Consider the following 57,671-nt stretch of genomic DNA (forward strand, 5'->3'; position numbering starts at 1 on the left):
GGTGGGTCGTGATGGATTCGAACCATCGACCAATTGGTTAAAAGCCAACTGCTCTACCAACTGAGCTAACGACCCAATTCGTTTTGGCATTGCTTTCGATCACCGAAAACCTTGCCTGGAAGCGTGGCGGGCTCAGCTCTGCCAGCGCTACCTGAAGGTGGTGGGTCGTGATGGATTCGAACCATCGACCAATTGGTTAAAAGCCAACTGCTCTACCAACTGAGCTAACGACCCAAGCGAGGCGCATATAGTACTGATATTTTTTCGGTGATCAACCCCTTGTGAAGAAATTTTCTAAAAAAAGTTTTGATCGCCGTTTTTTTGAACACATCAATGGCTTGCGAGGTACTCCCGGGCCAGTTCAGCCGCATCGGAATCCGGATAGTCACGGATAACCGCGTCCATCCGGCGGCGCGCTTCTTCGGTTTCACCGAGACGATCCAGAGCCACGCCGAGCTTGTACCCGGCATCCGGTGCCTTGCGATGGTCCGCGTAGCGGCTGGCCACAATGGTGAAGGCCTGCTTGGCCTGTTCCGGTTGCGGCTTCACTAGGTAAACCTCACCCAGCCAGTAATAGGCATTAACGGTGAGATCCCCTTCCGGATACTTGCCGATAAAATCATACAGCGCGCCAATGGCGCTGTCATAGTCCTTGTCATCCCGTATCAGCTTCTGAATCTGCTGATACCGCTGACGCTCTTCGGCACTGGGGGCACGGTACTCCCGTGTCGGCTGAGGCGTCGAAACAGGCTCGGCAGGCGTCTCCCCTGCCGGCTTCTGCGCTGACTGATCAAGCTTTTCCGTCAGCCCGAGAATCCGTTGATCCAGATCCACGTAGCGACTGCGGGACTGCTGGGAAAGCCGGTCAAGCCGGTTCTGCTGCTCCTCAAGATCTCCCCGCAACCGCCGGACCTCACGCTGCAACTGCTCAATCATGTGAAGCAACTCAGCATTGGCCTGTGACGCCGAACGCTGGGCACTGGCACCACCCGAATCAGCGGATTGAGCCTGTGCACCAGTGGCTACGGCCAGAGTGAAAGCGGTAACGAGGAGTCTTCTCATGGGCAAGCCCCGATAGCAGGTGAATTCCTTACTTGTAGATCAGCTCAACACGACGGTTCTTGGCCCAGGTGCTGCTGCCTGATCCCATAACCGCCGGCTTCTCTTCACCGTAGCTTACGGTTTCAATCTGGCTACGGCTAACGCCATTCACGATCAGAAAACGCTCAACCGCCTTGGCACGACGCTCGCCCAGAGCCAGGTTGTATTCCTTGGTGCCGCGCTCATCGGCATGGCCTTCCAAACGGACAGCCTGACCCGGGTTGGCGGCAAGGAACTGACCATGAGCAACCAGCACATCGCGGATTTCCGGCTGAATCTCGGAGGTGTCAAAGTCAAAGTAGAATACGGTGATATCGCGCTTGGCCGCTTCAGCCGCCTGCTCAGCTGCTTTACGCGCCTGCTCGCGCTCGGCATCGGTCAAGCCGGAAGAGGAAACGCCACCCTGGTCATCGCCGCCGTAAACGGTGCTGGTATCCTGCTGATCGCCAACCGCAACTTCTGTGCCCTGCATATCTTCATCGGTAGTCTCACCGGTGGTGCTACAACCAGCCAGCAGGCCGAGGGACATTGCCATAACGATCGCTTTTTTCTGCACTGAAATATTCATAGGGTTTCCTTCCGTTAAGTGTATATGGGGGTGACTGACCGTCCGCCATTCTTACGTGCGCGGTACTTCCGTCACCCCATTTTGAATTATTGCCGGCAATCATTACAGACAAAAGCCGATGACTGCCGTTGGCGTTACAATCGCCCGCATCCCGCCGGTCAGCGGATGATCGGTGACCAGGCTGGTTCACGAACGTCACCTTCAGACGCCGGCAAAGTGTAACTGGCCCCACCATCCGATGTGATTACAGTGAGTACACTTTGACCATCCTGTTTGGTGGCGTAAATCAGCATCCGGCCATTGGGTGACACGCTTGGCGATTCATCAAGCAGGGTCCGGGTCAACACGGTCTCTTCGCGGGTTTCCAGGTTGGTGCGGGCGATATGGAACGCCCCCTCGCGCTGATGAACGTAGTACACATACTTGCCATCGCCGCTGGGTCTCGGCCGGGCATTGTAGCGACTGCCAAAGGTCAAGCGGCGCGGTTCGGCGTCAAAATCGTCTTTCACGTAGATCTGCGGTCCACCGGAACGGTCGGAGGTAAAGTACAGACTCTCGCCATCCGCTCCGAACATCGCCTCGGTATCAATGGCCCAGTGATTGGTCAGCCGGGTGAGCGCGCGAGACGCAATGTCCATGCGGTAGATCTCGGCGTTGCCGTCCTTGGACAGCGTGACCAGCAGGGAACGTCCGTCCGGGGACCAGGCCGGCGCGGAATTCAGCCCGGGAAAGCTGGCAATACGGGTGCGACGTCCGGACGCCAGTTCGTGGATATAGATGGCCGGATTTCCGGTTTCAAAGGAAACATAGGCCAGCCGGCGACCATCCGGGGACCAGGCCGGCGACAAGATGGGCTCACGGCTTTCGAGGCGAATGCTGGCACGTTTACCATCCACATCGCTGACCTGCAGCTTGTAGAGCGGCCGCCCGCCTTGCGCCTGCCGGGTGACATAGGCCAGCCGGGTGGAAAAAGCGCCAGGCACACCGGTAATGGCCTCATAGACCTTGTCACTGATGTGATGCGCAAGCGTCCTCAGACTACCCACTGCAGAGTTGGCGGTCTCGCCCAGCAGCCGCTCCTCGGTGTTAACGTCGAACAGCTCGAACCGGGCATTGAGTTGATCGCCCTGGCGACTGACCTCACCTACCAGCAGATAACGCTGCCCTAACAGTTTCCAGTCGCGATAGAACACGTCGTCGCCCCGGGACGGCAGACTCAACATTTTCTCCGGCGACAGCGTGGAAAACTCACCACTCATGGTCAGGTCTGAACGCACGATATCGCTGACACCATCGCCTGCCGGCAAATCGCCACTCTCCTTGAACGGCACAACGGCAACCGGAATCGCACTTTCGACCCCTTCGGTGATGCGGATCAGCAACTCGGCATGGCCAGGGACGGCAAACAGCAGCAAAGCGAGCAGCGCGGATAACGATGGCCAGCGGTGAACCCAGCCTGCCAGACGTGACGGAGTACGGGATAGATCGATGCGTGCCACTGTACTTACCTCAATGCTTCTGGGGTGAATTCGATGGTGAACTGCCGAAAGTAACGCTCAAACGTCTGCTGATCGTCTGGCAATGGGTAGCGGTCAATGCCTCGAACCGCACTCAGGGCTGACTGATCAAAGGCACCGTTGCCACTGCCCCGCACCAGCTCCACCGATGACAGCTCACCGGTCGGGAACAGCGTGATGCGTAACTTGACCGACATATCCCCGGTCGCCGATGGCGGTATGTACCAGGCCTGACGGAGCTTGTCCCGGATCATCAACTGATACTTGTCGCGGTCGCTCATCATTTGCGCTTCACGGGCCCGGGCCGCCGCGGCGGCCTCGGCCTGACGTTGACGCTCGGCCTGGCGTTCCTCGTTGGCCTTGTCCGCCAGCGCCTGCAACTGCTGCTCCCGCAACTGACGCTCCTGTTCCCGACGACGGGCTTCGGCTTCCCGCTGCTCCCGGGCCTGCTGTTCACGTCGGCGCTCGGCCTCCTGCTGGCGCTGGCGTTCTTCCTCGGCCTTGCGGGCCGCCTCCTGACGGCGACGCTCCTCCTCTTCGGCCTGGCGACGCGCCCGCTCCTTGGCTTCCGCCTCGGCTTTTTTGCGGGCAGCCTCTGCCTCAGCCCGCTGCTGGCGCTCACGTTCCGCGGCTTGCTGACGCTCACGCTCTTCCCGGGCCTGGCGCTCAGCCTGCTCCCGCTGACGCTGCAGTTCCCGCTGGCGTTCCTGCTCACGCTGCCGCTCACGCTCCTGCTGACGTTTGCGCTCCTGCTCCTGCTGCTGGCGGTCTGGAACCGGTGCGGGCTCCGGCGGCGCAGCGGCCGGCTCAGGCTGCTGCATCACCAGGGTTGCGGCGATACTCCGCGGCGGCGGCTCGTGGGTTGGCGTGCTCCAGTGCCAGCCGACCAGCAGGAACACCGCCAGAGCAGCGTGCATCCCCAGCGACAGCGCAACGGGCGACTTCCAGGGCGCCTTGTCATTCGATATGTAATCCCGTTCTCGATCGGTCACAGCCTATCCGTCCTGACGGTCCCCGGTGGGCACATCGGTAATCAGTCCCACGCTGCTGGCACCCGCCGCCTGCAGCTCTGACATCAACCGCACCACCGTGCCGTACTCCACATGCTGATCACCACGGACCAGAACGTCTTTGCTGCTGCGCTGGGACAGAATCTTCGCCACCTGCTCCCGCAACTCCGACAGCGCCATCGGGTCGCTGCCACGATCGCCGATCTCCATAAAGTAGGCGCCATTGGCGTCCACCGAGATGATGATGGATTCCACCTCTTTCTGGGCCTGAATCGGATCGGAGCTGGTTTCGGGCAGGTCGACTTTGACCCCCTGGGTCATCATTGGCGCCGTCACCATGAAGATCACCAGCAGCACCAGCATCACATCGATGTAGGGCACCACGTTGATCTCGGCCATTGGCTTGCGCCGGGTGACCGGCATCATTCCCATGCCTTTCATGCGCTTTCTCCCGGAACCGACCCTCAGGTCTTGCTGTGACTGTCACCGCTGTGGACGCGGCGGTGAAGAATGCTGGAAAATTCTTCGGCGAAGGTTTCGTAGTTCTTCAGTAAGGCATCTGAACGGGCGGCGAAGCGGTTATAGGCGATCACCGCCGGGATGGCGGCAAACAGCCCCATGGCAGTGGCGATCAGCGCTTCGGAGATACCAGGGGCCACGGTGGCCAGTGTTGCCTGCTGAACCTGGGCCAGACCTCGAAACGAGTTCATGATCCCCCAGACAGTCCCGAACAGGCCGATGTATGGACTGGTCGAGCCGACGGTCGCCAGGAACGGCAGATGGTGCTCCAGTCGCTCCTGCTCACGGGAGAAGGCCACTCGCATGGCCCGCTGCGCCCCTTCCATGACCGCATCGGCGTCCCGGCTCTGTTGCCGCAGACGGGAAAACTCCTTGAATCCAGCGCGAAAGACCGCTTCCATGCCTGAGAACGGGGTCGGATTGGCATTGACGTCCCGGTACAGCTGACCAAGATCCATCCCCGACCAGAACTGCTCTTCAAAGGCCAACTGCGCTGCCCGGGCCTTTCTGAAAACCTGCAAACGCTGATAAATCAACGCCCAGGACACCACTGAGGCCAGCATCAACAGCAACATCACCAATTGCACCAGCGGACCGGCATTGGCGATGAGGGACCATACAGAAAGTTCTGACTCCACGTTCTACTCCTGGTTCTCAGGTTGTCGAGTTGAGGTATGTTCGGCCAGCAGAGCGGCCAGATCGTCAGGCAGCCGCCGGGGACGACCGGTATCAAGTGCGATGCAGGCCACGCGGACCGTGGCTTCTGTCAGCACCGCCTGATCCACTGCCCGCCGGACACATTGGCGGAAATCCATGGACACACGACCGAAATCCGCCAGCTCCGCCGTCACCAGCAGCTCATCATCCAGCCGAGCTGGCTTGCGGTAGTTGATGGTCAGCCCCTGGACCACATAGCTGATGTTCTCGGCCAGGCCGGCACGCAGGCCGACACCGTGGGTCCGCACCCATTCGGTACGGGCCCGCTCCATGTAATGCAGGTACTTGGCGTGATAGACGATGCCACCGGCATCGGTATCCTCGATATAGACCCGAACCGGCAGCTCAAACCGCGTGGCTGAATCATCGCGCTCAGTCAAGGGAGGCCTCCTCGCGTGACCCGGGGGGGGAGACCCCGAAATGCAGGTAAGCACTGGACGTTACCATTCGTCCACGGGGGGTCCGCACCATGAAGCCCTGCTGGATCAAAAAGGGCTCGATCACATCCTCAATGGTGCCTCGCTCCTCGCTGATGGCCGCTGCCAGGCTTTCCACGCCCACCGGGCCACCATCGAACTTCTCGATCAGCGCCAACAGCAGGCGGCGGTCCATATGGTCGAACCCCTCGCTGTCGACCTTAAGCATGTTCAGAGCCTCATCAGAGACCTGCTCATGAATATGACCATCGTGGCGCACCTCAGCGTAATCACGGACCCGGCGTAACAGCCGGTTGGCGATTCGGGGGGTTCCCCGCGATCGGCGGGCAATTTCATGGGCTCCACGCTCGTCGATACCGACGCCAGAGAGGCGGGCTGAGCGTAGAATGATCTGGGTAAGATCGGCGGTGTTGTAGAACTCCAGCCGCTGGACAATGCCAAAGCGATCCCGCAAGGGCGATGTCAGCAAACCGGCGCGAGTGGTGGCCCCAACGAGGGTAAAGGCGGGCAGGTCCAGCTTGATGGAGCGGGCAGCCGGGCCCTCACCAATCATGATGTCCAGCTGGTAATCTTCCATAGCGGGATAGAGCACTTCCTCGACGGCGGCATTAAGCCGGTGGATCTCGTCGATGAACAGTACGTCACCCTCTTCCAGGTTGGTCAGCATCGCCGCCAGATCACCGGCTTTTTCCAGCACCGGTCCCGACGTGGTCTTGATGGCCACGCCCATTTCGTTGGCAATGATGTTGGCCAGGGTGGTCTTTCCCAAACCGGGTGGCCCGAAGATCAATACATGGTCCAGCGCCTCTTCGCGACGTCGGGCCGCCGAGATGAAGATGTCCATCTGCTCCCGGACCGTCGGCTGCCCCACATACTCCGTCAGCAGTGTTGGGCGGATGGCCCGGTCCTGAACGTCTTCCTGAGGACCACTTTGTGCGGATATCAGACGATCCGATTCAATCATGTCGCTGCCTGTCTGTGTTGGGCCTGCCGCAAAATGCCCTTTATTTTACAAAGGACTCCGACGCTGTCACGTTACGCTGGATTCAGGATATCTGTCCATTATGCAGACAGAATATGCCTATCCTGTTAAGAGACTCCGGAATACGCCCGCTGATCAGCGACCTGCCGGAATCATGTTCTTCAGGGCCAGTCGTATAAGTTCTTCCCGGCTCATGCCCTCACCGGCGATCTGATTGACGGCTTTCGCCGCCTCTTGAGGTTTGTAACCCAGGGCAATCAACGCAGACTCGGCTTCCTCAACCGGGTCCACCGCGGGTGGCGTTGCCGCCGGCAAGGTAGTCGCGGCAGGGTCAGACAGCTGGAAGACGCCCTCAAGCTGCCCGATGCGATCCGCCATGTCGATCAGCAATCGCTCAGCGGTTTTCTTGCCCACGCCGGGTACCTTCACCAGCGCTGCCACATCTCTGGCCTCCACGCAGCGTATGAACTGCCGGGCATCCAGCCCGGACAGGATGGCCAGGGCCATCTTCGGCCCAACGCCATTCACCTTGACCAGCAACCGGAACAGATCCCGATCCAGCCGGGCGCTGAAGCCAAACAGGCTCTGGGCGTCCTCCCGGACGGCGAAGTGGGTGTGAAGGGTGAGCTCCTGACCGGGTTCGGGGAGGTTAAAAAAAGTGGTGTAGGGAATGTCCACTTCGTAACCCAGTCCGTGGCATTCCACCAGGGCCTGGCCCGGGGATTTTTCGACCAACAGGCCGCGAATTCGTCCGATCAACTCAACACTCCTGTTTGGCGTGGACTGGTCAGCGGATGCGACCACCACGGAGCTTGCCGCGATGGTTCGGCTGCTGCAATGCCGCACCGGTACCAACCCGGACCATGCTCTGGTTCATATGGGCATGGCACAGCGCGATCGCCAGGGCATCAGCGGCGTCAGCCTGAGGTTTACGTGACAGGCCCAGCAACGCCTGCACCATGTGTTGCACCTGGGATTTGTCCGCCCCACCCTTGCCGACAACCGCCTGCTTGACCTGGCGGGCAGAATACTCATGGACCGCAAGCCCGCTGTTGGCAGCACTGACGATGGCCGCTCCGCGGGCCTGCCCCAGCTTGAGGGCGGAATCGGGGTTGCGGGCCATAAAGACCTGCTCGATGGCAAATTCGTCGGGGCGATACTCGCCAATCAACGTCGCCAGACTGTGAAAGATGACCTGCAGCCGCTCCGCCAGCGGCTTGTCACCCAAGCGAACACAGCCGCTGTCGAGGTACTCCAGATCACGCCCTTCGGCGCGGATAATGCCGTAGCCGGTGATGCGGGAGCCTGGATCAACGCCCAGAATGATGGCCAAGACGGCTCCTTACCTTTGCGCTCAGGATGGCGGGTTACTCGCCCAACCGGGCAAGAATGTCATCAGGGATATCCGCATTGGAGTACACATTCTGGACGTCGTCCAGATCCTCCAGCATATCCACAAGTTTGAGAATGGTCTCAGCGCCCTCAAGATCCAGCTCGACAGAAGTGGACGGCACCATCGTCACTTCCGCCCGCTCAGGCGTCAGCCCGGCGCTTACCAGGGCATCCTTGACGTCCAGAAACTGCTCTGGCGTGGTGACGATCTCGAAGGAGCCATCCTCCTGCTCGGCCACGTCCTCGGCACCAGCCTCCAGTGCCGCTTCCATCAACTGATCTTCTGCGGTGTCAGAGCCACAGTAGAGCAGGCCCTGCTTGGCAAACAGGTAGGCGACGGACCCATCGGTGCCCAGGTTACCACCATGCTTGCTGAATGCGTGACGAACCTCCGCCACCGTGCGGTTGCGGTTGTCCGTCATGGCTTCAATCAGGATCGCGACACCTCCGGGACCATAACCTTCGTAGGTCAGCTCTTCGTAGTTGTCGTCGTCCTCACCACCGGCACCCCGCGCGATGGCGCGTTCGATGGTGTCCTTCTTCATGTTGGCGGTTAACGCCTTGTCGATTACGGCCCGCAGGCGGGGGTTGTCCTCGGGACTCCCCCCGCCCTGGCGGGCCGCCACCGTCAGCTCGCGAATGAGTTTGGTAAAGATCTTGCCACGCTTGGCGTCCTGAGCCGCCTTGCGATGCTTGATGTTGGACCATTTACTGTGTCCGGCCATACCTCGCTCCGCTCACTCCTTCTCTTACCAATAACGTTCTCTTGCCGGTTACGCGTCGTCCGACTTGGCCTCGGCTTCGCCAGCTTCGCTCTTCACCGGCGGCTTGCGCAGACGGATGTTCAGCTCCTTGAGCTGCTTGTCGTCGACAGTGCCTGGCGCCTGGGTCATCAGACAGGTCGCGCTCTGGGTTTTCGGGAACGCAATAACGTCACGAATAGAGGAAGCACCGGTCATCAGCATGATCAGACGATCCAGACCAAACGCCAGACCACCGTGAGGCGGGCAACCATACTTGAGCGCATCCAACAGGAAGCCGAACTTGCTGCGAGCTTCTTCGTGGCCGATGCCCAGTACGCGGAACACAGTCTCCTGCATCGCCTCATCGTGGATACGGATCGAACCGCCACCCAGCTCGGTACCATTCAGCACCATGTCATAGGCGCGGGAGAGCGCTGTGGCAGGCTGGGCCTCAAGCTCCTCGGCACTGCAGGACGGCGCAGTGAACGGATGGTGAATTGCGGTCAGGCCGCCATCCGAGGTTTCCTCGAACATCGGGAAGTCCACCACCCACAGCGGTGCCCACTCAGCGGTGAGCATGTTGAGATCGTGACCTATACGGATACGCAGTGCGCCCAGGGCTTCGTCAACCACGGAACGCTTATCCGCACCGAAGAACACGATATCGCCATCCTCGGCACCGGCACGCTCAACCACCGCCATGGCGACGTCATCGCCCAGGAACTTGACGATCGGAGACTGCAGTCCCTCGGCACCCTTGGCAAGGTCGTTGACCTTGATGTAGGCCAGCCCCTTGGCACCGTAGATACCAACATACTTGGTGTATTCATCAATCTGCTTGCGGGTCAGCTCACTGCCCTTGGGCACACGCAGCGCCGCCACACGACCTTTCGGGTCTTTGGCCGGGCCGGCGAACACTTTGAAATCAACGCCTTCAACCAGGTCGGCAACATCAATCAGCTCCAGCGGAATCCGCAGGTCCGGCTTGTCGCTACCGAAACGGCGCATGGCCTCTTCGTACGGCATACGCGGGAATTCGGGCAGCTCAATGTCCATCACGTCCTTGAACAGCTTCCGAACCATGGACTCGGTGATTCCCATCAGGCCTTCTTCATCAATGAAGGACGCCTCAAGGTCGATCTGGGTGAACTCCGGCTGACGGTCAGCCCGCAGGTCCTCGTCGCGGAAACACTTGGCAATCTGGTAGTAGCGGTCAACACCAGACACCATCAGCAGCTGTTTGAACAACTGTGGGGACTGGGGCAGCGCAAAGAAGGAACCGTTGTGAGTCCGGCTCGGCACCAGGTAGTCACGCGCACCTTCCGGGGTGGCCCGGGTCAGGATCGGCGTTTCCACATCCATGAAGTCGTTGCTGTCGAGGAAATTGCGAATGTAGCTGGTTACCCGCGAACGGAAACGCAGACGGTTCAGCATTTCCGGGCGACGCAGGTCAACAAAGCGGTAACGCAGACGAACGTCTTCACCCACGTCGACATGCTCGTCCAGCGGGAACGGCGGCGTGGCTGCAGCGTTCAGGATGGTCAGCTGCTTGCCCAGCACCTCGACCTGGCCGGTCGGCATGTTGTCATTCTCGGTACCGGCAGGGCGACGGCGAACACGACCGGTAATCTGGATAACGAACTCACTGCGGACTTTCTCCGCCAGCTGGAAGCTCTCAGGCGTATCCGGATCGACTACTACCTGGGAAATACCATCCCGGTCGCGCAGATCCAGAAAGATAACCCCGCCGTGGTCGCGACGACGATGGACCCAACCACACAGGGTTACATCCTGATCAATATGAGACTCGTTGATTCCACCGCAATAATGACTGCGCATAACCCTTCCCGTAATGTCTGTATGTGCGTAATTAGCTTGATTGCCCGGGCCGGCCGGGCAGGCGTCAGGGCGCGCGGTCAGCTAGCTGCCGACTCCTTTGAGCCACCCTTGTCGACCAGATTCTTCTTGGCGCCGGTTTTGAAATCGGTCTCGTACCAACCGGAGCCAGATAGCCGGAACCCTGCTGCGGAAATCCGCTTGCGAAACGCCGGGGTTTCGCATTTCGGACAGTCCTTCAACGGGTCCGCGCTCATTTTCTGAATAACGTCCTTCTCAAAGCCACAGGCGTCGCAAACGTACTCGTAAATCGGCATCTTCTCACCTCTCGAACTTGCCTTTACCCCACAACATAACCAACACCGGCAACCCCCTGAATCCGGGGACCCGCCCTGCTCACATCATCGGGTACCGCCTGCTGCCATCCGAGCCTGTCGAGCGTCGCTCAGCCAGCGCCGCCCGCCGATGGCGGACCCATTCTCGAAAAGCGGGACATTATAAACGCATCAGGCTGGAAAATCAGGTTTCCGGCATCACAATCCATCGGGCAGACGGTGATTGGACAGCTCTCTGGGTTGAAGATGACGCCCTTACGGTCTGCCGGTAGAATAGAGCGCCTTTATCGCACATCCGGCCAGCCATTCCCGCCCTGCCACGCTGGCGGTTCGCTGCCTCGTCGCGACTCTCGCAACCCGATCCGAATGGAGGCCCCGTGTCGTCACGAGCCGAACAGAAACTCAAGACCCGCAGAGCACTGATGGACGCCGCACTGTCGCAGCTCAGTGCCGATCGCGGCTTCGGCAGCCTCAGTCTGCGGGAAGTAGCCCGGGAGGCAGGCATCGCCCCCACCTCCTTCTACCGGCATTTTTCAGAATTGGATGAGCTGGGACTGGCCCTGGTCGATGAAGGCGGTGTCGCGCTCCGCCAGCTCATGCGACAGGCCCGCAAGCGCATCGCCCGTAACGGCAGCGCAATCAGCACTTCCGTGGATACCTTCATGGAGTATCTGGGCAACAACGCCAACCTGTTCCGGCTGATGCTGAGGGAGAGGACGGGGGTATCGAAACCATTCCGAACGGCGATCCAGGCCGAAATCGACCATTTCGTCACCGAGCTGGCCGACGACCTGCGCCGCATTGCCGAAGAAGAGAAACGGCCGATTCATGATGGCCGCCTGGTAGCCGAAGCGATGGTCACCCTGGTGTTCAACCAGGGCGCGGAAGCACTGGACGCCACCGCCCGGGAGCGGGAGATCCTGAAAGCCAAGCTGAAGACCGAACTACGCATGATCCTGCTTGGCTCACAGACCCTGGCGCGCTCACAGCGGAGCTGACACCTCACCATCCCAATCCGCCAGACCACCCATCACTAACCGGCGGCCTGCACCGCAGCAACGACGGGCGCCAACTGCGCCAGGCGCTGCTCCAGGGCCGCCGGCTCATAGGGCGTTGGCGGCTGACGCCCCCATACCGGCCCCGGCCAGGCCGGATCATCCTCGAACCGCACAATGTGGTGCACATGCAGCTGCGGCACCAGGTTACCCAGGGCGGCAACGTTGAGCTTGTCGCCATCGAACGCCGCCATCAGCTCCTTGCCCAGCGCCGACGACTCCCGCAGCAACTGGAGCTGCTGCTCCCACTCCAGCTCGTAGGCCTCCCGGATGCCGGGTTTGCGGGGCACCAGGATCAGCCAGGGCCAGGCGGCGTCGTTCATCAGCAGAATCTCGCACAGGGCCGCCTGCCCCAGGGAGTGGGTATCCGCCGCCAGTCGGGGATGCAACTGAAACCCGTCCATCGACCTTACCCGACCTGGAACTGATTGCGGCCACGGCCGATGGCGTAGTAGATCAGGCCATGGCGGGACAGCATATCGGCCTCGTAGAGATTACGACCATCGAATACCACCGGCTCGCTCAGGGTTGCGGCGATGCTGGCAAAATCCGGGGAGCGAAATTCTTTCCATTCGGTGCAGATCACCAGGGCATCGGCGCCCTTCAATGCCTGCTCCTTGGTGCCACAGAGGGTCAGGCCATCCTGATCGCCATAAATGCGCTGGGTCTCGGACATTGCTTCCGGATCAAACGCCTGGACCTTGGCGCCCGCTTCCCAGAGCGCCTCCATCAACGCCCGCGATGGCGCCTCGCGCATGTCGTCAGTGTTTGGTTTGAACGACAGCCCCCAGACCGCGATGACCTTGCCATCCAACTGGCCCTGGAAATAGTGGCTGACCTTGTCGAACAGCACGTACTTCTGGGACAGGTTGACGGATTCGACGGCGTTTAGCAGGCGGGCCTCGTAATCACAGCCCGCCGCCGTGCGCGCCAGAGCCTGCACATCTTTAGGGAAACAGGAGCCACCATAACCGCAACCGGGGTAGATAAAGTGGTAGCCGATGCGGGGGTCCGAACCGATCCCCCGGCGCACTGCCTCTACATCAGCGCCAAGCCGTTCGGACAGGTTGGCAATCTCGTTCATGAAGCTGATCTTGGTGGCCAGCATGGCGTTGGCCGCGTACTTGGTCAGCTCCGCCGAGCGGATGTCCATGAAGATCATCCGGTCGTGATTGCGGTTGAACGGGTAGTAGGTTTCCCGCAACAGCTCACGGGCCCGGTCACTGTCGGTACCCACCACGATACGATCCGGCTTCATGAAGTCGTTGATGGCCGCGCCTTCCTTGAGGAACTCCGGGTTCGACACCACATCGAAGTCCAGCTCCAGTCCGCGGCGATCCAGCTCCGCACGCACCGCATCCCGGACCTTGTCACCGGTACCGACCGGCACCGTGGACTTGTCCACCACCACTTTGTAGCCATCCATGTGCTGACCGATGGCACGGGCCACCGCCAGCACATATTGCAGATCCGCCGAACCATCCTCATCCGGCGGGGTACCAACCGCAATGAACTGCAGTTCGCCGTGAGCCACGGCCGCCTCGGTATCGGTGGTAAAGGACAGCCTGCCAGCCTCAGCATTGTGCTTGACGATCGGTTCCAGGCCAGGCTCGTAAATGGGAATCTGCCCGCCGATCAGCTTGTCGATCTTGGCCTGGTCGACATCCATACAGACCACATCGTGCCCCACATCCGCCAGACAGGCGCCAGTGACCAGACCAACATAGCCGGTACCAAAAATGGTGATTTTCATGGGTGTTGTCCTAACTTAACGAATCAATGATTGGTGGAATGGGTCGCGCCGTCCGCCTGCTTACGCTGCCACTGGCGCTCCCAGTCCAGCGCGGTACGGACAATGACCTCCAGGTCATCATGCCGGGGCGACCAGCCAAGCACGCGGCGAATCCGCTGGTTGTCGGCCATCAGCGCACCGGGGTCTCCCGCACGCCGGGGCGACTCGGCAACCGGAAAGTCACAGCCCGCCTGCTGACGAACAACATCGATGACCTCTCGCACGGTAAAGCCGCGACCATACCCGCAGTTGAGCACATCGGATTCGCCACCAGCGGCCATGTGATCAAGCGCCATGACGTGGGCACGCGCCAGATCCTCAACGTGAATGTAGTCACGGACACAGGTGCCATCACGGGTGTCGTAATCCGTGCCAAAGATGCTCATGCCGTCGCGTGCACCGGTCACGCACTCGCAAGCCACCTTGATCAGATGGGTGGCCTCAGGCGTTGCCTGTCCCAGCCGACCGTCCAGATCCGCACCGGCCACATTGAAATAACGCAGGATGACATAACGCAGTGAGCTGGCCGCAGCCAGATCCATGATCATTCGCTCACTCATCATCTTGGAGGCGCCGTAGGGATTGATCGGCGCCAGCGGGAGGTCCTCGGTCAGCACGGTCTGCTCCGGCATGCCGTAAACCGCTGCGGTGGAGGAGAAAACCAGATGGGGAACCTGATACCGCTCTATCGCGGCAAGCAGATTCAATGTATTACGGGTATTATTTCGATAATACTTTAAAGGATTGGCGACCGATTCCGGCACCACGATGTGAGCCGCAAAATGCAGAACCGCCTCAAACTGGTGGTCGCGGAACAACGCGTCAATCGCGTCTTCGTCCGCCAGATCGCCAACAACCAGCTCACCATGGGTCACCGCCCAGGCGTAGCCAGTGGAGAGATTGTCAAAAACGATAATGTCGTGGCCGGCCTCGCCCAACTGGCGAACAACGTGGCTGCCGATATAACCGGCTCCGCCGGTAACCAGAACCTTCATGGGTAAGCCCCTGCTTCTTCCCTGCTGAAACCCGGGCGATCACACCTGAGACGAGTCGCGCCGCTTGCGGCGGGCCGCACGACGGTCAGCAAAGAAACCACTGATCAGCTCGCTGCATGCCTCCGACAGCACCCCGCCCTGATGCTCGACACGCCAGTTGAAGGCGGCCTCTTCCAGGGTCCGACGGGTAGAGACCACCGCTCCCGCCTTTGGCTCACAAGCGCCAAACACCAGACGGGATACACGACTGTGCACGATCGCACCGGTACACATGGTACAAGGCTCAAGGGTGACGTAAAGCGTGGCCCCGGACAAGCGATAATTGCCCACGCGGGCCGCCGCATCCCGCAGGGCCCGCATTTCAGCATGGGCGGTCGGATCGCAGCCGGAGATCGGCGCATTGAATCCGGCACCGATCTCCTTGCCATCGCGAACCACCACCGCCCCGACCGGCACCTCACCGGCAGCGGCCGCCATCCTGGCCAGAGCCAGGGCTCGCGTCATCCAGCGCTCATCCTCATCTGATGCACCCACAACCTGCCCTCAAACCGCTCTGTAAACAGGCTCGCGATTATACGGCAGATCATTGGCGATTCAATCAAAGCCCCTTACTGTCCCGTCTCGCTAATTCCTCAACCAGACCGGACACTAGAACCGGCCGCGCAGGCTTACGGTCAGATTGCGGGGCTCACCATAATACCCGTGATTATAGACAGGCACGGAGCTGTAGTACTTCCTGTCGAAGACATTGTTCAGGTTGACGCCTGCCGACACCGACTCGCTGAAGTCGTACCCAAAACGGAGATCCATAATGGCGTAGGCCCCCTGCCTGGCGTTCTCGCCATTGGGGCCCTTGCCCTCGGCAACCGTCTCACTCTGATAGCGAATGGCACCACCGACCGTTATCGCACGCCAGTTGTCGGGCAGACGGTAATTGATGCTCAGGCGCAGCATCTGCCTGGGCTCTGACCTCATGACCTTGTTGCCATCGACGTCTTCCGATGTGCGATAGGTGTAGCCGGCGGCAAGGTTCAATCCGGTGTAGATCTCACCGTTCAGCTCAGCTTCAAAACCCTTGGAGGTGACGCCATCCACCAATTTGTAGCGCTGCTCGTCACCGACCCTGACATCAGGCTCAGATACGTTGGATTGCTCAACCCGAAACACGGCGAAGGAGCTGTTCACGGTGCCGTCGAAATGCTCGCCTTTGAGGCCAAGCTCATAGTTGGCCCCTGATTCCGGCTTCAGTACGTTGCCATCCCGGTCCCGGTTTCCGGTCGGCTTGAACACTTCGGTATAGCTCGTGTAGACCGACCAGTCATCGGCGACATCGTATATCAGCCCCGCATAGGGTGTAGAAACACCACTGTGGTCATAGCGGGCGCCCTCAACCCCCTCGTCCCTCTTGGTGTACTCGTAACTGCTGATTCGGGTTCCCACCAACAACGTCAGATCATCAACAAGCGACCAGCGACTGTTGACGAAGCCTCCCCACTGATCTGTTGTCCAGCCTCCCGTGCTTTCGGCCTCGCCGTATCTCCCGGGGTCAGGAGCGGGCCAGTCGAAGAAGCTACCCACGTCGACCGCAGGGTCCTCATACCAGGTCCTGGCGATGGTTTCTCTGGATTTGCTCCATCCCACAAGGAGCTCGTGTTTACGCCCCAGAAACCCGAACTGCCCGTCAGCCGTGGCTGACAGACTGGTCAAATCACGCTTACTGCTAAAGCTGTTGGGGGAGACGCTCAAGCCTTCTCCGGTTTGTCGATTGAGGTGCCCGGACATGTACAGCAATTTATCCGATTCAACTTCACCGTTGAGATCACTTGCTGACAATTTCACCTGCCAACCGCTGTTGAATCGATGCGTCAGGTCAGCAAACACGACGGTACGACGGTTATCCTTGGTGGACCAGGGCGCGGACGTGGTCACATTGCGGCCAAAATCGGTCGGAGTACCATCGTCGAAGAAAAAGGGCACCGGCTCACCGTAGGTGGTCCCTTCAACATCCTGTGCCTGGTGATCGATACCAATACCCAGAACCGTGCCGGGAGCCAGGTCGGCCTCAACGATCCCATAGGCAACGGCCTTATCGTTGCTGTAATAGTCGATATAGGAATCGCGACTGTCATAGGCAGTAACAAGCCTTCCACGCACACTGCCCGATGCCACCAGACTCCCGGAAAGATCCCCCTGCAGGCGGCCCGCATCCCAGCGTCCACCGCTGGCCACCAGCTGACCCTGGAAGTCCCGGGTTGGACGCTTTCGTACCAGGTTAATCGAGGCTGAAGGACTGGCAGAGCCACTCAAAAGTCCAGCGGCGCCGCGAACCACCTCAACCCGATCGTAGATGGCGGTGTCCGACAACAAATCCGCACTCATCAGGCCGTAGGCGGCGCTCGACACCCCATCAACACTGATGTTTTCAACCTTGAAGCCTCTCGCCGTGGGGAAAGCCCTGTCCGTTTCAGCTCGATTGACGCTGATTCCCGGCGTATTCGCCAGTACCTGGTCCACCGTTTCCAGCGAAAAGTCATCGATCTGCTGACGGGTAACAACAGTAACGGACTGGGGCGTCTCCCGGAGAGAAAGCTGTAAACCAGCGGCAGAACTGGAAGAACGGGGAGTGTACGAGCCCGTCGATTCGGTCGCCGCAGCCATGGATGCGCCCTTGATCAACAGAGTCTCCAGGAACTGACCGTCATCCTCACTGGCCAACTCTATCGTCACCGAGTTGTCGCCGGTGAATCTTGCAACCAGCCCGCTGCCGGCCAGCAAGCGCTGCAGGGCGCCACGGATCGTGAAGCTGCCCTGCAGAGCCGGCGCCGTGTGACCGAAGGTGGATTGTTCGGTGTAGAGCACCTGAATCCCCGTCATCGCAGACAGCTCGGTGATTGCCTGAGGCAACGGCCTGGCAGGAATATCGAACAGGTAAACCGGCTGCGACTGGGCCGCAGCCTGAGTCTCGCCGTTGGTCAGCTCCCCCGCCACCGCAGCGCCAGCCGTCGCCACGGTTAACGGTATCGCCAGCGCAATCGCAGCCGCCAGGCTGTTGCGTTTGCCGGGAGGTGTCACCGCCCCGGCCCCTGTCCGAACAACTGACCGGGAGTTGCTATCCTTCACGTTGTGTCTGCCTCGCATCGTCATACACCCAAATACTATTGAGAACTGTTACTGTTAGTGTCAGGTGATGAGACGCGGCAACGAGGAACATTCCCCCAGTCCGGATGCACTTTTTCAGAGAAAGTTACCCCGCACTCAGCGAATCAGAACGAGGTAATCAGTCAGACGGGTCTGCTGTATTGGCAGGGTATTGGCAATGACGTTGAGCGCAGCATCAGGGTCATCAACGGCAAAAACGCCACTGACCCTGAGTTGGTTCAACGTTTCCCCAACAACCACAATTCGGCCAGGGCGGTAGCGGTTCAGGGTTGCCACCACCTCCGCCAGAGGCGTGTTATAGAACACCGCCTGGCCACGCCGCCAGGCGGTAATTGCAGTACGATCAAAGGCTTCTGGCGGACTGATGAAGTCGCTGGCCAGCACAGATTGCCATCCCGGCGCCAGCACCACCGGCTTGTCCTCAGCAACATCGGCAGCACGCAACACCACCTGACCTTCGTCCAGACTGGCAATAGCCACCTCCCCGGCCAGGCGGACGTTAAACCGGGTGCCAGTAACCGTTACCGAGCCAGGGTCCGTGACCACGATGAACGGTCTCGGGTCAGCCGAAGACACGTTGAACCATGCCTCGCCCCGTATCAGCCGCACACGACGCGCCTCGGGACCAAAATCGATCGCCAGGGCACTGTCGGTATTGAGGGCAATGCGACTGCCGTCCTCCAACTCAATGGCCGCCGTTTCTCCCACCGCAGTGACATAGTCGCCCTGCCATTGAGCCAGCCAGTCCTGCTGCCAGCCAACGCCAAGGAAGGCCGCCAGCACCAGGCATGCGATCATGGCTAGGGACGACCATCGTGATGCCCTGCTCCGCGCGCCGGTTTCAAGCTCCGCCAGCCATTGCTCGACAGGCCCCTCCAACGCCCCCCAAAGCGCCTCCATTTCGGCGAAGGCCTGTCGATGACGAGTGTCCCTTAAAAGCCACCGCCCGAACTCTGCCCGCACCTGCCTGACCGCCACTGCTCCCGCTGCGGCGTCCCGTAACCGCGCTTGCCAGATGGCGGCTTCTTCGAGTACCTCATCAGGCAACTCATCCATGGGGGCATCGCGGTACTCGGAGGGGTCATTGGTCATAGCGGATTCGCCCTGGTCGGAATGGGCCGAGGCAGCAAATGGCGGCGGCATCAACTCGCGGCTTTGAAATAAGACGAGCGGCAGAATCAGAATCCCCCAGCCCAGCCCCGGAAAGACTGGTACAGGAGCCGCCATCGCGCGCAGCAATGCACCGGGGATTGATTGATTTCAACATCACACCTCCCGCCCTGCCGCCCGGACACGGACCCGGCAATGCACCATGGCCCGGGCTATGTGCTTCTCAACCGTCTTATCCGAAATGGACAGCCGTTCAGCAATCTCCCTCATCGTAAGGCCATGACCTCGATACAGCAGAAACACTTCCCGACATTTATCGGGCAGTTCACGCACGGCGGCGTTAAGGGCAACCAACTGCTTTTGGGACGTCAGGGCTTCCAGAAGATCAGGGGCACCATCGGGTACGGTTTCCAGCGTTTGTATGCCGTGTTCGTCTGTCTCGTTTGCAAGAGGCTGCTCCACCCTCTCCCACACCTGGCGGCGCCGCAAATGGTCCACGGCCACGTTACCCGCCATCCGATAAAGATAAGCGCGGGGATTGTCCGGCAGATCCACGGTCGTGGTGTTGGCACGAATCCAGGTTTCCTGAACCACATCCTCTGCCATGGACCTCGACCCCGTCCGTCGGCGGATAAAATGGCGAAGCTCCTCGTAGTAAGCCTCTACAGCCTGAGATAATGAAGAAAATCGGGATTTCGGCATTGCGTACCGCATCGATGGGCCTACCCCATGGTCCAGCCGCCCCACGGTACTGGAGCGTCACCGGGGTGTTTAAGCGTCGCCTGGGAACCCACACAGGAAGCACCTTAAATAGGAATGCGACGCATTCTACGACACCCCTCAATTCAGGGCAATTCTGGCAGAGAATGCGAAGCAATCGCCTAAGGAGCCTCTGATTAACTCGTTGGACTGGCGCGCCAAAGGCGTTTGGCCCGCAATACGATCCGGTGCTTTACTCCCATTTAGTAATGATTATCATTACTGCTAAGTTCAGCACCTCCCATGTCACCGGCCTGTCGTCAGCACAGCCGACCATGCATCGGGTTGCTGCATGAGCCCCAGCGGCCACGGAGGGCGGGCCTCAACTGACCCTGAGCACGGAAGGAATTGTCCCTACAAGACATGCAGGAGAAGCTAATGAACGCCGCCAGCACTCCTCGGGCGATCAACCGACATTTTTCTTACCAGCCATGCGAAGGGCTCATGTTTGGCGGGTACGATATGATTTATGCCGCCGATGCCAACATCAGATCCCTGCAGCACCCCGGTTTGTTCATCGGCTTGATGCTGTGTGGCCAATCCACTTCAGTGCACAGTGGTGGCAGCAACCGCATACCAATACCGGTCGGCCGCCCCATCGTTCTGAGCTTCGCCAAACCAACCCTTTGCACGAACACCTACTACGCGGGTGAGTTTTGTGCAGGTGTTGGCCTTCACATTGATTTTCTTGCCTTACCTGCAGAATTGGGGCGCCCCCTCAAGACTTCTCTCCTGTACCTGAAAGCGCATTTCATGGACAAATCGAGCTTAACGGTTCTACCGGTTCTGCCGGCATTGAATGCCCTGGTCGAACAGGCACTGCAGATCCCACAGGATGCGCCGTTTCGCGAACTTGAGCTTGAGGCGGTCTTCATGAATTTTATGGCCTACATTTGCCGGGCCACCGAGCAGCTAAGGCAGCAGGACGGAGTGCGGGGAAGCTTGCAGCAAAGAGCGCGCAACCGGGTAAAACTCGTTACCGACTACCTGCAAGACAACCTCGACCAAACGCCCTCGCTAACAGAGCTGTCAGAAATCGCTGGGGTTAACCCCAGCACGCTGAGTGACAATTTCAAAACGGCCTATGGACGGACTATCTTCGCTTTCTTTCGTGATCTGCGTCTGGATGCCGCACGGCGCATGCTGAGATCTGAGGGACTCTCCGTGACTGAGACCGGCCTGCGCGTTGGTTTTTCAAGCCCGGCCGCTTTCGCGACGGCTTACCGGCGTCGATTTGGCCACTCCCCCAGTCAGGAGATTGAAGACAAACCCGATTTTGACAAAAGAAAACCCAATCACACGAAAGCTGCCCTTGAAGCGACCCGATAGAGTGTTCCGGCACATTCGCCATGAGGAACATCAATGTCGCGCCAGTCTGTTTTTCCGGCTCTTATCCTGATTGCACCTGCCCTGCCCGCCCCCGTCGCTGCGCAGGACGCCCACATTAGACTGCCCGCCATAGAGGTCAGTGCCGACCGGCGAGATGAGGATCTTCAGGAGCAGCCCCGTGCCGTAACAGTCCTGAAGCACAATGAAGTGGAAACCACCCCCACCGAACCCGGAGCAGGCATCGCTCTGAATTCACCCGGCCTGACATTCTCCGGCTTTGGCCAACCCGGTACTGACTTTCTCAATATTCGCGGCGTGGGTCCGCTGGGATACCCTTTAAGCGCAACCGATCATGTCGTTGCCTACTCGGTAAATGAAGTACCAACCTCCAGCTTCGGCTTTCCCGCCAGTCTCTTCGATATGGAGCAAATTGAAGTCCTGCGTGGCCCCCAGGGCACATTGTTTGGACGAAATGCCCTCGCAGGCGGCATCAACTTCGTTCCCCACGGCGCCGATGGCGACTATGAAAGGCAACTGTCGGTTGAAGCCGGTACCGATGGCTACAAGAAGGGGGATTTTGTCGCTGGTGACTGGCTGGTGGCCAATCAACTGGCTGGCCGGGTCGCGTTGCGTTTTCAGGACTTTGACGGCGATGTACCCAATAGCGTTGCAAACGGCACTGAAGGCGGGACCTCGTTATCCGGCGCCCGGCTCTCATTAACCGCTTACACGGCGTCCGGCTGGGATATCTCGACCATGTTGCAGGCCGATAAGCGGGAGAGTCATAACTCCTATCTACTCTATTACGAGCACCCGAACTTTCCGGAAAGCGGCGATGATCGGATACCGGAGCACAACCGGGAAAATCTTCAGGCAATCATCAAAGCCGAAAAACAGTTTGGCCACGCTCGCCTGACGTCCCTGACCGGCTTTCAGAAACAGCATATCGACGGCGATGTTGGTGCGTCCGACGCGTATCTGTATTCCGCATTAACCGGCCAGCCTGAGAGTACATTCACTGATGCCACCACAGACTACTTTTTAACCGAAGAACGCGAACGGATATTCAGCCAGGAACTACGGCTGGCGTCGGATGACGACTCACACTTTTCCTGGGTGGCCGGAGCCAACTATTTTCAGTCTGGCTACAGCGGCGAGCGGGACGCCAAAAGTGCCACCCAACCCACCTCAAACGGGGTGACGGATGTCGATATCGATACCCGGTCCTGGTCGCTGTTTGCTGACGGCACCTGGGCAATGACACACCGCCTTAGACTCTCCGCCGGTATTCGCTACGGCTGGGAAGACCAGGACGTTGACGGCCACTATGTTTCCAACGGTTTCCCCGGCACCGTACCGACGTTCCACCAGACTGACGACATCGGGGACCATTACACTACAGGGCGTCTGGGTTTATCGTTTGATGTCACCGATACCACAACAGCTTATGCCTCCTGGTCCAGAGGCTACGCTGCAGGCGGCTACGAAAAACTGCTGGTAGGCTCTGCAACTGGCGTCAAAACCGATCCCTTTAAATCAGCGACCAACACGACTTGGGAAACCGGTCTGAAATACGTCTCCGCTGATGATCGAATGAACATCAACGCCGCGCTTTTTCATAATGACGTGAAAGATGGCCAGATGTTTGATTTCGAGTTCAGAGAAGGGCTCGTCTACTACACGTTTACGAATCAGGACTACCGAAGTTATGGCCTGGAACTTGATGGCGCCTATCAGGCAACAGCCGATCTGCAACTGCGTGCCTCGCTGACCCTGCTGGATAGCGAAATGCAATCGGTGTCCGCCACCACCAATACCGGGGCGAGCAAAGGCAACGAAGTTCCACTGACACCAAACGTTTCAGCGACGCTTGGCTTTGATTACCGGATTGCTGTCACCAGCGTGAATCTGTTCGATGACATCCTGCTTTCGGCTGACTGGCTTTATGTTGGTGACCGTGAGGGTGACATTGGCAACAACTTCAAACTGCCCGATCACGATATCCTCAATGCCCGCGTGTCTTGGCGCAGAGGCGACAATTCGCTGTATCTGTTCGGGCATAACCTGCTGGACGAACGCCCGGTGCATTTCTCATCGGAATACACGCCAGATATTCACACCGCCTCCGTCGGCACGGGCAGAATTCTGGGACTCGGCCTGAGTATTGCGTTCTGATATGACGAAAAGCGGCTATCTCGGCGTTCTCTCCCTGTCTGCAATCATTGGTCTGCAGGGGGCTTTCTTCACCATCGCGGTGCCAGCACAGCTGCGCGATGGTGGCGCATCGTTGATCGAAATCGGCCTGATCTGGATCATATGGCTGCCTTCTGCGCTCAAGTGGTTGTGGGCGCCGTGGTTTGAGCGAATCGCCGTACCCGCCGCCACGCGAACCAAAGCCATCGCCATTCTGGCGTTACTGCTGGCATTGTGTTTTCTACCTGTTGCAGCGCTGACTGAACAGGCTGCAACCTGGCCACTGATTGCCCTGGCCGCCGTGTGTGCGCTACTCGCCCTGATGCTGCAGCTGCTTTACGCAGGCTGGGCCATGCGCACCCTGGATGAAACAAACCGCGCACGGGCAAACGGGTTTGCCGCAGGTGGCATGGTCCTGGGTGGCATTGTCGGTGGCGGCTTGGTGCCCTGGGTCGCAAGCTGGTTCGATTGGTGGCCGGTGATTCTGTGTACCAGTATTGCCATGGCGATTGCTGGTCTGACCGGCAAGCTGCTAAACGACGGCCCCCGGGAAAGTGCCGTGCAGCAAGTCACTTTTCTCCAGGGGGCCAGGATTCTCGGCAACCTGCCGGTTTGTATCAGCCTGATTCTGATTGCCACCGCCAGCGGCGCCGATGTGCTGTTGCCGGCCCGGCTTATTGATGCGGGGATGTCACCAGAGCGGTCGGGCTTGCTGCTGGGCAGTCTGGCCATGGGGTTGATGGTACCGGTATCGCTGACATCGGGATGGTTGATTGCCCGGTTTGGTCTGAAAACCTGCTTTCTGGTTTGCGCCGCCCTGAAAGGCCTGGTGCTTTTCTGCCTCGCCCAGGTGCCAATGATGGCGAAACTCGCTGTCACCATCCTGTCAATCAGCGACTTCGTGTTGGCGGGGGCGTTCACTGTCCTGACCTGGCAGTTATACATGCAACGCACGCTGCCGGAAGCTCCCGTCTCGTCCTACGCCGTTCTAACCTCGGTGGACGCCTTTATTCGATTTGGTGCGGCCATTGTGGCAGGCATCCTGGCTGAATACGCGGGATACGCCACGCTGTTCGCCTTCACGGCATTCCTGACACTGGCAGCAGGCATCAGCGTGTTCAGTTCCGCCCGTCTCCTCCCCGATAAAACGAGCGACGAAGCTGGCACGTAAAGCGTCCAATGGCCGTCGTGGCGCTTTTCGCATCACCCAACTCACTATGTGTAGAGCCAGATAATGTCTGAAATCAGCCCCATAGCAACGAATGAACACCCGTCAGGCACAGTAGCCAGCGGCTTTGAGCCCGTTCAGGAAGCCTTCGATCAGATGCAGCAGCATCCCGATGAACTCGGTAACGCGCTGTGTATCTACCATCAGGGAAACATCGTGGTTGATCTGTGGGCGGGTCATACGTCGCCCAGGCGGGAGCACCCCTGGCAACCGGATACGGTGGTCAGTTTGTTTTCCGCAGGCAAGGCCTTGGCGGCACTTTGCCTGCTGCACATTGTTGACCGCGGTCTCGCCAACCTGGACGACCCTGTCGTTAAATATTGGCCGGAGTTCGCACAGGCAGATACGGAAGCCAAATCTCAAGTGACTCTTAATCACTTGTTGCATCACAATGCCGGCCTGCCAACAGCCGACACCAACCGTCCTGGTGATGTCTATGATTGGCATCGCATGATATCGGCTATGGAGCAGGCCCCCTTATTGTGGCCGGCAGGGACGGTTACCGCTTACCACGCGGTTACGTTTGGCCATCTTGTAGGTGAGGTAATACGGCGCATTTCCGGAAAAATGCCGGCCGATTACTTCTCGGAGCACTTTGCCGATCCTTTGGGGATGAATCTGTCACTTCGTTTGCTTGCTGAACAGCGGCCGGTGCTGGCCACTTGCGATGGCGACAACTGGAAAACCAGGTCACGATTGGTGCTTTGCTCTCACATCCTGTCTCGGTTTGGCGGTTGGCGTACCAGGTATTTTCGCCCTTGCAGCAAGGATTACCATCCGAACAGTCCTCGCTGGCAGCATACCGAAGCCCCCGCAATCACCGGGTTCGGAAGCGCCAGAGGGTTGGCTCGCGTTTACGCCATGCTGGCGCAAGGTGGTTGCCTGGACGGCGTACAGGTTCTGTCAGAAGCGATGGTTGAGCGCATTGCCAACGAAAAACCTGACCCGGTCAAAGACGAGGGAGTTCAGCAAGATGTCCGCGTTGGCATGGGCCTGTATTTCAACCTGGCGCCAATGGCAGATCTGGGACCAAACCCCAACAGCTTTGGCCATGTAGGCATGGGAGGCGTCACGTCTTTCGCAGACCCTGATCATCAGGTCGGCTTTGGTTACGTTTGCAACCATCTCTACCAGCCTCACGCCAAAGATAATACGATCATCGGACATCGTGCGGCTGAGCTGGCCAGGGTTTTCTATGACTGCCTGAGTATCAAGCACGCCGATACGATCAACGTCTGACAGCATCATTCTGAATATCGCCTCAGAGCATGCCCTTCGGGACCTGGCCGAAAAAAGTTCCCCGGATCTGTCCCCTTTTCGTTTCCGCTGCGTCTTTGCCGGTGAACCGACTGCTTAGGACACCGTTTCCATGATCCCAACTTCGATCCTGACCCCTTCCCTGTCTCGCCTGCGGCGGGGGATTCTCTGCTCGATCCTTGCCGGCGGCGTCGTGCTGCCGGGTAGCCCGCTACTGGCAGCGGATGCTCAGTCTGCCCAGCCGTACACCATTGATAGCGGTCCTCTCGCCACCGCGCTGACGGCGTTTGCAGCCCGGGCGGGTGTCACGGTGCAGTTTGATCCCGGGCTTACCCGGGGACTTGAGAGCGCTGGGCTGGACGGCCGTTACTCGGTCGACAGCGCCCTCGCCACCCTGCTGTCCGGGTCAGGCCTGACGGTGGTCGATCAGGGCAACGGTGTTTACACCCTGGTGCGCAGTGACAACACCAGCCTGCGGCCGTTGGAGGTCAGTGCCGACCACTACGCCAACCAGTCCGCCGGTACCGGCGCCTACACCTTCGAGGGCAGCAGCTTTGGCCGCGGTCTGGGCGAGCATCAGAACGTCCCCCAGTCGGGCAGTGTGGTGACCCGGGCGCAGATCGAGGACCAGAACCTGACAACGCTGCGGGAGGTGATGCAGCGGGTCACCGGCGTCACCGTTGAGGACTATGGCGCCGGTGCTGCCCAGTTCCTGTCCCGCGGCTTTGCCATCGACACGGTCAGCATTGACGGCGTCGCCACCGGTTCTACCGGCAACGGCACCCACGGTGTCGGAGCGCCTGATATGGCACTGTATGACCGGGTGGAGGTCCTGCGGGGCCCGGCCGGTCTGCTGCAGGGCGCCGGCGAGCCCGGCGGTGGCATCAACCTGGCCCGTAAACGCGCGCTGGCTGACACCACCCGCCAGTTCAACTCCAGCGTTGATTCCTGGGGCGGCTACCGACTGGAGGCGGACCTTTCCGGCGCGCTTTCACAGGACGGCGCTCTCCGCGGTCGGGCGGTGACCGTGTATGAAGAGCTGGATTCGTTCATTGACGACATCGACTCCCGCAAAACCGTGCTCTACGGCACGATCGAGTACGATCTGGCGCCGACGACCACGGTCTCCGTTGGCGGCAGTGCCACCCGCGCAGACCGGGTCCCCTACGTGGGCTGGCCCGTGGGGCCGGATGGCCAGTTTGGCGATTTCAAGCGGTCCACCAACCTGGGCTCGGACTGGAACAGCAAAGAGGAACGGCCAAAGCACCTGTTCATTGAACTGGAGCACCTGTTCGCCAACGGTGGCGAAGCCAAGATCAACCTCAGTCGCCGCACCGGCGATTTCGACTACAAACTGAACTACACCACTACAACCATCGATCCGGAGACCAACGAAGTAGGCCGGATCGCGCTGAACAGGGGCGGCAGCCGCGACGACCTGGCGCTGGATGCCTACCTGAATCAGCCATTCCGGCTGATGGACCGGGAACACTCGGTGCTGGTGGGCGTGAGTGGCCGCAAGAACGAAAGCGACCTGTACACCGGCGTCAACTATGACTACCCACCGGTGAATGTTTATGACCCGGTACGGGATCTGCCCCTGCCGGAGTTCGAATACGGCCCGCGCAGCAAATCCGAAACCAAGCAGTATGGCCTATACAGCCGCACTAACCTGGCCGTCACCGACAGCACCACCCTGGTGTTGGGCGGCCGGCTGAGCCACTGGGAAACCGGCCCCGACTCAACCCATGAGGAAAAAGGTCAGTTCACCCCCTACGCCGGCGTCATCCAGAGCCTGCAGCCGGACCTGTCGGTGTACGCCAGCTTCGCCGAGATTTTTCAGCCCCAGACCGCCACCGATCGCGATGGCAAGGTACTGGAACCGCGAGTGGGCAACCAGTTCGAGCTCGGCATCAAAGGACAGCTGAATCAGGGACGCCTGGACTACAGCGCCGCGCTCTTCCGCATCATCGACGAGAACCGTGCCATTGCCGACGCACTGATTGAGGACGCCTCCGTCGCCGGCGGCAAAGTGCGCAGCCAGGGCCTGGAAGCCGAACTGAGCGGCCGTCCATTGCCCGGGGTTGATGTGGTGATCGGGTATGCCTACACCGACACCGAACTGCTGGAAGATGCCGACGAGAACGCCGAGGGCAAACCGTTCGCACCCGGCACACCGGAACACAGCCTCAAGCTCTGGGGCCAATACGGCTTTGCCGGCGGCAGCCTCAATGGTCTGACCCTGGGCGCAGGCATAGAATACAGCAGCGGTATCCACACCGAACGGGATGGAGCACGCTATGAGCAGGGTTCCTACGCCACCCTGTCGGCCCGGGCGGCCTACCAGATCGAGCCAGGCACCACCGTCAGCCTTACCGGCACCAACCTCACCGACCGCCACTATTACAGCCGCATCATCGGTGGCGGACGCCAGAACTACTTCGGCGATCCCAGCCAGTTGGTGCTGGCATTGCGCACCCAGTTCTGACGGCAATGCACCGGGGGCCGGCCTGCCGGGCCCCGGTTAATCTTGTGCCGAGATTGGCCCTGCGAGTGGCGCCAGAGTGTCCATGAACGTGCGGTAGTCACGCTCCACACACTCGGCGTAGTGAACAGCAATTGCCGTCACCAGGCCGGCAAACTCGGTTTCCCGGTCCTGCGTCATGGCCGCCAGCGTCTGCTCGAACAGAAACGGCTGGTCAGGATTGAGGCTGCGGCTGGCCCGCTTGTGCTCTGTCGCCAGGATCTCGCCCCATTGTGCGGCCATGCGGAAGTAGTGCTTTTTCTTGCTGAGACCGGTGGTGTCAAAGTCGTCCTTGAAGGGAGACCGCTCCCGCACCGAGTAAACCCCATCATCCATTTCCAGCCAGCCCAGGTAACGGTCCGGATGCTCCGCCAGTGCCCGGAAGGCCTTGGCATGCCTTACTCCTTCATTCGGATAGGCGCGGGCATAGGCGTCCTGCTCAACGGCCGTCATCGCCTGCAGCAGCGCCGGCCCGTCCTGGCGTTTGACGTCCAGGATCAGGTCATTCTCGTGGTCGCCACCCTCGCCCTCAACCAGCACGTAGTAGCGGGGTGTCCCCATGGACCCGGTGCCGGCACGGATGCGGCGCACCACGTCCTTGACCGTAAAGACATTCTCCAAACCTTCACCGCAGGTCTGGCGATAGTCTTCAAACGCCGCCAGAAACTGCTTGCGGGCCTGGGGAGACAGCCGCTTCAGCTTCGGATTCTCGGCATCGAACACCCGTTTGCCGTTCTTCTGGAAGCGGGTCCACTTCGCCAGCATGCGTTGGCGCCCTTTCTTGCGGGCCACTTTCTTCAGGAAGCCGTCCAGCGGTTTGGTGGCCGTTTCGGCGGTGAAGTGCACCTCCTGATCCAGGTCCTGCTCCTGGTAGCAGGAGGCCACCTCCAGATAACGGCTGGCCAGGGTGACCACTGCTTGCCGGCAGTGATCGGCCTTGAACTGGCCGTTCTCGCGGGTGTCCAGCACCAGACTGATGGCTAGGCGCCAGAGGTCGTACTGGTAGTCGCTGACCACCGCGTCATCAAAGTCGTCCAGACCGTAGATCACTTCCCCGTCGTGATTGGCAAAGGCACCAAAGTTGTAGACATGGGCATCGCCCTGAATCCAGGTCTGGGTGCCGGCCACGCCGCCAAACAGGGCAAACCGCCAGTCGTTGTACATGTCCTGCCAGAACAGGTGACTGGTGCCACGAAAAAAACGGTAAGGCGACTCGGCCATGGCGGTGAATTTGCGGCTACGGGCGTCGGCATCCAACTCGGCGTTGTTGGCCTCAATGGCCCGCACCACCTGCTGGTTGCGGTTATGCAGGGTCAGTTCCTTGTCCATATAGACTCCCGTTCACAATGATTAACAGGACCCTACCTTAGAAGGTTTGACGGTATGATGCGACGATCAACAGGGAGTGACAGAGATGATCAACCGATACGGAACCCTGGCCGCCTGGGTCTACCACCTTGATAAACCCATCGGCCATTCCTTTGGCGATATCGAATATTATCGTGACCGCCTCGCGGCCTGCACCGGCCCGATTCTGGAGCCGGCCACAGGCAATGGCCGGGTACTGATACCACTGCTGGAAGCCGGCCTGTCGGTGACCGGATTTGACGGTTCAGAGGACATGCTGGCCTATTGCCGGCAGGAGTGCCGGCGCCGTGACCTGGAGCCGCCGCTGACCCGCCAGCAGTTTGAGGACTTTCACTACGACCATCCGTTTGATGCCATTATCCTGCCGGCTGGCTCGTTCCAGCTGATCACGGACACCGCCGTCGCCCAGCAGGTGCTGGGCCGCTTCCTTGCGGCGTTGGCCCCGGGAGGCCGGCTGCTACTCGATCTCGACCCGATGTCATCACTGATCCATGCGGGCGCAAGCTGCCGCCACTGGCAAACCGGCGATGACCTGCTGACCCTGCAGCACACCCCGCTGGCAACCGATTACCTTCGGCAGACCACCCACGCCCAGCTCCGCTACGAGCACTGGCACAACGGCGAGCTTGCCCGCAGCCAGCTGGAGACCTTCCACCTGCGCTGGTGGGGCGTGCACGAAATGACACTGGCTTTGGCAGCCGCCGGGTTCGCGGACATTCAGGTCTGCGGCGACTACCGGCATGGCCAGGTGCCGGGGCGTGATGCCGGCATACTCACCTTCGAGGCGACCAGACCCGGGTAGCAGCCCTGCCCCGTTAGAAACGGTACTCGAACGATGCCCCGGCCAGGCGCGGCTGAACCCGCAAGGGGTTGTCCACCAGGCTGTTGAAAATCATGGTCTCGGCGTCGGTGTCAAACAGGTTGTTGACGAACACTGTCATGTGGGCCGGGCCATAGGTGTAGGCCAACTGCACATTGGCCACGGTGTAGCCCTCGATCTTCTCCGCCGGCAGGTTATCGTAGTCGGCGTAGTAGCTGTCGCTGTAGCGCACGTTGCCACTCAGCTCGAGGTTATCGAGGGGCTCATAGACGGCTCCCAGGGTGGCGGCGTAGGCCGGTGCCCGGGGCAGTTCGTTGCCTTCGATCACGGTACCGTCGAAGTCTTCGACATCGGTCTTCAGCAAGGCCAGGCTGCCGGTCAGGGCGAAAGCCGGTGCCGGCATCCAGCGTGAGCCCAGTTCGGCGCCATAGCTGATGGCCTTGTCGGCATTGCGGATGATGATGTCGTCGGCACCAACGTATTCGGGCAGCTGCATGTCACTGTAGTCGTTATAGAAAACGTTGGCAGTCAGTTCCAGTTCACCATCCAGCAGAGCGTTGCGGGTGTAGACCTCGTAATTGATCACCGTTTCTTCGTCGTACTCGTAGGGCTGGAAGTTGGTGATCGACAGGCCGGCGCCGCCGGCGTTGTAGCCTTTGGCCACCTTCATGCCGAAGGTCTGCCCTGCCCGGGGTTTCCAGGCCAGGTCCAGGCGTGGCAGCAGGACGTTGTAGGTTTCATCGAAATCCAGATCCACACCAAAGACCGGATTCAACTGCACCAGCGCGGTCCGCTGGCGCCGCTCCCACTCGTATCGCAACCCGAAGGTCAGATCCACGGTGGTTGCCAGCGGGTAGGTCAGTTCGCCAAACGCGGAGCGGGTCTGGGTCTCATCCTTCATCGGCTGGTTGCCAACGGCGTTGATGAACGCTTCATCGGCATCGAAATCGTACAGTCGAACGCCCACCAGACCACGGACGGACTCGCCGTCGGCGCCGAAATGCAGCAATGGCTCGATCTGGAACTCGTCGCCGTCCGAGGTGAAGTTGGCGGAGGTGTTCTGGGTCCGGCGCTCGAACTCCAGCTTGCTGAAGGTCACGTTGTTCTCGAACCGCATCTGGCGGCCCAGGTCCCAAACCACGTCCCAGCTGGCGCTGGTGGAATCGGTGGTGTAGACCGGCCGGAACTCGTTGGCCTGGCGCGAGGGCGGGTTGGACAGCTCGTACTCGGCCTGGGGTGCGCGGGTATCCATATCGCTCACCGTCAGCGTGGTGCCGAAGTCCGGCAGGGCCGCCGGCTCATACTGCAGCTTGAAGCGGGCTGCGGTGGATTCCACCTCACGGGCGTCTCCCACCGGTTCGTAGGTGGCCAGATCAACGTAGCTTTCCCGCTGCTGGCGATCCACCGACAGGCGGAAGGCAAGCTCATCCTCGACAATCGGACCGGACACCAGGGCAGCGGTCTGGGCGTAGCCCTGGTTACCCACCGCCCCTTTCACCGCCCCTTCCCACTGGAAGCTGGGGTTGTTGCTTTTCATCACCACCGCACCGGCCAGGGCGTTGCGACCCTGGATGTGGCTTTGCGGGCCGACGTAGGTCTCGACCTGACGCATGTCCCACAGCGAGCGGGGGCCAAACGCCATTTCGCTGTAGCTCAGCGAACGGCCATCCAGCGATACATTCAGCCGTGGTCGGACACCGGCAAAGGTGGCCAGGCCACCAATGGAGGAACCGGAGCCATCCACCCCGCGGACTGCTGGCATGTGGTTGCCGATACCCGGATCAACAATCGCCGGGTTCAGGTCCAGCACGTCGGACAGCTCGGTTGCACCGGGGGTGGACTCGATTCGTTGCTGGTCGTAAACCTCAACGCTGGAGCTGGTGTCGTAGATGGAACGCTCGACCTTCTCCCCGGTGACTACGATGGGCGGCAGGGCGTGAGCCGCTGGTGACGCATTGTCCGCCCAGGAGACCTGCACCGAACACAGGCCCAGGCCAAGCACCAAAATCGGAAAACGTGGTTTCTCGGCAGCCAGGCACGGCTTTGCAGGAACAAGCTGGGGCATAGGGACATCTCCTTCTAAGCAGGTAACAACGCGGATCGCACAGAGTGCGGGAACGGTGCCGACGGAACACGTTGGCACTCGCCCATATGAGAATGGGAATCTCTCTTAAATTTACGTAAGACACCCACCTCGAAAGGAAAAAAAACACCCCCGATTGGAAAACCCGGAGGCCACTCCTTTTACCTCCCAGTGATGCCGAGATGATCGGCAAAGGTGGAACCGGCGTAGTCACGCCGGAAGACGCCCTGTTCCACCAGCTTCGGCACCACTTCGTCGAGGAACAGGTAGAGGGAGGCGTCCGAGCCCCCCGGCAACGCCACAAAGCCATCGGCGGCCTCGGCCCGAAAGCGTTCGAGAATACTGGCCACGGCGTCGTCCGGTGTCCCCACCACCAGCCAATGGGCGGAGCCTGCCACTTCCGGCCGCACCAGCAGTTCACGGACGGTCGGTTGCTCCCGCTCGATCAGTCGACGCAACAGGTCGGCGTGGGTGCGACTGCGCACCGGCCGTTGCGGGTCCGGCAACAGCGCCGGGGTAAGACGCTGATCCGGAGCCAGTTCGCTGACATCCAGCCCCAGTGCCTCGCGGATAAAAGCGTACTTGCGCTGCGGGTTCTGGTCGGCATGGGTGTCGCGGTACAGCGCCTGAGCCTCCGCCCTGGTTCGGCCGAGGAACAGGCTCAGGCCGGGCAACACCTTGATGGCCCGGGCATCACGGCCATGATCCCGGGTACGGCTGCGGATGTCCGCGACCAACTCGGCACCGGCCTCCAGGTCCGGGGTCGCCGCAAAAATGGCGTCGGCCACCCGGGCGGCAAAGTCCCGCCCCCGATCCGACGCCCCGGCCTGCAGAAACGGCACCCGGCCAAAGTCCGACGCCGGCACGTTCAGCGGGCCCTTGACGCTAAAGCACGGCCCCTGGTGATTAACCGGCCGGATCTTGGCGCTGTCGACGTACTGCCCTTGCGCCCGATCATTCAGTCGCGCCGCCTGGGGGAAGCTCTGCCACAGCGCCTGCACCAGCTGCGTGAATTCCATCGCCCGGTCGTAGCGGGCATCGGCGTCCGGCATCACCTCCATACCGAAGTTCTCGTTGCCATCCAGCGCGGTGACAATGTTCCAGCCCGCACGCCCCTGGCTGAGCCAGTGCAGCGACTGAATCGACCGGGCCACGTGGTAGGGGTGGTTGAAGGTGGTCGACGCCGTGGTGACCAGGCCAATACGGGAGGTTTCCCGGGCCAGGGTCGCCAGCAACAGGGTGGGATCAACCCCTGCCAGTCCTGGTGACTGGTTGAGCGTGTCCGGGTTGAGGAACAGGGAGTCCGGGCGAAACAGGAAATCCAGTTTGGCCGCCTCCGCCCGGCGGGCATAATCGACATAAAAATCCGTCTGGCAGATCTGTTCTACCCGGCTCTCCGGGTGGCGCCAGGCGTTGCCCGTCAGCCAGGTGGTCGCCAGGGACAACCCGATACACAGTTTTCTCTCGCTCATCCGACTCCTCCGTCTCCTTTTTTCAGTCGTCCATCTGGCCAGTGCTGGATACTGGCAGTACCCATGGACTGCCGCTCTCCGGGTCTATGCCCACCCGGGCGCGAATGCTGAACACCCGCTCGATCAGTGCCTCGGTCATCACCTCGGCCGGAGTCCCGGCGGCGACCACCTCGCCCGCTTTCATCGCCACCAGGTAATCGGCGTAGCGGGCAGCCTGGTTGAGGTCATGGAGCACCATCACCAGGGTCCGCCCCTGGTCGCGGTTCAGTCGCCGGCACAGCTCCAGCACATCCAGCTGATGGGCAATGTCCAGCCAGGTGGTGGGTTCGTCCAGCAGCATCACCGGGGTGTCCTGGGCCAGCAACATGGCCAGCCACACCCGCTGGCGCTGGCCGCCGGACAACTCTTCAAGGGTGGCGTCCGCCAGCCCCGTGACTCCGGTTGCGGCCATGGCCTGGTCGACCGCAGCCTCATCGGCGGCGGTCCACTGACGCAGGAGCGTCTGGTGGGGAAAGCGGCCGCGGGCCACCAGATCGGCCACGCAGATTCCCGGCGGCGCGGTGGATGACTGCGGTAACAGCCCAAGCCGACGGGCCACCGCCCGCGACGGGTAGCGGTGAATGTCGCGACCATCCAGCAGCACGTGGCCTTGATCCGGCACCAGCAGCCGGGACAGAGTTCGCAACAGCGATGACTTGCCACAGGCGTTAGGGCCGACAATGACAGTGATCTTGCCGGAGGGAATAGTCAGGCTGAGGTCCCGGAACACCTGCCGCGACTCATAGGACAGCGCCAGGGACTCACCCCGCAGCACGGCGGAATCGATCGTGGTCGTCATACACTTATCCTCAACTAGATCGATCGGGTGCGGCTGAGCAGCTACAACAGGTAGAGGCCGCCGACCACACCGGTCATACGGCCAATGGGCAGCACGGCCTCCACCGGCAGCATCTGGGTCAGGACATCGGCGAACACCAGCAGGCAGGCTCCCATCGCGGCGGCGGCCATCACCGGCAGACTACCGGCAGGCAGCAGGCGCCTAACCAATTGCGGTGCCGCCAGGGCAATAAAGGCAATCGGCCCGGCGGCCCCGGTGGCCAGGGCCGCCAACAGAACGGCAAAGATCACCATCAGCAGGCGGATGCGCTCCACTCGGATGCCCAGTTGGGCGGCCAGATCGTCCCCCATCTCCATCAGGTGGAGTTGCCGGGCAAACAGCAGGGTCACCGGAATCAGGACCAGGCACCCCGCCAGCACGGGCAACAGGTGCCCCCAGTTGCGGGCGCTCAGCGAGCCGGCCAGCCACAGGTTGGCGGTCACCGCGTTGTCCAGACTGCCTTTCACTAACAGCAGGCCGTTGACCGCGCTGAGAATCGAGCCAATGCCAATACCCACCAGCACCAGCCGATAACTGCCCACCACACGCCCCTGCACCGCCAGAAAGTACACCAGCACCGACGTCAGCAATCCGCCGGCCACCGCTGCCAACATGACGCCGGCGGCCTGCTGGCCAAAAAACACAATCTGAGCGATGGCGCCGGTCGCCGCGCCGGTGGTAAAGCCGATGATGTCCGGCGAGCCCAGGGCGTTACGCGACACCGACTGGAACACCGCTCCGGACACCCCCAGGGCGGCCCCCACAAACACCGCCGTCAACCCTCTCGGCAGCCGGATTCCCACCACCACGCGCTCCGTCAGGTCGCCATCTCCGGCGCCAGACAGGATCTGAAGCAGTTGCCAGAGGCCGACGTCCACTCGCCCGATCGACAGCGACACCAACACCAGGCCGGCCGAGATGAGTAACAGAACAACGGTGACCAGCAACGACCGCGGACAGACCAGAATGGCACGGCCCAGCGGCCTCCACACCCGCTTGGCAGAGCGGTGGCGAATCATAATTGCGCCAGCCTCCGGCGACGGGCAAGGGCCACAAAGAAGGGGCCACCAATCAACGCCACCATGATCCCCACCCCCACTTCGCCCGGGTGCGCCACCAGCCGCCCCAGCACGTCCGCCGCCAGGGTCAGGATGGCGGCCAACAGGGTGGTGTACGGCAGCAGCCAGCGGTGATCCGGCCCCACGATCATCCGGGCCAGATGCGGTGCCGCCAGCCCGACAAAACTGATGGGCCCCGCGGCGGCCGTCGCCGCCCCCGCCAACAGCACGATGGCGACGGCCGCCAGCAACCACACCAGCCCGGGCCTGAGTCCCAGCGACTGACCGAAGTCGCCGCCCAGTGCCAGCACATCCAGCGCCCGGGACAGGTAGAACGCCAGCGCCAGACCAAGGCATACCAGCACCAGAACCGGGACAATCAACTGACTGCCCCGGCCCTGCAGCGACCCCACCGCCCAATGGCGGAACTGGTCGAACACCAGTTCGTTGCTGTTGATGATGATCTGCGCCATGGCCATCAGCATCACCGTGACCGCCGCACCGGCCAGCAGTACCCGCACCGGATTGATGCCCTGCTTGAGGCCGCCAAGCAGGTATACCGCCACGCTGGCCACGGCCGCGCCAACAAACCCCAGGCCAAGATGACCGAGTACGTCGGTCACCCCCCAGTAGGCGACACCGGCAACAATCGCCACCGCCGCCCCGGCGTTGATTCCCAGCAGCCCCGGATCGGCCAGCGGATTGCGGGTGATCGCCTGAAGCACCACCCCGGCTACCCCAAGGGCACAGCCCACCAGCACCGCAACCAGGGTTCTGGGCAGCCGCAACTGGCGAACCAGCAGGTGGTCGCTGATACCGGGATCAAACGCACTCAGGGCGTCCAGGGTGACCGACACCGGCACCCAGCGCGCGCCGATACCAACGCTCAGGGCCATCAGCCCCAGCAGCAGCAACACACCCGCCACCAGGCCACGTCGACGCTGTCGCTGTTGGCGTCGGCGCAGGTTCGACAGAATCACCGGCCAAACCGCGCCAGCATGCCGTCGATGATTTCCAGGCTGCTGTAGTAGTCGATACGGAAGGAGTTGGCCCCCAGGCCGTAGACCTGTCCGGTCTGTACCGAGGGCAGATTGGCCAGCACCGGATCATTGAGGAAGTCGCTGACCTGGTCATCGGTCTTCCGGGTCAGAAAGGTAGTCGGCGCCTTCAGCAGTGTGAGGTGTTCGTACTGGGCCCGCACAAAATCCTTGCGCTCGCCCCAGCCCGGACTGTGCCAGGCCGGGTCCGGCTCTTCGAGGGTGAACCCGAGGGCTTTCAGCAGCTTGCCGTGAACTCCGGCGTTGGTGGCAATCGGGTTGCTGATGCCGGGGCCGTGGTAACTGACAATGTTCACCTTTCCTGGTGGCGGTTCCAGGCGGTCGCGGGCCTCAGCCAGATAGCGATTGAAGTTGTCGATCCGCTGCCGGGCGCGATTCTCCAGGCCGGTCGCCTCTGCCAGGCGGGCCGCCAGGGACTGCCAGCTCTGGGTGCTGTAATCCACCACGATGGTCGGGGCAATGGCCTGAAGCTCCGCCAGGGCATGCCGGGCGGAATCGCCGCCGGTGGAAGACACCACAATCAGGTCCGGCGCCAGGGTCATCGCAGCCTCCAGATCCACCTCACCCGCCGGCCACAGCTTGGTGACGCCGCGCTCGCGGGCAATGGGCTGCCACTGGCTGAAGAAGCTGCCATCCGCAGCAGCGGCGCTGGCGGCCAACGGAGCATCAATCGCCAGCAGCATGCCGGTCACCGTCACCGAGGTGGACAGAATGCGCTCGGGTTTGGCGGGGATAGCGGTCACCGAGCCGTCGGCGTTGACAAACTCCCGCCACGCCGCCCCGCTGGCAGTATCGGAACCGCCGCCAGGCTGACCACAGGCGGCGAGTATGAGCGCAAGACACACGGGTAAAAGAGTGTTCGAACGGAAGAATGACTGCATGCCGTGGCCCGTGAAGAGTGACTGGAAAACCGGGGCCAGACTGTGTCGCAACTGCTGGAATCCGGCCACCCGAAGCGGGAAAAACACCACCGCAAACGGGAAAACCGGACGAGTGCCTGCCAATCCCTGGCAGTTACAAAATCAATGACCAGCAGAGATCGCCGCTTCCGAAGGCCGATGGCCGATGGCCAAAGTAAGAGCGGAACGCCGCCGAGAAGTGACTGGGGTTGGAGAAACCCACTTCCAGCGCGGCCTGCTGAACGGTATAGCCCTGCTTGGCCAGCAACTGCCGGGCCTGCTCCATGCGCAATCCACGCACGTACTGGCCGATGGTGGAGCCCACGACGTCCTTGAAGCCCACCTTGAGGTAGCACTCATTCATACCCACTCGCGCGGCCAGCTGGGCAATGGTGGGAGGCCTACGCCATTCGGCGTGAAGAATGTCTAACGCCTCGGAAATCAGCCGTTTCTGCCTGGCCTGGCGACGTTCCGTCACACTCAGGTTGAGCCCACCGTCTCCCATGCTCAGCAGGGATGCCAGCAGACTGAGCGCCATGGATTCGTACTCCAGGCGCATACAGAGACTGGTGGTGGGGCAGCGCAGCATCTTCAGCGCCAGCCGCTGAATGGTGGGCGTCATGGGCGTATAGGGGGCGCAGATGCCGCCCCGGTCCGCCAAGGCATCCCGCAATGCCCGCCGCAACGGCTCCGGAGCCTCCTCCTGCCAGGCTTCCACCATCTGTGGCGACAGATCCAGGCCAATGCCAGTCATCCGTTTGCCCGGCACATGGCGGGTGGTCACCGAGGCCAGTCGTCCGCTGCTCAACCACACCGAGCCGGACTGCACCCGATCGCACACGCTGAGCTGGGGAATGCGGACGTCAAAAGCACCGTCGAGGATCAGACTGAAGCCGAGGGTACGGGACACCTGCTGGTATCGACTGGTCATCGGCCGCGACAGCGCGCAATCCTTGCGGCTGATCACCAGCCCGCTCGGCAGCCGCATGGATTCCAGGTATCCCTCGCCCAACGGCGGGTTCAGGCAGAGCCGGGTGTGACCATTGCGTGGGTGATCAGCGAGGGAGGTTGCCTCCAGGGTGGTTTCGGCAGAGGCCCTGGATAACTGGTCGCCAAACTGCTGGAGACGACGGACCACCACACTGTCGTTCTGGAGCGACGACGTCTTGATATTGGACAATGCACTCATGCCATACCTGAACAATAATGAGTATCATTTGATTTTCCTCATTGTTCATGGCCCTGGCAAGGGGCGTGTCGGGAAGCTAGACCTTAATTCAGGTAGCTTGAGAGAATCTGATCGTATTCTCCTGATCTCTTGAGCGCCTCCAGCGCCTCGTTGAACTTCTGCACCGTGTCCTGCGAAACGGCGTTCTTGCTGAACATCAAATGAATACGGTCGCTGTTCACCGCCATAGGGTGGGCCTGAATCCAGCCGGTAGGCCCATGCTCCCGAATCAACCGGGCCGCGACGAACTGATCGGCGAGAAAGCCGTCAATACGGCCGGCCTCCAGTTTCAGAATGTTCTGCAGATCGGTGTTCACTTCCTCCATCAAGCCACGGAATTGCGGATTTTCCATGACCTCCAGAAAGGCGTCGCCGTAGAAGAAATTCCGCGCCGTGCCCAACCGGAAGCCGCTGCCGATCATGTCCTCGAAGCGGGCAAAATCGTAACGCGCCAGGTCCTCCCGACGCATGAACAGTTGCATGGTCTCATCCCGATAAGGCTCCGAAAACCAGGCGTAAGCTTCCCGTTCCGGGATGCGGGATGCCCCGGTGACCACCTGAAGATCCCGCCCTGACCGCAGGGACTCCAGCAGACGCCCCCACGGCATCCGCTCAAAACTCACCGCACAGCCGGCCTCCGCAGCCATCGCCCGGACCAGTACCACATCCAGGCCAGTAAGCGCCCCCTCCTCATCCAGGTAGCTGTATGGCTTCCAGGGCTCCCAGCCCACCTTGAGCTCACAGTCCGCAACCGTGAACGTTGACATCAACATCAGGGCCGCCGCTGCCAGACATTGCAACAGGCGCATAGTGGGAATGAATGTCACTCGATACACCTCACTCATATCTGTTGGGGTTGCTTGCTTTGTGATCCAGAGCTGGTCTCCCCGGCATCGGAGGGCGCATCCGGCTCCCGGGGGAACCAGAGTGTGAATCGGGTGCCCTCCCCGACCTGGCTTTCCATCTCGATGGTTCCGCCGTGCTTGTTGACCACAATGTCGTACACGATATTCATGCCAAGGCCAGTGCCCTCGCCCACGGGCTTGGTGGTGTAGAACGGGTCGAAGACTTTCTGCTTGGTGACCTCGTCCATACCGCAGCCGTTGTCCTCAATGGAGAAACCTGACTGGGTTGGCGTCTCCAGCAATGTCACCGTGATCTGGCCATGCACACCCTTGGCCTTGATGGCGTGGGCGGAGTTCACCAGCAGATTGGAGGCCACCTGGCACAGCTCACCGTAGTTGCCCTGAATCGCGGCCACCGGGGACTCGTCAAACGACAGCTCGCAATCGTACTTCAGCTCATTCCACACCAGCTTGATGGTGTTTTTGAGCACCTGGTGCAGCCCCAGCTCGCCGTGTTCTCCGCTCGCCTCAATGTGAGAAAAATCCTTCAGATTCTGAACAATGTCCCGCACCCGCTCACTGCCCTCCAGGCAGTCGCTGATCAGCTCGGGAAAGTCTTCGCGGATAAACTCGAAATCCGCATCCTTCTTGACCGCCTCAAAACGTTCGATCAACGCGGCGCGCTGTGGCTCAGGCAGCCTGCCGAGATCCTCTGCGACCGACACAATGATCTCCTCGTAACTGGCCAGATACTCACTCAGCCGGTTGAGGTTACTGGCGATGAAGCCGATGGGATTGTTGATCTCGTGGGCGATACCCGCTGCCAGCTGGCCGATGGAGGCCAGCTTCTCCTGCTGCACCAGGGTGGATTGGGCGGTGCGCAGCGACGTCAGGGATTTCTGCAGCGCCTCGGTGGATTCCTCAAGCTCCCGGGTACGCTGCCTGACCCGCTCTTCCAGCTCATCGTTCAGGTGGGACAGCGCCTCGGTCTTGGCGGAGAGCATGGCCGCCAGCCCGGAGTAGTTGGTCAATAACGTGCCAAAGGTACGGGCAAAATAGCCAAACTCGTCCTTCTGCCCTGGCTGAATGTCCGCCGCCTTGAACAGGTTCTTCCGGTCCGGCAGGGCGTCGGCGTCTGCTCTGCCGCTTTTCTCAATACGCTTCTGGAAGCCCCGCAGGCGGTCACTGGCTTCGCTCACCACCGCATGCAGCCGCTGGAACGGCCGATCAAAGAAGCGGGCCAGAACCAGCCAGGTCACCAACAGGCTGGACAACAGCATCGCCAGGAAAATGATCACCAGTTCCAGCGTGCGGCTGACGATGTCCTGCATCAGCTGATCGCCCTGGAAGTACAGGTAAACATGGGCGATCTCTTCGCCGTTTCTCATCACCGGCGTGTGGCGGGTGAGAAAATCGTAGTAATCCGAGTCCGGCGGTACCAGCTCATCCAGTTCAATCCGCTGCGACACCGGCCCCAGGTGCTCCAGGTACCCCACAATGCTGGGCGGGGCCGCGTTTACGCTCGCCCTGTCCTGCACCACCAGGCAACCAGCCAGCGCCGGGTCCTGGCAGAAGGCATCCGTGACCCGCTCAAGCACTGCGTTGTTGAAATTCCAGACCGGTTCCGAGGAGATGGAGGCAGCGGTATGAATCAGATAATCCGCCCGCTGATCCAGCCTCGACCGCTCTTCCTTGTAGAAAAAGTAAATCGCGATGGCAGCAAACAGCGAAAACAACAGCAACTGCGCCACCACACTGATCAGAACTACCCGTTTGGTTACACTCATGCCGCATTCCCTTCGGGCGCTGCATTCCAGAGCAGGCTCATCCTTGGGGTTGATGTCACTCTAACTGTAGCAGGTCGGCTGGGATGTGCCGGGACTGGGGACTGGAAAGGGGTGAGACAATGGCCGTGCTTACAACAGGTTTACAGCTCAGCTTCTCGGATCGCCCCACAGCGGAGGGAAAAGCCGCCTATCCGATTCTCTCGTTCGACACAGCGCACCAGCAGCTGGGCCTCCTCTCGGCCGGTGCGACTTACAATACCCTGCCCTTCGTTGTGAATGCGAAGCATCATTTGAAACGCCTCTTCCTGACTCATGGGAAGATAGGCAAACAACAGCTCAAACACATAATCCATCGGCGTAACATCATCGTTATAGATGACGACGAGATAGGGGGCATCTGGTCCCTCCACCTCCTCCGGTACCTGCGGAGAATCATTGGGATCAACGCCCTGATCAACCGGATAACGAATAAGCCAATGACAGATTCTCTCAAAAATACGGATGCTCTCCATGCACATTGAAATACAGTCAGACCGTTAGCCAGAGGCTCATCAATGCATTCTCGCGTCGAGCCTGTATGGGCCACCGGTCAGGGCTCATCAACATCAGGTTGCCAGTCAGCAAACAGCTTGATAGTGACCGTGTCTTCGTCCCACGTCACCTCTGTTTATATTCTCAGGCCAACACCGCAACAAATTCTCCAACGACTCTCAAGTCGTGAAGATCATCGTCTTCGATAACGATGTCTCTATATCCATGAGCGCTAGTAACGGGCATCAGGATCACTTTTTCGTTGACGAGTTCATCGCCGGAAACGGTCTTTTCACTGCGATAAAGCTTAACAGTGATGCAACTGCCGTTGTCAGGATCTTCAATAGCACGATGTTGTACTAACATTATCCTGCCATTTCGCGTCCCCCCAGGATTTGCATTGAAAAGGCACCATGCGCCATTCGGTATGCGTTTGTTCATGGACTCACCAACAACCTGCGCGACAAATTGGCCCGGTCTCGTTGCAAAGTGCTCGGGCAGCTTTACCCATTGAAATTCATCAGCCGGTGACTGGAATCCGCTGAATTCCCCGGCTGCCACCTGCAGGTCGAACAGAGGAACAAATCCGTCGTATGGGAGCGCCGATTCATAATCAACTACTTCATAGGGAAGTCGCTGCCTTGCGACGCTATCGGTCTGCTCCATGATCTGGGTTTCCGAAAAACTACGGAAGTGTTCTCTAGTTTCTGCATCCGCAGAGTAAATGAAGCACCCTTTCATACCCCGCGTCATCAACGTACGGTATGTGTTCTTGATGATCATGTCGGCATCCGCGAGGGCGCTCTCCCGATCCTCTATAAGCCTCTTTTTGTAGCCACGAACAGAACGATCAGATTTTGAGCGAGCGCCGGCGTTCGTGACAGCAATTCCATCTCGGATTACGAGATCATCTCCGATAATCACGCCTACATAGTCAAGTTCTAAACCCTGACATGTATGGATACAGCCAATCTCGCTAATAGAATCCTCAGCAATCAGCCATTTTGAACCGTGCTTGTCGAGATTCCACCTTGCTCTGAAATCATATTCAGAGAATTCGATGTCAAACCTTGCTGGATCCCTCCTGCTGTTCCAGTCCCAGCAATAACCGGCAACCAAGCGTGCTTTGTTTGCCCGGCGATTTTTCTTTTCAATAAAATCCCGGAGCTCATTCGGATCGTCAAAGACTCCAAAATCGTAATCGATACCATCCAATGATGTATTGGCGGTCTCCCTGATCTGCAGAATATGATCAACCCACGCTAGGTAGCCATCCGAGCCGTTGCACCTGAATTGTGAGCTCAATTCCATAATAGTCACGTCTGAACCTAATTGCCCGGCAAAACTCCGAATCTCTTCCACAGTGCCTATATCAGAAAGCGTGACGCGCTGATCTTCATCAATAAAGAAGACCGATGTACGGGCGCTATTTATAATTTCTTTTATCTGGTTTTCACCAAGATTTCCGTAGAGCCCAGACTTTTCGTTAAGCCGGTGAGCCTCATCAACAACCAGCAAATCAAAAAAGTTGTTCTCAGTGTCTATGTAACCCCCAGAACCTCTGAAAATATTGTCTATGTGGGTTTTGCGCATCGTACCTGTCAGGCGAGCCTTAAAGACTTCCCGTGGTGCTGCATTCTTGCTGACAAACTGAGTCAGCATCTCTCTATTAGTTGCTTCAACGATAACATTAATTGCAACGACCGATTTCCCTGTGCCCGGTCCACCCTTCACAATTAAGGTCTGTTTTGGCTTTTTGCGCCCTTCTTCGGCAAGATCCAGTGCAGTCTCGTAAACCAGTTTCTGCTCATCGAGCAGAATGAATTCCCTGTTGCCTCGAAGCATCGAAGCAAGGCAATCAGCAAGTCCTTTTGACGGTTTGATTACACCATGTTCGATTCGGTACAGGATGTTATCGCTGTCGCCATACCGGATATTGCGCCTGAGGAACTCCGACAGTTTTTTCGCATCGCTCGAGATATAAACCGGCGCTCTTTCGGTGTGCTCAGCATAGCGGGAGTCGTTAATAGCCTCGCCACTATCCATATTGTGCAGATAAGCGCAGGGTTGAAGGCTGATGTGCTCCTCTCGAACCGTTTCGTTGTAATCTTCAATCAGGGCTGAATACGACCACGCTTGGTAGGACGGATGGTTAACTTCACGGATCGACCCGTTCAGAAACGTTCGAACAATTGCGTCTTTATCGGTAACCTCTGCTTCGGACCATTGCTTTAGTTCGACGATAATTGCGGTGTCATTGCGCGAAGCATCTTTCCCCGTCAGGATAAAATCAACTCGGCGACTGGTAAGTGGAATCGTATACTCAATTGCAACACCAGCTGAGGGCGGTATACGTTGATCTAGCAACGCGTTAAACATGTACTGAAGCGAATTTTTCCATGACTCAATTTCGGATTTCGGAGTTTTCCGCTTGAGCTTTCTCCGGACCTCTTCCTCGATAACCTTCTCGATCTGATTGAACTTCACATGTTCAACAAATTCCGCCTTAGATGCCGAATAGACGATCACGTACAACCCCTAAAGCTCGTTATATTTATTGGAGCTGCCTTTAGCCTTGGCAACAGGATATTTGAGGGCATTTGCCTCTATTTTTCGGGCCGATTCCTCAGCAATATCGACGCCCAAAGAATCTGCCAAGAGCACAAGGTAAAGCTGGATGTCCGCAATTTCGTCTTTTACTGCTGCCAATCGTTTTTCACTGAGGTTTTTCGAGTCGTCTTCGCTAAGCCACTGGAATTGCTCCGACAACTCACCCGCTTCACCACAGAGGGCCATGGTAAGGTTTTTCGGTGAGTGAAACTGGCGCCAATCGCGTTCTTCAGCAAACTGCTTCAATTTCAGGCGCAACTCTTCCAACGAATCCATTTTGGCTAAACTCCCCTTTCTGGTGACAAAACCATTTGCTTTCGATCTATTTGCACATTAACCAAACTCAAGTGTACCGGTCCACATAGTCCATGATTAACACACCAGCTAAGCGCTCAACTCTTTCGATACCTGAATATCCAAAGGCGGCACGCCAAGGTCCTGCCACTTCTCCGGATGGCAGGTAAACAGCAGTATCTGATGCCGGCTGGCCGCATCAAACAGGATGCGTTTCATGTCTTCGAGGCGATCGCTGTCACTGTGCACCAGGGTGTCGTCTAGTATCACCAGTGTCGGCCTTCCTGCTTCGCGCAGCAGATCGGCGTAGGCAAGGCGGCTGATGAGGCCCATCTGCTCCCGTGCCCCGAAACTCAGTTCGGTAATCTGCCCCAGTTCGGCGCCCCTGCTGAAGGTGCCCGGCCGAAGTTGCTCATCCACTTCCAGCGACGCTTCTGGAAACAGCACTGAAAGGTAGTGGTTCAGGTGTTTTTGTAGCGGTGCCTGCAGGCGGCGTGTGAGGGCCTGGCGCTTTTCGGTGAGCAGATTCAACAGCAGATCCAGCGCCTGGGCGCGGCGGTGCAGTTCCTGGTAGCGGCGATTGCACTGGTCGTACTCCGCTTCTTTCTCATTGAGCTGTTCTTCCAGCCCTTCTGCGCCCCAGGCTTCCAGCCTGACTTTGATATCTCGAAGCTCACGCCCCCGCTGCTCCTGGGTCTGGCGCAGTTGATTCACCGCATTCTGATACCGTTCAATATCCTGCCGGAGAAACTCCGGGCGGGCCTCGCGGATTTCCCGTTCACGGCGTTCCAGGCTGGCTCCGAGTTCGGCCTGCTGTTTTTCGATGGTCGTAAGATCAGCGCTGATCTGGCGCAGCTGTTGCTGCCGTTCCGGGCTCTTTTCTTCATCCGCCAGCCGCTGCCATTCGGTTTGCGCGTTGTCCCGGGCCTGCTTGAGGGCAGACAGCCCGGACTGATGCTCGCGAGCGTCGGATTCGGCCTTATCCAGTGCCGCGGACGCCCGCGCTAGCGCTGCTTCCGCTTCTTCCAGAACCGGCACATCCTCGTCCGGATTCGGTTTGGGCGTGGCTTCCAGTTGGCGTCTGGCCTTCTCCAGCTCGCTTTCTGCTTCGTTCTGTTCGGAGACCAGTTGCTCAATACCGGCCGGCGCCACGGATTTCAACAGATCTTCGGCATGCTTCTGGGCTCTTCCGGCGCTCTCAAAAGCAGAAAGACGTTCTTCTGCCTGCGCCACGGTGGCCACGCCAAGGGCCTTCAGTTGCTCTGCCAGGTTTTCCTCAAGGGTATTGAGTTTCCTGCGGGTGCTGGCCAGCTCTTCACCACCCGGTGTAATGCCGAGGGTGCCCACGCCTGGAATCACCAGTGTGGATTCTTCCAAAAGCTGCTGCTCGCCCTCCCCGGTGAGCGCTTCGTTGTTCAGGGTCAGGGATGCGTCGGCATCCAGTTGCCAGCTCAACCGGGTAGCGATGGTCCGTGAGCGAATGGTTTCGTCGTTGAGCTGGTTCCCCGTTGCTCTCAGCTTTCCGACCAATTCTGAGTCAGTACGGTTTTCCCGGGCCTGTTGTCTGGCTTGCTCCAACTGCTGGTGGTATTCCCTCGCTTTGGCCAGGTTCTGGCCCAGCATCTGTCTTTGCTGTTCGAGCCGCCGCACATCCTGCTCCAGACGCGCCCGGGTTTGCAGCAAGCCCGCCAGTTTGCGCCGCTTTTCCGCCTGCTCATAGGCGGTTTTTGCTTCGGTCAAACGGCCGGTGATTGCCGGCATTTGAGCTTCCGCTACAGTGAGGTCGCGCTCGGCACGATCCAGTTCGGCCTTTCGGCCTTCGAGCTGGCGACTGAGCCCTTCCAGGTGTTCTTTGTTCTGCTGCAACAGGCGGTGGGTTTGCTGCTGTTGGGCGAGCGTGGCTTTCTCCTGCTCCTGTTGCTGCTGCAGGCGCTCAACCTGCTGATAACGCGCCCGTGCCCGCTCCAGTTGGCGTTGGGCGTCGTCCCAGGGGCGCTCGAGCTCTGCCTGATCATAGTCATGGGTCAGTTTTCCAAGCCGGTCGACCTGCTCCTGGTATTTGTGCACCCGCTCCTTCAGCTGTTCAATCTCGAGTTCATAGTGGGCGCGGTCTTTTTCCAGTTTCTGATAGTCACCCCGGGGCTTGCCGGTGCCTGTCAGCAAGGTGTCCCGCTGGCTGCGAACCGTCTCGATCAGGTCGTCGCCCCCGGAGCTGGCCACCTCTCCGACCATGGAGTTCAGGGCGGACTTGAGGTGATCGCCGGCATGCTCTATGGCCGCCTCAATGTCCTGCCCGGTGCCCTGCTCCACCCACAGCAATCCCGGTATGCCCCAGTGTTCGGCCTTGCTGGCACCACGTTTCGGGTACTGGTAACCCAGCAATTCGGCCAGCTTTTCTTCGGCGTCGTCTTCACTGTAGGTGTCGGTGCCGACAACCAGGTCGCACCGTTTGCGCTGAAGAAAGCTTTTGGTGAGACGCCAAGCGCAGTTGTCGTGCTCGAAATCCAGCTCAATGGTGGGTGCCGCGGCGGAGTCACTCCACGGTCGCAGATCGTCAACCGCCGTTGAGCGATAACGCTCGAAGAACGCGGCACGGATGGCTCGCACCAGCGTGCTCTTGCCGGATTCATTGGGGCCGTGAATCAGGTTGAGGCCGGGTTGCAGGTTGTCCAACACAAAGGGTTTGCGGAACTGGCGCAGCTGTTCAATGCGCATTCGCTGCAACTTCATTGCGCCGCCTCCTGTTCCCGCTCCCTGAGCAGACCCGCCAGAATGGCCAAGGCATCCCGGGCGACATCGTCCTGTGCTGCTTCTTGGCGCTCTCGCAGACTCTCAACCACCTCGCCCACGTAGCCATCCGCTTTCAGGGCCGCAATGTCCTCATCGGTGGGGGCAAGCTGAAGCCCGCTCCGCTCGCAGCGAAGACTGCGGAATCGTGCTTCGGCAACCGACAACGCCTTCAACAGGGCTTCTTCGCCGGCCAGGGTCACCGAGCCGTCAAGGCGCAGATCAACAACGGCGGATTCCGGCAAGGAACTCAGACATTCCAGCAGTTGCTCAAGATCGGAGTGGACGGCCAGGGTTTCCCGCAACTGGTGCCATTGATACCGCCCTGTTGGAACAGGCGTTACCGTGGCAGTTGCACCCGGCTCGGATACGTCAACAATCAGGGCATTCCCCGCTTCATTATTGCGGAACCGTTCCGGCTCCGGGGTTCCGCTGTACCAGGTACGCTCATCGATCTGTTTGGTGCCGTGCCAGTCACCCAGGGCGAGGTAGTCCAGCCTGCTGGCTTCGGCACGGTTCGGTGCGATGGGGTTGGCGGAATCAATCTCGTCCGGCAACAGGCCCTGGACACTGCCATGGGCCAGGCCGACTCGAAGAAAGCCTTCAGGTGTCTGGTAGCCGCTGAATGGCTCGGTCAGATCGCTGTAGGTGTGGCGTTGTGTCAGCGGGGCACAGAGGATACTTAGGCTCTGGGGTTCCAGATCAATCACACCGGGATGAAGCGCGAGATGCACGTTCTCAGGCACTGCCCCCAGGCGCTGAGCCCGCGTCCACACACTCTCTGCCAGGGCGGCATCGTGGTTACCGGGAAGCATGACCCAGGGGCCAGCAAAACCCTGCGTGCCATTGAACACCCTGCGAATCGTCCGGTCAGCGACCGTTTGGGCGTCGAAGACGTCACCCGCCACCAATACCGCATCACACTGGTTTTCTGTGGCCAGCCGTGCAAGCGTCTCGATGGCCTCAAACCGGGCCTCAACCAACGCAGCGCCATCTTCCGTTTCGAAGCGGGTAAACGCCCGGCCCATCTGCCAGTCCGCCGTGTGCAAAATCTTTGGCATCTTATCTTCCTGATAGATCTCGGAATTTTTGCGTCATTCTAGACGACCTGTGACTACTTTACAGACGCGATGCAGCAGGTGTAGTGGTGGCAGCCCTTGAGCTTGGGGAGGAATCTGTATTCTTCAATTCGTTGGGGGTGTGGTTCGGTTGATAGCACAGTTACTTATTAAGTGACGGTAGCCACGCTTAAACCAATAGACTCCAATACCAATCATTGGGAGGCTGATACCAAATGAGCCAAGACTAGTGATGACCCACATACCCCTTCCTTGAATCACTTAGCGAATGACCAGGACTCCCCCTGTTCGCCGGCATCGGGTTGAATGAATCGCTAAGCCTCAGCCTGCACCTTCCTTGGATTGAGAAGGAACCGGCGGACAATTTCTCCGGTAATTTCGGGAGCTTCCTCTATCGCAGCATGTCCGGCAAATGGAATGTTGCCGAATGAAGAGCCAGAAATCATGGCTTGGGCCTCTGCTGCTTCCTCCAGCGAAAGAAGAAAGTCGCCATCCCCTCGGAGAATGAGCGTAGGGCAATCAATACTAGAGATCGAATCTTGGGGGTAGCCCGTCGTGCCGAGGTCGGTCCAGAGATTGACGCAGGACTTGACCAGTCCATTGAAACTCCCCTGCGGGTTAAGCGCGCCATATTTTTGTGGCGCATCAGGGAACATCGCTGTCCACGCGGCTGCAGTCACCCCGTCAAGAATTTCGAATGACGGGTCTTGCGTGGAAAGTCGCCACTGAGCACCTATGGTGACGAGCGCGCAGACTACATTGTTGGCGGCTGCAAGCCGATAGGCGACGATGCCGCCATCACTGAAACCCAGAAGCGAATACTCTTTCAGGTTTAGGTGCCTGATGAGTGACTGGATATCAGCCTGATGCTGCTGGTACGTGAGGGGTTTCGTGCCGAGTGTGGAACGACCGTGTCCACGCATGTCTATCGCGACGACTTGAAACGAATCTGGAATCAGGCCGGTGATGGGATGAAAATCTTCGAGGCTGCCAAGGCCTCCGTGCAGGAGAATGACCGGATGGCCGTGCGGTGATCCTGCCATTTCGTAATAGATGCGCGCATCGTCTAGATCAAGGAATGCGCCGCTTTGATGATCAAGCATGATTATTCCTTAGGCTTACTAACGGGAAAAAGCGGCTTCGGGGTCTTAGATACCCGATGGCCGGGTCGGCCAGAACATCGGGTGGGCGAAGTCGATCCAGATTCAGCGTGCAGCTCATTACATCCTTTAGAGGTGTCGTCCGGTTGACAGACCGGCCATCACTCCGGAAGACCAAGTGCCGCCATGGTCGGCAATGGGCTGCTGGCGACTCCAGGGCCAACCACCGGCGCTTCATGACGTTGTGTTAGGTAAAAACTATCTCGCTCAGCGCTGTGTGGCAAGGGCGTGCAACAGTCTTTGGCAATTGTGGGGGCGTGAAGGATGGTGAGATCATGCATTTTGGGGCCGGTTACCGGTCTGCTAACCAGTACGGTTCCGCTCATCCCCTGCTTGGTGATAGAGGGCGGTCTCTGAAGGCCCTCATCATGTCGAGGAAACCAGGCAGACTCACGCGCCAGCCTGGCGCCCTACCCTCTGCTCGAGCAACTAGCCGCTGCGATCCGAGCTGTCGGCGTCCAGCGTACATCGCGTTCGATGCTACCTGGCCTTGTATCTTTCATTCGCAGATATAACGCTTAAGAAGCTTTAATCACTGGAGCTATCTGAAATGTCTTGAACAAAAGATATTTTGTTTCCGTCCGGGTCAACAGCTTCCGCCATTTTGATAACCCCTGGATACTCTACAACGTCTCCTACTGGCACGTTGGCCTCTAAACACGTTTTACACTGTGCCTCTACATCGTTTACACCAAGAACTACGGTTGTGCTGCCCGCATTTTCAGGGTCTATTGAAACCTGAATCCATGCTGCTTCTACAACTTGCCATTCCGCGATACCTTCCATAGGTACAACATCCGGATCACGACCAAACAGCTTTTTATACCAATTGAGCGATTCCTCGAAGTTCTTTACAGGGATTACTGAGATCACGCTATTAATATTGTTAGCTTGCATCGTATTTCCTTATTTTGATTAATTGCACAATGGTTTCTGAGTGAGGCTTTGTCTTTTTTACTCGGCTGGGAAAGAGTTTCCTGATAGACACGATTGTCGGGGTTTCGGAAAGGTAAAAGTCATTCCCTATGGGCGGCTGGCGACTCCAGAGCCAGTCACCGGCACGCCATGACGCTGTGTTCGGTAAAAAGCTATATGGCTCGTGGCTCTGTGGCAAGGGCGTGGGACAGAGTTTGACCATAAAAGAGGCATGGCGCTGGCGCTCAAGAGTACCGTGTGTCGCCTTTGGTCCGACTTTCTGTGCACCTTTTGTGTGCTAACCTCTTAAAAAATCGGATTCATTGGAGCCAGTGATGGACCAGAACAACAGCATCGAGGCGCTGCCATCAAGCGTTGATCAGCTCTTGCCCTACATTTTCTCGCACATGGATGATGCTGTGATTATCGCCAACAGCGATCGGGAAATGGTGACCACCAATGATGCCGCAAGACTGTTGTTCGGATACAACGAGCAGGAAATGGAGGGCAACAAGACCCTGATGCTGTACGCAAACTCCGACGACTATGCGGACCAGGGGAGGAAGCGCTTTAACCAGGCTGCACAAGCGGCCGGTGAAGCCTATGTCACTTCCTATAAGCGCAAGGACGGCACGGTGTTTGATGGCGAAACACTGGGCGGGGCGGTCAGGGACAAGTCCGGTCAGGTTCTGTTTTTCATCGGGATTGTAAAGGATGTCTCTACCAGGGTGGCCACCGAGCAAACCCTTAACGAGCTGCACTCCATCACGTCTTCCCGTGCACTGGACTTTGAGCAGCGGGTTGATGCGATGCTGAAGCTGGGCAGTCGGCACTTCGGCCTGCCGATTGGCATCTTCAGTAAGATTGAAGGCAACACCTACACCGTGATGCAGGCCATTCATCCGGAAAACGCGCTCACTCCGGGCATGACGTTTGAGTTGGAAGGCACCTACTGCAGCCATGTTTATGCGGCCAATAACACCCAGGGGTTCCACCATGTAGCGCACAGCTCCATTCAGAAGCATCCCTGCTATCTCAATTTCGGACTGGAGGCCTACCTGGGGGCGCCAATCTTCGTTGACGAGAAGCGCTATGGCACGCTGAATTTCTCGAGCCCCAGTCCAACCAGGCCTTTTATCCAGCAGGACTACGAACTGGTGAAGCTGTTCGCAGAATGGATCGGCCATGAGTTGGCACGACTTTACGATCTTAAAGCTCTGGAGCAGGCTCGGCAGGAGCTGGAGACCCTCTCTCAGACCGACCCATTGACGGGCCTCTACAACCGGAGACATATGGAAGGCGTTATGAACGAGGAGGTTGAGCGGGCGGCTCGCTACGCAAAGCCTTTGTCAGTGGCCTTGTTCGATTTCGATCACTTCAAACGGCTCAATGACACCTATGGCCATGCGGCCGGTGATGATGCCCTGAAGCTATTTGCCCGTACGGTAAAGGACGCTTCCCGCTGTGTCGATCTCTACTGTCGGTGGGGCGGTGAGGAATTCATCGCGGCTTTTCCGGAAACGTCCGCCTTAGATGCGAAAAAGCTGCTGGAGCGCATCATCAGCAAACTGAAGGCTGCAAATTTCTCGGCGAACAATGAACACATTGCACTGACAATGAGCATCGGGCTTACTGAGATCCGGCAAGGGGATTCTATCGACACTCTTATCCAACGAGCTGACGAGGCGATGTATGAAGCCAAGCATGGAGGCCGAGACCGAATCGTTACTCATCCTTGAACATTCGCCGACTTCTCTCAGCGACTCATGAGACCGAAGCAATGCGCAAACATTACCGATTGGTTCGCCCGCCAGAACGATCAAAATCGACTCTGAAATCGCTCCGCGATCCGGAAAATTCATGAATCGTTGTCGCCATGATGTCGCTGCCGAAACGCCGGCTCTGGCTCGAAACTGGTAACTGACTGTAAATAAGGGGAAAGAAATGGAGGCGCGGGTCGGAATCGAACCGGCGTACACGGAGTTGCAGTCCGCTGCATAACCACTCTGCCACCGCGCCGGGAAAGTCCGGTAGGAATCTGGACTTTATGCTCTCAGGTGGGCTGTGAGAGACTTGGATTTTCAACCGGTTGGACCGGAGGAAAAATTGGAGCGGGAAACGAGATTCGAACTCGCGACCCCAACCTTGGCAAGGTTGTGCTCTACCAACTGAGCTATTCCCGCTTTAAGTCACTTCGTTTGGCTGTTGCCGTTGAAGTGGCGCATATATTAATGGATTCCGGCGGAGAGTCAACCCCTTTTTTTCATTTTTTTCACTGTAACTGATTGATTACTTTATAGTCAGTCCGTTGACTGGGGATTTGCGCCCTGCTTCGCCTTGGCGGGAAACAGGTCCGGCCAGGCGGCACGCAGGTACAGCACCATGGACCACAGGGTCAGCGCCGCGGCGATGTAGAGCAGCACCGTGCCGACCAACGCCCAGCTGATACCAGGCGGGAACGCCAGCAACATGATGATCGCCACCATCTGGGCAGTGGTCTTGATCTTGCCGATGTAGGACACCGCCACACTGGCGCGGGAGCCCATCTCCGCCATCCATTCCCGCAGGGCCGAGATCACGATCTCCCTGCCAATGATGATAACCGCAGGCAGGGTGAGAATGGCGCTGTGGTGTTCTTCCACCAATACCGTCAGGGCCACCGCCACCATCAGTTTATCGGCCACCGGATCGAGGAAGGCGCCGAACGGGGTGGCCTGGTTGAGGCGGCGCGCCAGGTAGCCGTCCAGCCAGTCGGTGGCGCCTGCCAGCGCAAAGATCGCGGCGCTGACGCTGAAGCGCCAGTCGACCGGTAGATAGAACACCGCCACGAAGACCGGGATCATGACAATTCGTGACATCGTCAGTATGTTGGGCAGATTCATGAAGTCCTACTCATCGTGCAAGGCCGCGTAGATGCTCTCCGCCAGCGTTTTGCTGATGCCTTTCACCTTGGCAATCTCGTCAACGCTGGCCTTGCGAATTTCCTGGATACCACCGAAATACCGTATCAGCTCCCGGCGGCGCTTGGCGCCCACTCCGTCGATCCCTTCCAGGGTGGACTGCCGTCGTTTCTTGTCGCGACGAGCCCGGTGCCCGGTAATGGCAAAGCGGTGCGACTCGTCCCGTATGTGCTGGATCAGGTGCAATGCCGGTGAGTCGGCGGGCACCCTGAATACATCGCCTGTCATGGCGTCGATCAACTGCTCCATTCCCGCTCGCCGGGTCACGCCTTTCGCCACACCGATCAGCGGAATGTCGGAAATCTCAAGTTCATCAAAGACTTCCCGAGCAATATTGAGCTGGCCTTTACCACCATCGATAAACACCAGGTCCGGCCGCTTGCCCTCGCCCGCAGCCACCCGCCGGTAGCGCCGGGTCAGTACCTGGCGCATGGCGGCGTAATCGTCACCGGCGGTGATGTCTTCGATGTTGTACAGCCGGTAATCGGATTTCAGCGGACCATTCTCATCAAAAACCACGCAAGATGCGACCGTATTTTCGCCATGGCTGTGGCTGATGTCGAAGCATTCCATCCGTGCGGGGGTCTCGGTCAGCTCCAGCAACTCCCGCAACGCCAGCAGGCGACGGTAGACTGTTTCCTTGCTGGCGAGGTGGCTCAGCAGGGTCTGGCGGGCATTGGTGGTAGCCAGTTCCAGCCATCGCCGACGCTCGCCACGCACGTTGCCGCGGATGCGCACTTCGCGCCCGGCGGCTTCGCTAAGAGCCTGGGCCAGCAGCTCCCGGCCATCCACGTCCGCATCCACCAGCACGTCCCGGGGTATGTCCCGTTTGACGTCGCCACCGAAGTAAAACTGGCCCAGAAAGGCACTGAGCAACTCGCCTTCTGACTGCTCGAGGGAGAAACGGGGGAAGTAATCCTTGGTGCCAAGCACCCTGCCCCCGCGCACGATGATGACCACCACACAGGTGATGCCGGCGTCCTGTGCCAGAGCGATCACATCGGCATCGCCCCCCTCGGCCTCCACCGACTGCTGTTCCTGTACGTGGCGCAGATGGTTGATCTGGTCCCGATAGGCCGCTGCCTGCTCAAACTGGAGCGCCTGGGAGGCCTGCTCCATGGCGGTCATCAGATCCTGGATGATCGCCGGGTTCTTACCTTCCAGGAACATGGTGGCATGGCGAATGTCTTCCAGGTACGCCTCTGGCGATACAAACTCCACACAGGGGGCGGTGCAACGGTTGATCTGATACTGCAGGCAGGGCCGGGTTCGGTTGCGGAAGTAGCTTTCACTGCAGGATCGGATCTTGAAGATCTTCTGCAGGATGTTCAGGCTTTCACGCACCGCACCAGAGCTGGGGAACGGTCCGAACCAGGTGCCTCCGCCCTTTTTGCTGCGCCCGCGCCGAAACGTCAGTGACGGGTAGTCCTGATGGGACGACAGGTAGATGTAGGGGTAGGACTTATCGTCCCTCAGCAGAATGTTGTACGGCGGCTTGAGGGACTTGATGAGGTTCTGTTCCAGCAGCAGCGCTTCCGTCTCGCTGCCAGTGATGGTGACCTCGATACGCTCAATCCGGGCCACCAGCGCTTCGGTTTTCGGCGCCAGACCGGTCTTGCGGAAGTAGCTGGAAACCCGCTTGCGCAGGTTGCGGGCCTTGCCCACGTACAACACCTGATCCTCCCGGTCATACATGCGGTAGACGCCGGGACGTTCAGTCAGTTGTTTGAGAAAGGCCTTGCTGTCGAAGCCCTGGGGAGAAGCGGTGTCAGACCTTGTCGGCATCGAGCAATCCGAGCCGGACCGCCATCAGGGCCAGTTCCACGTCGCTGGAGATTTCCAGCTTCTCAAAGATCCGATAGCGGTAGGTGTTCACGGTTTTGGGGCTGAGGCACAGCTTGTCTGAGATGTCCTGCACTTTCTGGCAGTCCACCACCATCATGGCAATCTGCAGCTCCCGCTCAGACAGGCGATCGAACAGGCTTTCTCCGGGCTCTTCGCCCACATCGCCGCCCAGGTTCTTGAGCGCCATTTTCTGGGCAATCTCGGGACTGATGTAACGCTGGCCGGAGTGGGCCATGCGGATCGCCCGAACCATCTCGCGGATATCCGCCCCCTTGGTAATGTAAGCGGTGGCACCCGCCTGCATCACCCGGGTGGGATAGGGATCGTCCGCACAGGCGGTCACCACAATGACCCGGATGGAGTCATCAATGCGGAGAATGCGACGGGTGGCCTCAAGTCCCCCGATGCCGGGCATGCGAATGTCCATCAGCACGATGTCCGGGCGATTCTGTCGCACGGCATCAATGGCGTCCTCGCCGGAGGCCACCTCGCCAATCACTTCGATGTCGGCGTCGTCCACCAGCATCCGGGTGATGCCGGAGCGCACCAATTCGTGGTCGTCGACAACCAGTACCCTGATCAAATCTCACCTCTCGCAAGGCTGTTTTTACGCCGGAAAGTTCGGGCCAGAAGATAACGGGATTGTAACGCCTGAGAAACGAGAGCGATAGTAACGTCTCGCAATTCCGGGATTCAGGCAGCCCTGACGAGGTCAGGCAGGATGGGGCTGGCCGAGACCTGCGGTGTTCTCGACCGGGTCGAACCAGACCACCAGTTCACCACGTTTCACCGCGGCCATCACGCGGCTCTGCTCTCCCATGGGGGACTCCTGCTCGTTCAGGCCGTGGTATCGGGTGCAATATTCCGCCACCAGGCCTTCGAGCTGATCTGCGGTCAGCAGGTCGGTGTCGACAATAAAAGGTTCCTGGCGCGGGTCCGGGGCTGACATGACACCTCCTGGCGTTGAGCGTGAAGTTCGCCAGTATACTACCCAGCGGTGGTAAAACTCGATGCCAATGATGTCATCGAACGGGACGCTTCCCGGAGGCCGTCACTCACCTGTCGGGTATTGGCCACACTGTCCGTCAACAGTCCGGCGCTTTCATCCAGAGCCCGGGCGCGACGCCCCACCCGATCGATCTCTTCACGCTGCAACGCGATTGCACCGTTGATCTCTTCACTGTGTCTGGCCAGCTCCTCAAACTGCGCCCTCAGCCCACCAAGCTGCAGCTTCAGGACATCCAGGCGCTCGCTGTTGCGACTGCCGGCATCACGCATGTCCGCCAGCAGCGACTCCACCTCGCGAACACCGTTTAGCAGATCGTTCACCCACTGGCGGATCTCACCGGTTGACTGACCGGTACGGCGGGACAGGTTGCGCACTTCGTCGGCCACCACCGCAAAGCCGCGTCCGCTCTCTCCTGCCCGCGCAGCCTC

50 protein-coding genes and 4 tRNA genes (1 of these 54 running past the window's edge) are annotated in these 57,671 nt (G+C 59.4%); 8 read left to right on the top strand and 46 right to left on the bottom strand.

Annotated elements, in window-relative coordinates:
• Nucleotides 1-2: 2 nt before the first annotated feature.
• From MLD24_RS03395 to MLD24_RS03465, 15 genes are all read right to left on the bottom strand, one after another.
• Nucleotides 3-75 (bottom strand) — tRNA-Lys (locus MLD24_RS03395).
• 83 nt (nucleotides 76-158) lie between these two features.
• Nucleotides 159-234, bottom strand: a tRNA-Lys gene (locus MLD24_RS03400).
• 96 nt (nucleotides 235-330) lie between these two features.
• Entirely contained in the window at nucleotides 331-1,062 is a 732-nt protein-coding gene (ybgF, locus tag MLD24_RS03405; RefSeq protein WP_248164045.1) for a tol-pal system protein YbgF, read from the bottom strand.
• Between the two features lie 28 nt (nucleotides 1,063-1,090).
• Entirely contained in the window at nucleotides 1,091-1,669 is a 579-nt protein-coding gene (pal, locus tag MLD24_RS03410; RefSeq protein WP_227171289.1) for a peptidoglycan-associated lipoprotein Pal, read from the bottom strand.
• Nucleotides 1,670-1,827: 158 nt separating this feature from the next.
• Nucleotides 1,828-3,093, bottom strand: a complete 1,266-nt coding sequence (tolB, locus tag MLD24_RS03415) for a Tol-Pal system beta propeller repeat protein TolB (RefSeq protein WP_227176108.1) — start codon at nucleotides 3,091-3,093, stop codon at nucleotides 1,828-1,830.
• An 80-nt stretch (nucleotides 3,094-3,173) separates the two neighbouring features.
• Nucleotides 3,174-4,178, bottom strand: coding sequence for a cell envelope integrity protein TolA (gene tolA / locus MLD24_RS03420; protein ID WP_227171290.1), 1,005 nt, complete (start codon nucleotides 4,176-4,178; stop codon nucleotides 3,174-3,176).
• 3 nt (nucleotides 4,179-4,181) lie between these two features.
• The gene (tolR, locus tag MLD24_RS03425) at nucleotides 4,182-4,637 is read right to left on the bottom strand and encodes a protein TolR (RefSeq protein WP_227171291.1); all 456 of its coding nucleotides are present in this window, start codon (nucleotides 4,635-4,637) and stop codon (nucleotides 4,182-4,184) included.
• A gap of 23 nt (nucleotides 4,638-4,660) precedes the next feature.
• A complete protein-coding gene (tolQ, locus tag MLD24_RS03430; protein WP_227171292.1) occupies nucleotides 4,661-5,353 on the bottom strand; it encodes a protein TolQ in 693 nt (230 codons plus the stop codon).
• A 3-nt stretch (nucleotides 5,354-5,356) separates the two neighbouring features.
• Nucleotides 5,357-5,812 (bottom strand): tol-pal system-associated acyl-CoA thioesterase, encoded by a 456-nt coding sequence (ybgC, locus tag MLD24_RS03435; RefSeq protein WP_282450429.1) that lies wholly within the window; start codon nucleotides 5,810-5,812, stop codon nucleotides 5,357-5,359.
• Nucleotides 5,805-6,833: a Holliday junction branch migration DNA helicase RuvB gene (gene ruvB, locus MLD24_RS03440; RefSeq protein WP_227171293.1), complete on the bottom strand. Its 1,029-nt coding sequence runs from the start codon at nucleotides 6,831-6,833 to the stop codon at nucleotides 5,805-5,807. The genes ybgC and ruvB overlap by 8 nt, the downstream gene beginning before the upstream one ends.
• Nucleotides 6,834-6,986: 153 nt before the next feature.
• Nucleotides 6,987-7,610, bottom strand: a complete 624-nt coding sequence (ruvA, locus tag MLD24_RS03445; RefSeq protein ID WP_248164047.1) for a Holliday junction branch migration protein RuvA — start codon at nucleotides 7,608-7,610, stop codon at nucleotides 6,987-6,989.
• Between the two features lie 28 nt (nucleotides 7,611-7,638).
• On the bottom strand, nucleotides 7,639-8,184 hold the full coding sequence (gene ruvC, locus MLD24_RS03450; RefSeq protein ID WP_227171295.1) for a crossover junction endodeoxyribonuclease RuvC: 546 nt from the start codon (nucleotides 8,182-8,184) through the stop codon (nucleotides 7,639-7,641).
• Between the two features lie 34 nt (nucleotides 8,185-8,218).
• Nucleotides 8,219-8,968: a YebC/PmpR family DNA-binding transcriptional regulator gene (locus MLD24_RS03455; protein ID WP_248164051.1), complete on the bottom strand. Its 750-nt coding sequence runs from the start codon at nucleotides 8,966-8,968 to the stop codon at nucleotides 8,219-8,221.
• A gap of 48 nt (nucleotides 8,969-9,016) precedes the next feature.
• A complete protein-coding gene (gene aspS / locus MLD24_RS03460) occupies nucleotides 9,017-10,825 on the bottom strand; it encodes an aspartate--tRNA ligase (protein WP_248164054.1) in 1,809 nt (602 codons plus the stop codon).
• Between the two features lie 77 nt (nucleotides 10,826-10,902).
• A complete protein-coding gene (locus MLD24_RS03465; protein WP_227171298.1) occupies nucleotides 10,903-11,139 on the bottom strand; it encodes an FmdB family zinc ribbon protein in 237 nt (78 codons plus the stop codon).
• Between the two features lie 395 nt (nucleotides 11,140-11,534).
• On the opposite strand from MLD24_RS03465, the gene fabR reads away from it, so the two are divergent.
• Entirely contained in the window at nucleotides 11,535-12,155 is a 621-nt protein-coding gene (fabR, locus tag MLD24_RS03470; protein ID WP_248164057.1) for an HTH-type transcriptional repressor FabR, read from the top strand.
• Between the two features lie 35 nt (nucleotides 12,156-12,190).
• Here the strand turns inward: fabR and MLD24_RS03475 are convergent, their stop codons facing one another.
• The 7 genes from MLD24_RS03475 to MLD24_RS03505 all read right to left on the bottom strand — a co-directional run bounded on the left by MLD24_RS03475 (nucleotide 12,191) and on the right by MLD24_RS03505 (nucleotide 19,982).
• Complete coding sequence (locus MLD24_RS03475) at nucleotides 12,191-12,616, bottom strand: HIT domain-containing protein (RefSeq protein ID WP_248164060.1); 426 nt, start codon at nucleotides 12,614-12,616, stop codon at nucleotides 12,191-12,193.
• A gap of 5 nt (nucleotides 12,617-12,621) precedes the next feature.
• The gene (locus tag MLD24_RS03480) at nucleotides 12,622-13,965 is read right to left on the bottom strand and encodes a UDP-glucose dehydrogenase family protein (protein WP_248164063.1); all 1,344 of its coding nucleotides are present in this window, start codon (nucleotides 13,963-13,965) and stop codon (nucleotides 12,622-12,624) included.
• Between the two features lie 23 nt (nucleotides 13,966-13,988).
• The gene (galE, locus tag MLD24_RS03485; protein ID WP_248164066.1) at nucleotides 13,989-14,999 is read right to left on the bottom strand and encodes a UDP-glucose 4-epimerase GalE; all 1,011 of its coding nucleotides are present in this window, start codon (nucleotides 14,997-14,999) and stop codon (nucleotides 13,989-13,991) included.
• 39 nt (nucleotides 15,000-15,038) lie between these two features.
• Nucleotides 15,039-15,533: a tRNA adenosine(34) deaminase TadA gene (gene tadA, locus MLD24_RS03490; protein WP_316973972.1), complete on the bottom strand. Its 495-nt coding sequence runs from the start codon at nucleotides 15,531-15,533 to the stop codon at nucleotides 15,039-15,041.
• A gap of 114 nt (nucleotides 15,534-15,647) precedes the next feature.
• Nucleotides 15,648-17,858, bottom strand: a complete 2,211-nt coding sequence (locus MLD24_RS03495; protein ID WP_248164072.1) for a TonB-dependent siderophore receptor — start codon at nucleotides 17,856-17,858, stop codon at nucleotides 15,648-15,650.
• Nucleotides 17,859-18,254: 396 nt separating this feature from the next.
• The gene (locus MLD24_RS03500; protein WP_248164074.1) at nucleotides 18,255-19,250 is read right to left on the bottom strand and encodes a FecR family protein; all 996 of its coding nucleotides are present in this window, start codon (nucleotides 19,248-19,250) and stop codon (nucleotides 18,255-18,257) included.
• 174 nt (nucleotides 19,251-19,424) lie between these two features.
• Nucleotides 19,425-19,982, bottom strand: coding sequence for an RNA polymerase sigma factor (locus tag MLD24_RS03505; RefSeq protein ID WP_344817037.1), 558 nt, complete (start codon nucleotides 19,980-19,982; stop codon nucleotides 19,425-19,427).
• 423 nt (nucleotides 19,983-20,405) lie between these two features.
• Between MLD24_RS03505 and MLD24_RS03510 the strand changes: the two genes are divergently transcribed.
• From MLD24_RS03510 to MLD24_RS03530, 5 genes are all read left to right on the top strand, one after another.
• Nucleotides 20,406-21,356, top strand: coding sequence for a helix-turn-helix domain-containing protein (locus tag MLD24_RS03510; protein WP_248164080.1), 951 nt, complete (start codon nucleotides 20,406-20,408; stop codon nucleotides 21,354-21,356).
• A 33-nt stretch (nucleotides 21,357-21,389) separates the two neighbouring features.
• On the top strand, nucleotides 21,390-23,531 hold the full coding sequence (locus MLD24_RS03515) for a TonB-dependent receptor (RefSeq protein WP_248164083.1): 2,142 nt from the start codon (nucleotides 21,390-21,392) through the stop codon (nucleotides 23,529-23,531).
• 1 nt (nucleotide 23,532) lies between these two features.
• Complete coding sequence (locus tag MLD24_RS03520) at nucleotides 23,533-24,720, top strand: MFS transporter (RefSeq protein WP_248164086.1); 1,188 nt, start codon at nucleotides 23,533-23,535, stop codon at nucleotides 24,718-24,720.
• A gap of 63 nt (nucleotides 24,721-24,783) precedes the next feature.
• Complete coding sequence (locus MLD24_RS03525) at nucleotides 24,784-26,016, top strand: serine hydrolase domain-containing protein (RefSeq protein ID WP_248164101.1); 1,233 nt, start codon at nucleotides 24,784-24,786, stop codon at nucleotides 26,014-26,016.
• Nucleotides 26,017-26,146: 130 nt separating this feature from the next.
• Complete coding sequence (locus MLD24_RS03530; RefSeq protein ID WP_248164105.1) at nucleotides 26,147-28,522, top strand: TonB-dependent siderophore receptor; 2,376 nt, start codon at nucleotides 26,147-26,149, stop codon at nucleotides 28,520-28,522.
• Between the two features lie 36 nt (nucleotides 28,523-28,558).
• Here the strand turns inward: MLD24_RS03530 and MLD24_RS03535 are convergent, their stop codons facing one another.
• Complete coding sequence (locus MLD24_RS03535; protein ID WP_248164108.1) at nucleotides 28,559-29,887, bottom strand: DUF2252 domain-containing protein; 1,329 nt, start codon at nucleotides 29,885-29,887, stop codon at nucleotides 28,559-28,561.
• A gap of 85 nt (nucleotides 29,888-29,972) precedes the next feature.
• On the opposite strand from MLD24_RS03535, the gene MLD24_RS03540 reads away from it, so the two are divergent.
• Nucleotides 29,973-30,728: a class I SAM-dependent methyltransferase gene (locus MLD24_RS03540; RefSeq protein WP_248164112.1), complete on the top strand. Its 756-nt coding sequence runs from the start codon at nucleotides 29,973-29,975 to the stop codon at nucleotides 30,726-30,728.
• Between the two features lie 13 nt (nucleotides 30,729-30,741).
• On the opposite strand, the gene MLD24_RS03545 is transcribed toward MLD24_RS03540, so the two are convergent.
• The 16 genes from MLD24_RS03545 to MLD24_RS03620 all read right to left on the bottom strand — a co-directional run bounded on the left by MLD24_RS03545 (nucleotide 30,742) and on the right by MLD24_RS03620 (nucleotide 51,411).
• Complete coding sequence (locus tag MLD24_RS03545; RefSeq protein ID WP_248164115.1) at nucleotides 30,742-32,811, bottom strand: TonB-dependent receptor; 2,070 nt, start codon at nucleotides 32,809-32,811, stop codon at nucleotides 30,742-30,744.
• Nucleotides 32,812-32,990: 179 nt separating this feature from the next.
• Nucleotides 32,991-34,301 (bottom strand): NtaA/DmoA family FMN-dependent monooxygenase, encoded by a 1,311-nt coding sequence (locus MLD24_RS03550; RefSeq protein ID WP_248164117.1) that lies wholly within the window; start codon nucleotides 34,299-34,301, stop codon nucleotides 32,991-32,993.
• A 22-nt stretch (nucleotides 34,302-34,323) separates the two neighbouring features.
• Nucleotides 34,324-35,139, bottom strand: coding sequence for an ABC transporter ATP-binding protein (locus tag MLD24_RS03555; protein WP_227171317.1), 816 nt, complete (start codon nucleotides 35,137-35,139; stop codon nucleotides 34,324-34,326).
• Between the two features lie 41 nt (nucleotides 35,140-35,180).
• Entirely contained in the window at nucleotides 35,181-36,197 is a 1,017-nt protein-coding gene (locus tag MLD24_RS03560) for a FecCD family ABC transporter permease (protein ID WP_248164119.1), read from the bottom strand.
• Nucleotides 36,194-37,210: a FecCD family ABC transporter permease gene (locus MLD24_RS03565; protein ID WP_282450441.1), complete on the bottom strand. Its 1,017-nt coding sequence runs from the start codon at nucleotides 37,208-37,210 to the stop codon at nucleotides 36,194-36,196. Before MLD24_RS03565 ends, MLD24_RS03560 begins: the two co-directional genes overlap by 4 nt.
• A gap of 2 nt (nucleotides 37,211-37,212) precedes the next feature.
• Nucleotides 37,213-38,139 carry a Fe2+-enterobactin ABC transporter substrate-binding protein gene (fepB, locus tag MLD24_RS03570; RefSeq protein ID WP_248164124.1) on the bottom strand — a complete coding sequence of 309 codons (927 nt, stop codon included), beginning with the start codon at nucleotides 38,137-38,139 and terminating at the stop codon, nucleotides 37,213-37,215.
• 169 nt (nucleotides 38,140-38,308) lie between these two features.
• A complete protein-coding gene (locus tag MLD24_RS03575) occupies nucleotides 38,309-39,382 on the bottom strand; it encodes a helix-turn-helix transcriptional regulator (RefSeq protein ID WP_248164127.1) in 1,074 nt (357 codons plus the stop codon).
• 83 nt (nucleotides 39,383-39,465) lie between these two features.
• The gene (locus MLD24_RS03580; RefSeq protein ID WP_248164130.1) at nucleotides 39,466-40,248 is read right to left on the bottom strand and encodes a substrate-binding periplasmic protein; all 783 of its coding nucleotides are present in this window, start codon (nucleotides 40,246-40,248) and stop codon (nucleotides 39,466-39,468) included.
• A 14-nt stretch (nucleotides 40,249-40,262) separates the two neighbouring features.
• A complete protein-coding gene (locus tag MLD24_RS03585; RefSeq protein ID WP_248164132.1) occupies nucleotides 40,263-42,053 on the bottom strand; it encodes a sensor histidine kinase in 1,791 nt (596 codons plus the stop codon).
• A 140-nt stretch (nucleotides 42,054-42,193) separates the two neighbouring features.
• Nucleotides 42,194-42,565, bottom strand: coding sequence for an ATP-dependent Clp protease adaptor ClpS (locus MLD24_RS03590; protein WP_248164135.1), 372 nt, complete (start codon nucleotides 42,563-42,565; stop codon nucleotides 42,194-42,196).
• A gap of 163 nt (nucleotides 42,566-42,728) precedes the next feature.
• Nucleotides 42,729-45,113: a DNA/RNA helicase domain-containing protein gene (locus tag MLD24_RS03595; RefSeq protein WP_344817049.1), complete on the bottom strand. Its 2,385-nt coding sequence runs from the start codon at nucleotides 45,111-45,113 to the stop codon at nucleotides 42,729-42,731.
• 9 nt (nucleotides 45,114-45,122) lie between these two features.
• The gene (locus MLD24_RS03600; protein WP_248164138.1) at nucleotides 45,123-45,470 is read right to left on the bottom strand and encodes a nucleotide pyrophosphohydrolase; all 348 of its coding nucleotides are present in this window, start codon (nucleotides 45,468-45,470) and stop codon (nucleotides 45,123-45,125) included.
• Nucleotides 45,471-45,578: 108 nt separating this feature from the next.
• The gene (locus tag MLD24_RS03605; protein ID WP_248164152.1) at nucleotides 45,579-48,218 is read right to left on the bottom strand and encodes an AAA family ATPase; all 2,640 of its coding nucleotides are present in this window, start codon (nucleotides 48,216-48,218) and stop codon (nucleotides 45,579-45,581) included.
• Entirely contained in the window at nucleotides 48,215-49,336 is a 1,122-nt protein-coding gene (locus tag MLD24_RS03610) for a metallophosphoesterase family protein (protein WP_248164154.1), read from the bottom strand. Before MLD24_RS03610 ends, MLD24_RS03605 begins: the two co-directional genes overlap by 4 nt.
• Nucleotides 49,337-49,668: 332 nt before the next feature.
• Nucleotides 49,669-50,457, bottom strand: a complete 789-nt coding sequence (locus MLD24_RS03615) for an alpha/beta fold hydrolase (protein ID WP_227171327.1) — start codon at nucleotides 50,455-50,457, stop codon at nucleotides 49,669-49,671.
• A gap of 585 nt (nucleotides 50,458-51,042) precedes the next feature.
• Complete coding sequence (locus tag MLD24_RS03620) at nucleotides 51,043-51,411, bottom strand: VOC family protein (protein WP_248164156.1); 369 nt, start codon at nucleotides 51,409-51,411, stop codon at nucleotides 51,043-51,045.
• A 353-nt stretch (nucleotides 51,412-51,764) separates the two neighbouring features.
• Between MLD24_RS03620 and MLD24_RS03625 the strand changes: the two genes are divergently transcribed.
• Nucleotides 51,765-53,168, top strand: a complete 1,404-nt coding sequence (locus MLD24_RS03625) for a bifunctional diguanylate cyclase/phosphodiesterase (protein ID WP_248164159.1) — start codon at nucleotides 51,765-51,767, stop codon at nucleotides 53,166-53,168.
• Between the two features lie 206 nt (nucleotides 53,169-53,374).
• On the opposite strand, the gene MLD24_RS03630 is transcribed toward MLD24_RS03625, so the two are convergent.
• The 7 genes from MLD24_RS03630 to MLD24_RS03660 all read right to left on the bottom strand — a co-directional run.
• Nucleotides 53,375-53,448 (bottom strand) — tRNA-Cys (locus MLD24_RS03630).
• Between the two features lie 88 nt (nucleotides 53,449-53,536).
• Nucleotides 53,537-53,612: transfer RNA gene (locus tag MLD24_RS03635), tRNA-Gly, on the bottom strand.
• 117 nt (nucleotides 53,613-53,729) lie between these two features.
• Nucleotides 53,730-54,311: a CDP-diacylglycerol--glycerol-3-phosphate 3-phosphatidyltransferase gene (gene pgsA / locus MLD24_RS03640; protein ID WP_227171330.1), complete on the bottom strand. Its 582-nt coding sequence runs from the start codon at nucleotides 54,309-54,311 to the stop codon at nucleotides 53,730-53,732.
• Between the two features lie 6 nt (nucleotides 54,312-54,317).
• Entirely contained in the window at nucleotides 54,318-56,174 is a 1,857-nt protein-coding gene (uvrC, locus tag MLD24_RS03645; protein WP_248164162.1) for an excinuclease ABC subunit UvrC, read from the bottom strand.
• Nucleotides 56,158-56,817, bottom strand: coding sequence for a UvrY/SirA/GacA family response regulator transcription factor (uvrY, locus tag MLD24_RS03650; protein WP_227171332.1), 660 nt, complete (start codon nucleotides 56,815-56,817; stop codon nucleotides 56,158-56,160). The genes uvrC and uvrY overlap by 17 nt, the downstream gene beginning before the upstream one ends.
• Nucleotides 56,818-56,946: 129 nt before the next feature.
• Nucleotides 56,947-57,183, bottom strand: a complete 237-nt coding sequence (locus tag MLD24_RS03655) for a YheU family protein (RefSeq protein ID WP_227171333.1) — start codon at nucleotides 57,181-57,183, stop codon at nucleotides 56,947-56,949.
• Between the two features lie 38 nt (nucleotides 57,184-57,221).
• Nucleotides 57,222-57,671, bottom strand: the final stretch of a protein-coding gene (locus MLD24_RS03660) for a methyl-accepting chemotaxis protein (protein WP_248164165.1). Its footprint extends 1,161 nt past the window's final position; 450 of the gene's 1,611 nt are visible here — the last part of the coding sequence; the start codon falls outside the window, past its right edge; the stop codon is at nucleotides 57,222-57,224.

The organism is Marinobacter xestospongiae, assembly GCF_023156385.1.
GTDB classification, from domain to species: Bacteria; Pseudomonadota; Gammaproteobacteria; order Pseudomonadales; family Oleiphilaceae; genus Marinobacter; species Marinobacter xestospongiae.

Coding starts and splice junctions, on each gene's coding strand:
- MLD24_RS03550 (WP_248164117.1), bottom strand. CDS start 34,301: ATGAGCGAGAGAAAACTGTGTATCGGGTTGTCCCTGGCGACCACCTGG.
- tolR (WP_227171291.1), bottom strand. CDS start 4,637: ATGAAAGGCATGGGAATGATGCCGGTCACCCGGCGCAAGCCAATGGCC.
- MLD24_RS03620 (WP_248164156.1), bottom strand. CDS start 51,411: ATGCAAGCTAACAATATTAATAGCGTGATCTCAGTAATCCCTGTAAAG.
- MLD24_RS03540 (WP_248164112.1), top strand. CDS start 29,973: ATGATCAACCGATACGGAACCCTGGCCGCCTGGGTCTACCACCTTGAT.
- MLD24_RS03575 (WP_248164127.1), bottom strand. CDS start 39,382: ATGAGTGCATTGTCCAATATCAAGACGTCGTCGCTCCAGAACGACAGT.
- MLD24_RS03465 (WP_227171298.1), bottom strand. CDS start 11,139: ATGCCGATTTACGAGTACGTTTGCGACGCCTGTGGCTTTGAGAAGGAC.
- MLD24_RS03615 (WP_227171327.1), bottom strand. CDS start 50,457: ATGCTTGATCATCAAAGCGGCGCATTCCTTGATCTAGACGATGCGCGC.
- MLD24_RS03545 (WP_248164115.1), bottom strand. CDS start 32,811: ATGCCCCAGCTTGTTCCTGCAAAGCCGTGCCTGGCTGCCGAGAAACCA.
- MLD24_RS03525 (WP_248164101.1), top strand. CDS start 24,784: ATGTCTGAAATCAGCCCCATAGCAACGAATGAACACCCGTCAGGCACA.
- MLD24_RS03505 (WP_344817037.1), bottom strand. CDS start 19,982: ATGCGGTACGCAATGCCGAAATCCCGATTTTCTTCATTATCTCAGGCT.
- aspS (WP_248164054.1), bottom strand. CDS start 10,825: ATGCGCAGTCATTATTGCGGTGGAATCAACGAGTCTCATATTGATCAG.
- MLD24_RS03500 (WP_248164074.1), bottom strand. CDS start 19,250: ATGACCAATGACCCCTCCGAGTACCGCGATGCCCCCATGGATGAGTTG.
- MLD24_RS03610 (WP_248164154.1), bottom strand. CDS start 49,336: ATGCCAAAGATTTTGCACACGGCGGACTGGCAGATGGGCCGGGCGTTT.
- MLD24_RS03475 (WP_248164060.1), bottom strand. CDS start 12,616: ATGGACGGGTTTCAGTTGCATCCCCGACTGGCGGCGGATACCCACTCC.
- MLD24_RS03600 (WP_248164138.1), bottom strand. CDS start 45,470: ATGGATTCGTTGGAAGAGTTGCGCCTGAAATTGAAGCAGTTTGCTGAA.
- MLD24_RS03585 (WP_248164132.1), bottom strand. CDS start 42,053: ATGAGTGTAACCAAACGGGTAGTTCTGATCAGTGTGGTGGCGCAGTTG.
- MLD24_RS03530 (WP_248164105.1), top strand. CDS start 26,147: ATGATCCCAACTTCGATCCTGACCCCTTCCCTGTCTCGCCTGCGGCGG.
- ybgF (WP_248164045.1), bottom strand. CDS start 1,062: ATGAGAAGACTCCTCGTTACCGCTTTCACTCTGGCCGTAGCCACTGGT.
- uvrC (WP_248164162.1), bottom strand. CDS start 56,174: ATGCCGACAAGGTCTGACACCGCTTCTCCCCAGGGCTTCGACAGCAAG.
- MLD24_RS03510 (WP_248164080.1), top strand. CDS start 20,406: ATGAACGCCGCCAGCACTCCTCGGGCGATCAACCGACATTTTTCTTAC.
- ruvB (WP_227171293.1), bottom strand. CDS start 6,833: ATGATTGAATCGGATCGTCTGATATCCGCACAAAGTGGTCCTCAGGAA.
- MLD24_RS03605 (WP_248164152.1), bottom strand. CDS start 48,218: ATGAAGTTGCAGCGAATGCGCATTGAACAGCTGCGCCAGTTCCGCAAA.
- galE (WP_248164066.1), bottom strand. CDS start 14,999: ATGAAGGTTCTGGTTACCGGCGGAGCCGGTTATATCGGCAGCCACGTT.
- pgsA (WP_227171330.1), bottom strand. CDS start 54,311: ATGAATCTGCCCAACATACTGACGATGTCACGAATTGTCATGATCCCG.
- pal (WP_227171289.1), bottom strand. CDS start 1,669: ATGAATATTTCAGTGCAGAAAAAAGCGATCGTTATGGCAATGTCCCTC.
- MLD24_RS03590 (WP_248164135.1), bottom strand. CDS start 42,565: ATGGAGAGCATCCGTATTTTTGAGAGAATCTGTCATTGGCTTATTCGT.
- MLD24_RS03520 (WP_248164086.1), top strand. CDS start 23,533: ATGACGAAAAGCGGCTATCTCGGCGTTCTCTCCCTGTCTGCAATCATT.
- MLD24_RS03560 (WP_248164119.1), bottom strand. CDS start 36,197: ATGATTCGCCACCGCTCTGCCAAGCGGGTGTGGAGGCCGCTGGGCCGT.
- MLD24_RS03480 (WP_248164063.1), bottom strand. CDS start 13,965: ATGAAAATCACCATTTTTGGTACCGGCTATGTTGGTCTGGTCACTGGC.
- MLD24_RS03625 (WP_248164159.1), top strand. CDS start 51,765: ATGGACCAGAACAACAGCATCGAGGCGCTGCCATCAAGCGTTGATCAG.
- MLD24_RS03655 (WP_227171333.1), bottom strand. CDS start 57,183: ATGTCAGCCCCGGACCCGCGCCAGGAACCTTTTATTGTCGACACCGAC.
- MLD24_RS03535 (WP_248164108.1), bottom strand. CDS start 29,887: ATGGACAAGGAACTGACCCTGCATAACCGCAACCAGCAGGTGGTGCGG.
- MLD24_RS03515 (WP_248164083.1), top strand. CDS start 21,390: ATGTCGCGCCAGTCTGTTTTTCCGGCTCTTATCCTGATTGCACCTGCC.
- MLD24_RS03455 (WP_248164051.1), bottom strand. CDS start 8,968: ATGGCCGGACACAGTAAATGGTCCAACATCAAGCATCGCAAGGCGGCT.
- MLD24_RS03555 (WP_227171317.1), bottom strand. CDS start 35,139: ATGACGACCACGATCGATTCCGCCGTGCTGCGGGGTGAGTCCCTGGCG.